The 56,627-nt window shown below is 71.7% G+C and carries 50 protein-coding genes (1 of these 50 running past the window's edge); 23 read left to right on the forward strand and 27 right to left on the reverse strand.

Features of this window, described 5'->3' with window-relative positions; genetic code table 11:
• Positions 1-333: 333 nt before the first annotated feature.
• From ACFWW9_RS03600 to ACFWW9_RS03630, 7 genes are all read right to left on the reverse strand, one after another.
• The gene (locus ACFWW9_RS03600) at positions 334-1,701 is read right to left on the reverse strand and encodes a GH1 family beta-glucosidase (RefSeq protein WP_390370980.1); all 1,368 of its coding nucleotides are present in this window, start codon (positions 1,699-1,701) and stop codon (positions 334-336) included.
• A complete protein-coding gene (locus ACFWW9_RS03605; RefSeq protein ID WP_390370981.1) occupies positions 1,698-2,726 on the reverse strand; it encodes an ABC transporter ATP-binding protein in 1,029 nt (342 codons plus the stop codon). The genes ACFWW9_RS03600 and ACFWW9_RS03605 overlap by 4 nt, the downstream gene beginning before the upstream one ends.
• A complete protein-coding gene (locus tag ACFWW9_RS03610) occupies positions 2,723-3,616 on the reverse strand; it encodes an ABC transporter permease (RefSeq protein ID WP_390370983.1) in 894 nt (297 codons plus the stop codon). The genes ACFWW9_RS03605 and ACFWW9_RS03610 overlap by 4 nt, the downstream gene beginning before the upstream one ends.
• Positions 3,617-3,618: 2 nt before the next feature.
• On the reverse strand, positions 3,619-4,599 hold the full coding sequence (locus ACFWW9_RS03615; RefSeq protein ID WP_390370984.1) for an ABC transporter permease: 981 nt from the start codon (positions 4,597-4,599) through the stop codon (positions 3,619-3,621).
• Complete coding sequence (locus ACFWW9_RS03620) at positions 4,596-5,642, reverse strand: ABC transporter ATP-binding protein (protein ID WP_390370986.1); 1,047 nt, start codon at positions 5,640-5,642, stop codon at positions 4,596-4,598. The genes ACFWW9_RS03615 and ACFWW9_RS03620 overlap by 4 nt, the downstream gene beginning before the upstream one ends.
• Entirely contained in the window at positions 5,639-7,306 is a 1,668-nt protein-coding gene (locus ACFWW9_RS03625) for an ABC transporter substrate-binding protein (protein ID WP_390370987.1), read from the reverse strand. Before ACFWW9_RS03625 ends, ACFWW9_RS03620 begins: the two co-directional genes overlap by 4 nt.
• A gap of 96 nt (positions 7,307-7,402) precedes the next feature.
• Positions 7,403-8,404: a LacI family DNA-binding transcriptional regulator gene (locus ACFWW9_RS03630; protein WP_390370989.1), complete on the reverse strand. Its 1,002-nt coding sequence runs from the start codon at positions 8,402-8,404 to the stop codon at positions 7,403-7,405.
• Positions 8,405-8,607: 203 nt separating this feature from the next.
• On the opposite strand from ACFWW9_RS03630, the gene ACFWW9_RS03635 reads away from it, so the two are divergent.
• Positions 8,608-9,147 (forward strand): MOSC domain-containing protein, encoded by a 540-nt coding sequence (locus ACFWW9_RS03635; protein WP_390370990.1) that lies wholly within the window; start codon positions 8,608-8,610, stop codon positions 9,145-9,147.
• A 145-nt stretch (positions 9,148-9,292) separates the two neighbouring features.
• On the opposite strand, the gene ACFWW9_RS03640 is transcribed toward ACFWW9_RS03635, so the two are convergent.
• The 8 genes from ACFWW9_RS03640 to ACFWW9_RS03675 are packed head-to-tail and all read right to left on the reverse strand — an operon-like array spanning position 9,293 to position 15,362.
• On the reverse strand, positions 9,293-10,057 hold the full coding sequence (locus tag ACFWW9_RS03640; protein WP_390371218.1) for an IclR family transcriptional regulator C-terminal domain-containing protein: 765 nt from the start codon (positions 10,055-10,057) through the stop codon (positions 9,293-9,295).
• Between the two features lie 2 nt (positions 10,058-10,059).
• Positions 10,060-10,428 carry a 4-carboxymuconolactone decarboxylase gene (gene pcaC, locus ACFWW9_RS03645; RefSeq protein WP_390370992.1) on the reverse strand — a complete coding sequence of 123 codons (369 nt, stop codon included), beginning with the start codon at positions 10,426-10,428 and terminating at the stop codon, positions 10,060-10,062.
• A complete protein-coding gene (gene pcaD / locus ACFWW9_RS03650) occupies positions 10,415-11,200 on the reverse strand; it encodes a 3-oxoadipate enol-lactonase (RefSeq protein ID WP_390370994.1) in 786 nt (261 codons plus the stop codon). Before pcaD ends, pcaC begins: the two co-directional genes overlap by 14 nt.
• Positions 11,197-12,549, reverse strand: a complete 1,353-nt coding sequence (gene pcaB / locus ACFWW9_RS03655) for a 3-carboxy-cis,cis-muconate cycloisomerase (protein ID WP_390370996.1) — start codon at positions 12,547-12,549, stop codon at positions 11,197-11,199. Before pcaB ends, pcaD begins: the two co-directional genes overlap by 4 nt.
• The gene (pcaG, locus tag ACFWW9_RS03660) at positions 12,524-13,084 is read right to left on the reverse strand and encodes a protocatechuate 3,4-dioxygenase subunit alpha (protein ID WP_390370998.1); all 561 of its coding nucleotides are present in this window, start codon (positions 13,082-13,084) and stop codon (positions 12,524-12,526) included. The genes pcaB and pcaG overlap by 26 nt, the downstream gene beginning before the upstream one ends.
• Positions 13,077-13,808, reverse strand: coding sequence for a protocatechuate 3,4-dioxygenase subunit beta (pcaH, locus tag ACFWW9_RS03665; RefSeq protein ID WP_390370999.1), 732 nt, complete (start codon positions 13,806-13,808; stop codon positions 13,077-13,079). The genes pcaG and pcaH overlap by 8 nt, the downstream gene beginning before the upstream one ends.
• 13 nt (positions 13,809-13,821) lie before the next feature.
• Positions 13,822-14,568: a CoA-transferase subunit beta gene (locus ACFWW9_RS03670; RefSeq protein ID WP_390371001.1), complete on the reverse strand. Its 747-nt coding sequence runs from the start codon at positions 14,566-14,568 to the stop codon at positions 13,822-13,824.
• Complete coding sequence (locus tag ACFWW9_RS03675; protein WP_390371003.1) at positions 14,565-15,362, reverse strand: CoA transferase subunit A; 798 nt, start codon at positions 15,360-15,362, stop codon at positions 14,565-14,567. The genes ACFWW9_RS03670 and ACFWW9_RS03675 overlap by 4 nt, the downstream gene beginning before the upstream one ends.
• 270 nt (positions 15,363-15,632) lie before the next feature.
• On the opposite strand from ACFWW9_RS03675, the gene ACFWW9_RS03680 reads away from it, so the two are divergent.
• Positions 15,633-17,087, forward strand: coding sequence for an MATE family efflux transporter (locus tag ACFWW9_RS03680; protein ID WP_390371005.1), 1,455 nt, complete (start codon positions 15,633-15,635; stop codon positions 17,085-17,087).
• Here the strand turns inward: ACFWW9_RS03680 and ACFWW9_RS03685 are convergent.
• Positions 17,060-17,590, reverse strand: coding sequence for a CGNR zinc finger domain-containing protein (locus ACFWW9_RS03685; protein ID WP_390371007.1), 531 nt, complete (start codon positions 17,588-17,590; stop codon positions 17,060-17,062). The genes ACFWW9_RS03680 and ACFWW9_RS03685 overlap by 28 nt on opposite strands.
• Before the next feature lie 125 nt (positions 17,591-17,715).
• On the opposite strand from ACFWW9_RS03685, the gene ACFWW9_RS03690 reads away from it, so the two are divergent.
• Positions 17,716-18,465, forward strand: a complete 750-nt coding sequence (locus ACFWW9_RS03690) for an alpha/beta fold hydrolase (protein WP_390371009.1) — start codon at positions 17,716-17,718, stop codon at positions 18,463-18,465.
• Positions 18,466-18,472: 7 nt separating this feature from the next.
• Here ACFWW9_RS03690 and ACFWW9_RS03695 read toward each other — a convergent pair whose 3' ends face one another.
• Positions 18,473-19,363, reverse strand: coding sequence for an AraC family transcriptional regulator (locus ACFWW9_RS03695; RefSeq protein ID WP_390371011.1), 891 nt, complete (start codon positions 19,361-19,363; stop codon positions 18,473-18,475).
• 75 nt (positions 19,364-19,438) lie between these two features.
• Here ACFWW9_RS03695 and ACFWW9_RS03700 point away from each other — a divergent pair, with 75 nt between their 5' ends.
• The gene (locus ACFWW9_RS03700) at positions 19,439-20,266 is read left to right on the forward strand and encodes a hypothetical protein (protein ID WP_390371012.1); all 828 of its coding nucleotides are present in this window, start codon (positions 19,439-19,441) and stop codon (positions 20,264-20,266) included.
• Here ACFWW9_RS03700 and ACFWW9_RS03705 read toward each other — a convergent pair.
• Positions 20,263-20,928, reverse strand: coding sequence for a hypothetical protein (locus tag ACFWW9_RS03705; protein ID WP_390371014.1), 666 nt, complete (start codon positions 20,926-20,928; stop codon positions 20,263-20,265). The two genes, ACFWW9_RS03700 and ACFWW9_RS03705, sit on opposite strands and share 4 nt — an antisense overlap.
• Before the next feature lie 16 nt (positions 20,929-20,944).
• Positions 20,945-22,414, reverse strand: coding sequence for a PP2C family protein-serine/threonine phosphatase (locus ACFWW9_RS03710; protein WP_390371016.1), 1,470 nt, complete (start codon positions 22,412-22,414; stop codon positions 20,945-20,947).
• A gap of 105 nt (positions 22,415-22,519) precedes the next feature.
• Here ACFWW9_RS03710 and ACFWW9_RS03715 point away from each other — a divergent pair, with 105 nt between their 5' ends.
• Positions 22,520-27,037, forward strand: coding sequence for a HAMP domain-containing protein (locus ACFWW9_RS03715; protein ID WP_390371018.1), 4,518 nt, complete (start codon positions 22,520-22,522; stop codon positions 27,035-27,037).
• Here ACFWW9_RS03715 and ACFWW9_RS03720 read toward each other — a convergent pair.
• Entirely contained in the window at positions 27,034-27,351 is a 318-nt protein-coding gene (locus ACFWW9_RS03720) for an STAS domain-containing protein (protein ID WP_390371020.1), read from the reverse strand. The genes ACFWW9_RS03715 and ACFWW9_RS03720 overlap by 4 nt on opposite strands.
• Positions 27,352-27,507: 156 nt before the next feature.
• Here ACFWW9_RS03720 and ACFWW9_RS03725 point away from each other — a divergent pair, with 156 nt between their 5' ends.
• The 7 genes from ACFWW9_RS03725 (at position 27,508) to ACFWW9_RS03755 (ending at position 33,684) form a co-directional block, all read left to right on the forward strand.
• Complete coding sequence (locus ACFWW9_RS03725; protein WP_390371021.1) at positions 27,508-27,897, forward strand: ATP-binding protein; 390 nt, start codon at positions 27,508-27,510, stop codon at positions 27,895-27,897.
• Between the two features lie 837 nt (positions 27,898-28,734).
• Positions 28,735-29,691: a Ppx/GppA phosphatase family protein gene (locus tag ACFWW9_RS03730; RefSeq protein WP_390371023.1), complete on the forward strand. Its 957-nt coding sequence runs from the start codon at positions 28,735-28,737 to the stop codon at positions 29,689-29,691.
• Between the two features lies 1 nt (position 29,692).
• Entirely contained in the window at positions 29,693-30,061 is a 369-nt protein-coding gene (locus ACFWW9_RS03735; protein WP_390371025.1) for an STAS domain-containing protein, read from the forward strand.
• Between the two features lie 31 nt (positions 30,062-30,092).
• Positions 30,093-30,596 (forward strand): GNAT family N-acetyltransferase, encoded by a 504-nt coding sequence (locus ACFWW9_RS03740; RefSeq protein ID WP_390371027.1) that lies wholly within the window; start codon positions 30,093-30,095, stop codon positions 30,594-30,596.
• A gap of 81 nt (positions 30,597-30,677) precedes the next feature.
• Positions 30,678-31,589 carry an anti-sigma factor RsbA family regulatory protein gene (locus tag ACFWW9_RS03745; protein WP_390371029.1) on the forward strand — a complete coding sequence of 304 codons (912 nt, stop codon included), beginning with the start codon at positions 30,678-30,680 and terminating at the stop codon, positions 31,587-31,589.
• Between the two features lie 117 nt (positions 31,590-31,706).
• On the forward strand, positions 31,707-33,029 hold the full coding sequence (locus ACFWW9_RS03750; RefSeq protein WP_390371031.1) for a wax ester/triacylglycerol synthase family O-acyltransferase: 1,323 nt from the start codon (positions 31,707-31,709) through the stop codon (positions 33,027-33,029).
• Positions 33,030-33,201: 172 nt separating this feature from the next.
• Positions 33,202-33,684 carry a GNAT family N-acetyltransferase gene (locus ACFWW9_RS03755; RefSeq protein ID WP_390371033.1) on the forward strand — a complete coding sequence of 161 codons (483 nt, stop codon included), beginning with the start codon at positions 33,202-33,204 and terminating at the stop codon, positions 33,682-33,684.
• Between the two features lie 51 nt (positions 33,685-33,735).
• Here ACFWW9_RS03755 and ACFWW9_RS03760 read toward each other — a convergent pair whose 3' ends face one another.
• Positions 33,736-34,845 carry a glycosyltransferase family 4 protein gene (locus ACFWW9_RS03760; protein WP_390371035.1) on the reverse strand — a complete coding sequence of 370 codons (1,110 nt, stop codon included), beginning with the start codon at positions 34,843-34,845 and terminating at the stop codon, positions 33,736-33,738.
• Complete coding sequence (locus tag ACFWW9_RS03765) at positions 34,763-35,986, reverse strand: hypothetical protein (protein WP_390371037.1); 1,224 nt, start codon at positions 35,984-35,986, stop codon at positions 34,763-34,765. Before ACFWW9_RS03765 ends, ACFWW9_RS03760 begins: the two co-directional genes overlap by 83 nt.
• 270 nt (positions 35,987-36,256) lie before the next feature.
• On the opposite strand from ACFWW9_RS03765, the gene ACFWW9_RS03770 reads away from it, so the two are divergent.
• Genes ACFWW9_RS03770 through ACFWW9_RS03780 form a run of 3 tightly spaced genes read left to right on the forward strand, consistent with a single transcriptional unit; the run spans position 36,257 to position 40,727 of the window.
• Positions 36,257-39,298, forward strand: coding sequence for an arabinosyltransferase domain-containing protein (locus ACFWW9_RS03770; RefSeq protein ID WP_390371039.1), 3,042 nt, complete (start codon positions 36,257-36,259; stop codon positions 39,296-39,298).
• Complete coding sequence (locus ACFWW9_RS03775) at positions 39,295-39,825, forward strand: phosphatase PAP2 family protein (RefSeq protein WP_390371041.1); 531 nt, start codon at positions 39,295-39,297, stop codon at positions 39,823-39,825. The genes ACFWW9_RS03770 and ACFWW9_RS03775 overlap by 4 nt, the downstream gene beginning before the upstream one ends.
• Positions 39,822-40,727, forward strand: coding sequence for a decaprenyl-phosphate phosphoribosyltransferase (locus ACFWW9_RS03780; protein ID WP_390371043.1), 906 nt, complete (start codon positions 39,822-39,824; stop codon positions 40,725-40,727). Before ACFWW9_RS03775 ends, ACFWW9_RS03780 begins: the two co-directional genes overlap by 4 nt.
• Before the next feature lie 348 nt (positions 40,728-41,075).
• On the opposite strand, the gene ACFWW9_RS03785 is transcribed toward ACFWW9_RS03780, so the two are convergent.
• Entirely contained in the window at positions 41,076-41,894 is an 819-nt protein-coding gene (locus ACFWW9_RS03785) for a MerR family transcriptional regulator (RefSeq protein ID WP_390371044.1), read from the reverse strand.
• Between the two features lie 78 nt (positions 41,895-41,972).
• Here ACFWW9_RS03785 and ACFWW9_RS03790 point away from each other — a divergent pair, with 78 nt between their 5' ends.
• Both ACFWW9_RS03790 and ACFWW9_RS03795 read left to right on the forward strand, forming a co-directional pair.
• Positions 41,973-42,632 (forward strand): HAD family hydrolase, encoded by a 660-nt coding sequence (locus ACFWW9_RS03790; protein ID WP_390371046.1) that lies wholly within the window; start codon positions 41,973-41,975, stop codon positions 42,630-42,632.
• Positions 42,633-42,642: 10 nt separating this feature from the next.
• A complete protein-coding gene (locus ACFWW9_RS03795) occupies positions 42,643-43,605 on the forward strand; it encodes a TIGR03557 family F420-dependent LLM class oxidoreductase (protein ID WP_390371047.1) in 963 nt (320 codons plus the stop codon).
• A gap of 10 nt (positions 43,606-43,615) precedes the next feature.
• Here ACFWW9_RS03795 and ACFWW9_RS03800 read toward each other — a convergent pair whose 3' ends face one another.
• The gene (locus ACFWW9_RS03800) at positions 43,616-44,863 is read right to left on the reverse strand and encodes a serine/threonine-protein kinase (protein WP_390371049.1); all 1,248 of its coding nucleotides are present in this window, start codon (positions 44,861-44,863) and stop codon (positions 43,616-43,618) included.
• A 173-nt stretch (positions 44,864-45,036) separates the two neighbouring features.
• Positions 45,037-46,377 carry a PucR family transcriptional regulator gene (locus ACFWW9_RS03805; protein ID WP_390371051.1) on the reverse strand — a complete coding sequence of 447 codons (1,341 nt, stop codon included), beginning with the start codon at positions 46,375-46,377 and terminating at the stop codon, positions 45,037-45,039.
• 81 nt (positions 46,378-46,458) lie between these two features.
• Here ACFWW9_RS03805 and gabT point away from each other — a divergent pair, with 81 nt between their 5' ends.
• From gabT to ACFWW9_RS03830, 5 genes are all read left to right on the forward strand, one after another.
• Positions 46,459-47,754, forward strand: a complete 1,296-nt coding sequence (gene gabT, locus ACFWW9_RS03810) for a 4-aminobutyrate--2-oxoglutarate transaminase (protein ID WP_390371053.1) — start codon at positions 46,459-46,461, stop codon at positions 47,752-47,754.
• A complete protein-coding gene (locus tag ACFWW9_RS03815) occupies positions 47,751-49,178 on the forward strand; it encodes an aldehyde dehydrogenase family protein (RefSeq protein ID WP_390371055.1) in 1,428 nt (475 codons plus the stop codon). The genes gabT and ACFWW9_RS03815 overlap by 4 nt, the downstream gene beginning before the upstream one ends.
• Before the next feature lie 209 nt (positions 49,179-49,387).
• A complete protein-coding gene (locus ACFWW9_RS03820; RefSeq protein WP_390371056.1) occupies positions 49,388-50,389 on the forward strand; it encodes a LacI family DNA-binding transcriptional regulator in 1,002 nt (333 codons plus the stop codon).
• 83 nt (positions 50,390-50,472) lie between these two features.
• The gene (locus ACFWW9_RS03825) at positions 50,473-52,467 is read left to right on the forward strand and encodes a hypothetical protein (RefSeq protein ID WP_390371058.1); all 1,995 of its coding nucleotides are present in this window, start codon (positions 50,473-50,475) and stop codon (positions 52,465-52,467) included.
• A 91-nt stretch (positions 52,468-52,558) separates the two neighbouring features.
• Entirely contained in the window at positions 52,559-53,023 is a 465-nt protein-coding gene (locus ACFWW9_RS03830; protein WP_390371059.1) for a hypothetical protein, read from the forward strand.
• A gap of 3 nt (positions 53,024-53,026) precedes the next feature.
• Here ACFWW9_RS03830 and ACFWW9_RS03835 read toward each other — a convergent pair whose 3' ends face one another.
• Positions 53,027-53,587, reverse strand: coding sequence for a TetR family transcriptional regulator (locus ACFWW9_RS03835; RefSeq protein ID WP_390371061.1), 561 nt, complete (start codon positions 53,585-53,587; stop codon positions 53,027-53,029).
• A 97-nt stretch (positions 53,588-53,684) separates the two neighbouring features.
• Here ACFWW9_RS03835 and ACFWW9_RS03840 point away from each other — a divergent pair, with 97 nt between their 5' ends.
• The gene (locus tag ACFWW9_RS03840) at positions 53,685-54,515 is read left to right on the forward strand and encodes an oxidoreductase (protein ID WP_390371063.1); all 831 of its coding nucleotides are present in this window, start codon (positions 53,685-53,687) and stop codon (positions 54,513-54,515) included.
• Between the two features lie 264 nt (positions 54,516-54,779).
• Here ACFWW9_RS03840 and ACFWW9_RS03845 read toward each other — a convergent pair whose 3' ends face one another.
• On the reverse strand, positions 54,780-56,627 hold the 3' portion of the coding sequence (locus ACFWW9_RS03845; protein ID WP_390371065.1) for an NACHT domain-containing protein. Its footprint extends 30 nt past the window's final position; 1,848 of the gene's 1,878 nt are visible here — the last part of the coding sequence; its start codon lies beyond the right edge, outside the window; the stop codon is at positions 54,780-54,782.

Consider the following 56,627-nt stretch of genomic DNA (forward strand, 5'->3'; position numbering starts at 1 on the left):
GTCCAAAGAGAGTCCCGCCCGACCACAATTTTAAGGCCGAAATCCCCATGTCAAATCGGCCACGTTCCGTGGCCCGCGCCTGCCAGTCCCAGCCTGGTCACCAGTGACCGTCAGTCCCGGCGTGGTCACCAGCTTTGTCCTCTGTCCCGTGGGTGCTCACTGGCTTCGCCTCCTGTCCCGTGGTGGGTCATCAGGTGGCTTCGGGTTTCGTCGTGGGTCTTTGTGTCTTTCCAATTATCTTTTTGTCTTTTTATCTTTTTATATCCGTCTTTTTGTGGTTGCCAAAAACCGCCCGGTGGACCGTGGTCCACCGGGCGGTTTTGGTTCTGCGTCTTACTTTTCCTTGGTGCTCTTGATGGTGTCGCGGTACCACTCGGCCGAGCGCTTCAGGGTGCGTTCCTGCGTGTCGTAGTCGACTCGCACGATGCCGAACCGCTTGTCGTAGCCGTAGGCCCACTCGAAGTTGTCCATGAGCGACCAGGCGAAGTAGCCGCGGACGTCCGCGCCCTGTGCCACGGCGCTGCCGACCGCCGCGATGTGGTCGCTGATGTAGGCGAGGCGGTCCGCGTCCTCGACCTTGCCGTTGTCGTCCGCCTCGTCGTCGAAGGCCGCGCCGTTCTCCGTGATCACCATCGGGAGGCCGGGGTAGTCCTTCGAGATGCGGACCAGGAGCTGGGTGAAGCCCTCGGGGACGATTTCCCAGTCCATGGCCGTCACGGGGCGGTTCTGGGAGACCGCGATGGGCTCGTGGGGCTGGTCGCCGCCCTGGAAGACGTGGGAGGAGTAGTAGTTCACGCCCAGCACGTCGAGAGGGGTGGAGATGATTTCGAGGTCGCCCGGTTCGACGGGGAGCAGGGCACCTCGGGCTTCGAGGTCCGCCACCACGTCTTCGGGGTAGTGGCCCTTCACCAGCGGGTCGAGGTAGATGCGGGTGCCGAGGCCGTCCGCGCGGCGGGCCGCGTCGACGTCCTCGGGGCGGTCGGACGCGGGCGAGGCGGTGCCCATGTTGAGGGTGATGCCCAGCTCGATCGGCTCGGTGGCGGCCGCCCGCAACGCCTGGCCCGCGAGGCCGTGGCCCAGCAGCAGGTGGTGGACGGCGCGCATCGACGCCGAGAAGTTCTGGATGCCCGGCGCGTGCTTGCCCTGGTCGTAGCCGAGCATGGCGGAGCACCACGGCTCGTTCAGGGTGGTCCACGTCTTCACGCGGTCGCCCAGGCCCGCGTGCACCAGCTCCGCGTACTCGGCGAAGCGGTACGCGGTGTCGCGTTCCGGCCAGCCGCCCGCGTCCTCGAGCTCCTGCGGGAGGTCCCAGTGGTACAGGGTCACCCAGGGCTTGATGCCCTTGCCGAGGAGTTCGTCGACGAGCCTGGAGTAGAAGTCCAGGCCCTTCTGGTTCACCGGGCCGCGGCCGCCGGGCTGGACGCGGGGCCAGGAGATGGAGAAGCGGTAGGAGTCGACGCCGAGACCGGCGATCAGCTCCACGTCCTGCGGCATGCGGTGGTAGTGGTCGCAGGCGACGTCGCCGTTCTCCTGCCGGATCACGGCTCCCGGCACGCGGCAGAAGGTGTCCCAGATGGACGGTGTGCGGCCGTCCTCGGCGACGGCGCCCTCGATCTGGTAGGCAGAGGTGGCCACTCCCCAGAGGAAGTTCGCCGGCAGTTCGGCGGTCGCTTCGGTGGCACGTTGCCCGACGATCGTCATGTCGCTCCAACTCCAGGATGTCCCGATAGGGAAGGGGTGTTCAGCCAGCAGGCGACGCTGCGGCTGCTGTCGCCGTTGGTGCCCGCGAGCTTTTCGAGGACCGGGATCTCCCGCTCGCACACGTCGAAAGCACTGGGGCACCGCGGGTGGAAGGGACAACCGGACGGCACCGTCCTCATGTCCGGCGGCGAACCGGGGATGCCGGTCAGCGGACGGCGGGGACCGTGCAGCGCGGGGAACGAGCCCAGCAGGCCCTTGCTGTAGGGGTGGCTGGAGGCGCGGTACATGTCCTCCGAGGCCGCCTGCTCGACGATCCGGCCCGCGTACATGATCGCGATCCGGTCGGAGAACTCCACGAGCAGCGAGATGTCGTGGGTGATGAACAGGACGGAGAAGCCGAGCTCCTCGCGCAGCCGCATCATCTGCTCGAGGATCTGCCGCTGCATCACCACGTCCAGCGCGGTGGTCGGCTCGTCCATGATGATGATCTCGGGGTCCAGCGCCAGCGCCATCGCGATCATCACGCGCTGACGCATGCCGCCGGAGAGCTGGTGCGGGTACGCGCCGAGCCGGTCGGCGGAGATGCCGACCAGCCGCAGGAGTTCCGTGCTGCGCTTGTTGCGCTGCGCCCGCGACATCTCCGGGCGGTGCGCCCGGTAGATGTCCTCCAGCTGCGACGAGACCGTCGAGACGGGGTTGAGCGAGTTCATGGCGCCCTGGAACACGATGGCGATGTCGTTCCAGCGGAACGACCGGAGCTGCTTCGGCGTCAGGCCGAGCACGTCCACGGGCTCCGGCTTGTCGCGGCCGTGGTGCAGCACCTCGCCGCCGGTGATGAGTCCCGGCGGCGGGAGCAGCCGGGTCATCGCGTAGGCCAGCGTGGACTTGCCGCTGCCGCTCTCCCCCGCGAGGCCCAGGACCTCGCCGCGGTTGAGCGTCAAGTTCACCGAGCTGACCGCGTGCACGGCGCCCTTGCCCTGCCCGTAGTCGACCGACAGGTCGCGGATCTCCAACACGGGGGTCACGACCGCCCGCCTTCCTGCCTCAGCACGGGCGTGAAACCGACGCGCATCTTGACCTTGCTGCCACCGGCGGTGGTCCGCAGCCGGGGGTTCACGTACTCGTCGATCCCGAAGTTGATCAGCGAGAGGGCGGTGCCCAGCAGCGCGATGCAGAGACCGGCGGGGATGAACCACCACCACGCGCCCTGCGCCAGCGCCTGCGCGTTCTGCGCCCAGAACAGGATCGTGCCCCAGTTCCAGTTGGACACGCTCGCGACGCCGATGAAGGACAGCGTGATCACCGACAGCACCGCGAAGATGACCGTGCCGACGAAGCTGGACGCGATGATCGCCGTCAGGTTCGGCATGACCTCGAACACGATGAGCCGCCACGTGCGCTCACCCGTGGCCCGCGCCGCCTCGACGTAGTCGCGCTGGCGCAACGACAACGTCTGGGCGCGCAGGATGCGGGCGCCCCACGCCCAGCCGGTCGCGCTGATCACGAACGCGATCAGGAAGTCACCCGCGTCCGGCAGGAACGAGGTCACGATGATGATCAGCGGCAGCGCCGGGACGACCAGGAAGATGTTGCTCAGCGCGGAGAGGATCTCGTCGGCCACACCGCCGAGGAACCCCGCCGTCACGCCGATCAGCACCGACAGCGCCGTGGCGATGGCACCCGCCACGAGACCGACGACCAGCACGCCCCTGGCGCCGACGAGCACCTGGGAGAAGATGTCCTGACCGGTCTGCGTGGTGCCGAACCAGTGCGTGCTGGACGGCTCCGTCATGATGTCGCTGCTCATCGCGGACGGGTCGTAGGGCGCGATCCACGAGCCCACGATCGCGACCAGGACGAAGAAGCCCATGATGGACAGACCGGCGATCGTCTTGCCGTTCAAGGCAGACTTCATGCTCAGGCCGCCTTTCGGGTGCGCGGGTCGAGCATCAGGTACACGACGTCGGCGAGCAGGTTCGCCACCAGCACCGCCATCGTGATGATGAGGAAGATGCCCTGCATCAACGGGTAGTCCTTGGCGTTGACGCCGGTGAACAGGACGTAGCCGATGCCGGGGTAGGAGAACACCATCTCCACCAGCAGCGTGCCGCCGACGATGAACCCGAGCGACAGCGCGAAACCGGAGATGCTGGGCAGCACCGCGTTGCGCGCGGCGTAGCCGAGCATCACCCGCCGCTCGGGCAGGCCCTTGGCGTGCGCGACGGTCACGTAGTCCTCGGAGGACACCGTCACCATCATGTTGCGCATGCCCAGGATCCAGCCGGCGATCGAGCTGATGAGCACGGTCAGCGCGGGCAGCACCGAGTAGTACAGCGCGCTGCCGATGAACTCCCAGTCGAAGCTCGGGATCAGGCCGGGCTCGTAGCCGCCCGCGGCCGGGAACAGGCCCCAGCCGACGGCGAACACGGAGATGGCGATGAGGCCGAGCCAGAAGTACGGGATGGCCGAGAAGAACGTGGTGATCGGCAGCAGCGCGTCGATCCACGAGCCGCGCTTCCAGCCGGCGTAGACGCCGATCATGGTGCCCAGCACGAAGCTGATGACCGTGGTGACGCCCATCAGCGCGAGCGTCCACGGGATGCTCTGCGCGATCACCTCCGACACGGGGGTCGGGAAGTAGGTGAACGACAGGCCAAGGTCGCCCTTGAACAGGTTGCCCCAGTACGTGATGTACTGCTCGAACATGCTCGTCTTCGTGTCCAGTCCGAAGAGGACGTACAGCGACGCGATGGCGTCCGTGCTCAACCGGCCCTGGAACCGGGCGATCATCGCCTGCACGGGGTCACCGGGCAGGAAGCGCGGCAGCATGAAGTTGATCGTGATCGCGGCCCAGGCCGTGACCAGGTAGAACAACGCCCGCCGGAGCAGGAACCTCATGCCCCTACCTCCACTGAGTCACGACGCGGGTGCTCGTCCGAGGTCTCCGAGTCGTACAGCCAACAAGCCGCGTAGTGCGACGCGCCGAGGTCGAACTTCGGCGGGGTCGCGGTGCGGCACTTCTCCGCGGCGTAGGGACACCGGGGCGCGAAGCGGCACCCCGGCGGGGGGCTGATCAGGCTGGGCGGCTCACCGGGGGCCGTCGTCACCGTCGGCACCCCGTTGTGCGCCCGCTCCGGGTCGGGAGCGGACCTGATCAGCAGCTGCGTGTACGGGTGAGCGGGCTCCTGCGTGACGGTCTCGCTGTCACCGCCCTCGATCACCTGGCCCGCGTACATCACCATCGTCGTGTCGGCGAAGTAGCGCGCCGACGCGATGTCGTGGGTGATGTACAGGATGGCCAGGTGCAGCCGCTCCTTGAGGTCCCGCAGCAGGTTCAGCACGCCGAGCCGGATCGACACGTCGAGCATCGACACCGGTTCGTCGGCCAGCAGGACGGTCGGGTCGGCGCCCAGCGCCCGCGCGATGGCCACGCGCTGGCGCTGGCCGCCCGACAACTCGTGCGGGTACTTGTCCAGGAAGCGCTCCGGAGGGGTGAGGTTGACCCGCTCGAGGAGCGAGGCCAACCCCTTCTCCAGCTCTTCTCCCTTGACCCGCCCGTGGTGCACCCGAAGTGCCCTCGTGAGGTGGTAGCGGATGGTGTGCACCGGGTTCAGCGACGCGAACGGGTCCTGGAAGATCATCTGGACCTGCTTGCAGTAAGCCCGGAACGACTTCCCCCGCTTCACCTTCGTGGGCACGTCGTTCAAAACGATATCGCCCGAGGTCAGCGGGTACAGCTGCGCGAGCAGCCTGGCCACGGTGGATTTTCCCGAGCCCGACTCCCCGACCAGCGCGGTCACGTGTCCTCTGCGCAGGTCGAACGAGACGTCGTCCACCGCGTGTACCGCGCGTGGCTGGCGGGTGAGCACTTGACGGCCCTTGCGAGCGACCGGGAAGTGCTTGGTGACACCACGTGCCGCCAGCACGACCTCGCCGGTCACGCGGTGGCCGGCTTCAAGCGGAGAACCACCTGCAACGCGTTGGTCTGCGTCGGCTGCGGCGGCGCGTACGGGTCCTCGGCGGTGGGCCAGCCGATCCAGGACTTCGTGCTGTACTCCGCGCCGACCGGCGAGGAGACCAGCGGGATGGCCGGGACCTGCTCGACGAAGATCTTCTGGAGCAGGTCCAGGTTCGTCTTGCGGGCGGCGTCGTCCGGGGCGGACGCGTAGGCGGTGAGCGCGGAGGTCGCGGCCGGGTCGTTGAAACGGCCCTGCGCGGAGGCCGCGGGCTCGCCGATCGGCTTGCTGGCCGAGGCGTCCATGATGTTCTGGTACGTCTCGAACGGCGTCGCGCCGCTGTTGGTCCAGTGCATCGTGGCGTCGAACGCGCCGGAGTTGAAGTCGGTCGTCCACTGGTCGACCGTCTGCGTCTTGACCTCGGCGGTGATGCCGAGGGCCTTGACCGCGTTCTTGATGATGTCGAGGTCGGTCAGGTAGTCCGACCAGCCCGCGGGGTCGGTCAGCGCGAAGGTGACCGGCGCGCCGGACGGGTCCTTCAGCGTGTCGCCGTCGAGCTTGTAACCGGCCTCGGTGAGGACCTTCTTGGCGCCTTCGACGTCGACCTTGGCGGTTTTGCCCTTGTAGTCGGCGGACAGGAAGGGGTCACCGGCCGGGCTGGGGATGCCCGTGACGTTGTCGACCTTCGGGAACAGCTTCGAGTGGCCCTGCTGGAAGATGACCTCGCGGTCGATCACCATGTTCAGCGCCTTGCGGACGGCAACGTTGTTGAACGGGGCCTTCGCGGTGTTCAGCCACAGGGCGTGGATGCCGAGACCGGCGGGCATCCAGATCTTGTGGTTCTTCGGGTCCTTGTTGACGTACAGGGTCTCGAAGTTCGGCATGAACACGTAGGACCACTGCGCCGCACCGCTCGCGAGGGCGGTCGTCTGCGCGCTGTTGTCGTTGTACGAGGTGTACTGGATCTCCGGGACCTTGGGGAGTTCCTGCCAGTAGCTCGACCGCACGGACAGCGTGACCGTCTGCGGCGTGAAGGTCTTCAGCGAGTACGGGCCGGTGCCGACGGGCGTCTCGTTGGTGAAGGTCGTCGGGTCCGGCACGTCCTTCCAGATGTGCTCGGGCACGATGAACGAGTTGAGGATCTTGTTCTCGTTCACGAACTGCGGCTTGCTGAAGGTGATCTCGGCGGACGTGTCGCTCACCTTGGTCGCGCCCGCGATCGGGAGGCCGTTGGTGTTGAGAGCGGACTTGTCCTTGAGCAGGCCGAACGTGAAGGCGACGTCAGCGGCCGTGAAGGGCTTGTCGTCGCTCCACTTGACGTCCTTGCGGGTGGTGATCGTGAGCTTCTGGTAGTTGTCCGCCCACTCCCACTTCTCCGCCAACCACGGCGTCCCCTTCTCGGAGGGCGCGATCGGGTTGGTCTGCACGAGGGGCTCGTAGATCATGAAGCGGTACCCGAGCGACGCGCCCGCCGACGTGGCGAGGAACGGGTTGCTGTTGTTCGTCTGCGGCCCGTTCGGCATGCCCACCGTGAGCACGCCGCTGGCGGCGGACTTGGTGGCACCACCCGATGAACACGCAGCGGCCACGAGCGCGACGGCGATGGTGCCTGCCAGCGCGAGTGCGGTCCTGCGGCGTATGCCTTGCATGGAATTCTCCCGGCGGGTTATGAGAGAGCGCTCTCAGGAAGGTGAAACGGGTGGCCCACCATAAGCAGCGGGCACGGCGGAAAACAGGGTGTGCGCTTAGATCTGTGGAGCTGACTGTCGGACCACGAGCGAGGTCGGCAGCACGAGTGGTTTCTCCGGCAGCGGTTCGCCGCCGAAGTGGGAGAGCAGCATCCGAGCGGCCGCCACGCCCATCTCCTGGAGCGGCTGCCGGACGGTGGTGAGCGACGGCTCGGCGTGCGAGGCGATCGGCACGTCGTCGAAACCGACGACGGACACGTCACCGGGCACGTCTCGGCCCGCCTTGCGCAGTGCACGCAGGACACCCATCGCGGAGAGGTCGTTGTGCGCGAAGACGCCGTCGAACGGGATCCCGGTCGACAACAGCTTCTCGACGGCCACCGTACCGCCGTCGGTGGTGAAGTCACCATCGACCACGAGACGGGGGTCCACGGACAGGCCCACCGCCGCCAGCGCGTCCCGGAAGCCGTCGAGCCGCTCCCTGGTGCAGCCGAACTGCATCGGGCCGGTGACGACGGCGAACTTGGTCCGCCCCGCGGCGAGCAGGTGGCGCGCGGCGCCCTGCGCCCCCTCGCGGTTGGTGGTGGCAACCGAGGGGAACTGCGGGTGCGAGCCGCGGTCGTCGATCATGACGACCGGCAGGCCCTGCGCGTAGAGCGTGGCGATGTAGTTGAGGGTGTCCGGGGGCTCGATCACCAGCAGCCCGTCGAAGGCGTTGGCCGAGACGTGGCTGGCGAACTGGCTGAGCGAGTCCGGACCGCGGTTCACGGTGTACAGCAGGAGTCCGTAGCCCTCGGTCTCCAGGGTGTCGACTATGCCTTGCAGCACCTCGCCCATCCAGGGCCAGGTCAACGACGGGGCCAGCATTCCCACGGTGCGCGCCCGGCCCCGTGCGAGGCCGACCGCGCGTGCGCTGGGCACGTAGCCGATCTCGTCGATCACGTGCCGGACGCGCTCCGCGGTGGTCACGTCCACATCGGGCTTGCCGTTCAGGACGCGGGACACAGTCGCCTTGCTCACCTGGGCGCGGAGGGCGACCTCGGCGATCGTGACCCGCATCTGGCACTCCCTCGTCATGCGGTCCGCTACCGTCTTCCCCGCTCCCGGTACCGGTACCGAAACCGGTTCCGGGAGAGGTGTGGTGCAGTTAACATGGCCGAAACCCCAGGGGTCAATACCTCGGTGTGTAACGAAAAGGCGACGCGCGGTCCACTACGTCAAACGGCCGCTGGCCTGCGGCGGACAGGGTTAGGGTTGCCTCCATGGGGATGGTCGAAGCGGTGAGCCGCAGCTCGGAGCACACGTTCACGAAGCCCAACCGGGCCGAAATCCGCTTGCTCGCGGGCCTCGGCGTGGTCGACGACGCGCACCAGGGCGTGACGGTCAAGCACCGGTCACGGGTCGAGCGCGATCCCACCGCGCCGAACCTGCGCCAGGTGCACCTGGTCCACGGCGAGCTGCACGACGAGCTGCGCGCGGCCGGGTTCGAGGTGCGGCCCGGCGACGTCGGCGAGAACGTCACCACGCGGGGCGTCGACCTGCTCGCCCTGCCCACCGGTACCCGGCTCCACCTGGGCGGGGAGGCCGTCGTGGAGGTGACCGGGCTGCGCAACCCGTGCCTCCAGCTGGACCGCTTCCGCAAGGGGTTGATGAAGGCCGTGCTGGACCGGGACACCGAGGGCAACCTGGTCCGCAAGGCGGGCGTGATGGCCGTCGTGCTGGTCGGCGGCCCGGTCCGCCCCGGTGACGCCGTCCGGGTGGAACTGCCCGCCAAGCCGCACCGCGCGTTGGAGCCGGTGTAAGCGTCCCGAAGGTGGGAGCGCTCTCACGGTAGCCACGTCCATGGGGCACCTTTCGTGGACTCGAAGTGCCCGAAAGGTGCCACGCGATCCGGTCCCCGGTCAATGGGAGCGCTCTCACGGTTAGGTCACGGTCGTGACGAGCGCGTTACCGCCGCAAGTCCGCCTCGATGGCCCTCGCGGCGGAGGTCAAGTGCGGCAACAGGTCCTCGCGGATCGACGCGGCGTCGCCCCGGCCGACGTGCGCGGAGACGTTGACGGCGGCCACGACCGCGCCGTCGGCCCGCCGCACGGGCACGGCGATCGACCGCAGCCCCTCCTCCAGCTCCTGGTCCACCAGCGACCAGCCGCGCTCGCCGATCACCCGCAACTCCTCGCGCAGCACCTCGACGTCGACGATCGTGTTGCGGGTCAACGGGAGCAGCCGCACCGACGCGAGGTAGCCGTCGAGCCACTCCCCCGGCTGCCCCGCCAGCAGCACCCGCCCCATCGCCGTCGCGTAGGCGGGAAAGCGCGTTCCGACGGTGATCGACACCGTCATGATCCGCTTGGTCGGCACGCGCGCCACGTACACGACCTCGTCACCGTCCAGAACGGACACCGACGACGACTCGTGGACGGTCGCGACGAGCTTCTCCATGTGCGGCAAGGCGATCTCGGGCAGCTCCAGCCCGGACAGGTACGCGTAGCCCAGCTCCAGCACCTTGGGGCGCAGCGCGAACAGCCGCCCGTCGGTGCTCACGTACCCCAGGTCGACGAGCGTGTGCAGGAACCGGCGTGCGGCGGCGCGGGTCAGCCCGGTGCTCCGGGCGACGTCGCTCAGCGTCAGCTCGGCGTGCTCCGCGTCGAACGCCCGGATGACCGACAGACCCCGCTCCAGCGACTGGACGAAGTCCGAGGAGTGCCCGGCCACGGTCACGCGTCCAGGGTGGCGAACGTCCGCTGCGCCACGGCGAACGCGCGGTTCGCGGCGGGCACGCCCGCGTAGACGGCGACCTGGAGCAGCACCTCGCCGATCTCCTCGCGAGTCAGCCCGTTGCGCAGGGCGGCCTTCACGTGCATGGACAGTTCGTCGTCGTGGTGCAGGGTGGCGAGCATCGCCAGGGTGATGCACGACCGGGTCCGCCGGTCCAGGCCCGGTCGCGTCCACACCTCGCCCCACGCGTAGGTGGTGATCAGCTCCTGGAAGTCCGCCGTGAACTCGTCGGTCCGCTCGACCGCTCGGTCCACGTGCTCGTCGCCGAGCACCTCGCGGCGCACCTCCATGCCGTCATCGAAGGACATCGGCGGACCCTCTGGTGGTGGTCAGGTGGCCGTGCAGGATCACCGACACGGCGTCGGCCGCCTCGACGTTGGCCAGGTGGGCGGCGTCGCCGACGACGTACAGCTCGGCGTCCGGGATGGCGTCGGCGATCACCCGCAGGAACTCCGTCGGCGTCGCCTCGTCCTGGGCGGCGGCGATCACCACGGTCGACGCCTGGATCGCGGGCAGCACGGGCCGCAGGTCCATCACGGCCAGCGCGTCGCAGATCCCGGCGTAGCTCTCGGCGTCGACGCCGGACAGCACGTCCTTGAACCGCTGGACGACCTCGGGCTCGCGCTCGGCCAGCGCGTGGGTGAACCACCGGCCGACGACCACGTCGGCGATCGCGGCCGTGCCGGACTCGCGGACGGTGGCCGCGCGGTCGCGCCACGGTCCCGGCGCCGGGAAGGACGCGGTCGTGCAGCACAGCGCCAGCCGGTCCACCCGTTCGGGCGCGTGGCCCGCGAGCCACATGCCGATCATCCCGCCCAGCGACAGCCCGCAGTAGGAGAACCGTTCCACACCAAGGGAATCGGCCAGCTCCAGCACGTCGTCGCCGAGGTCGTCGATGGTGAACGGGCCGGTGGCGGTCGGGCTGCCGCCGTGCCCGCGGTGGTCGAAGCGCAGCACCCGGAAGTACTCGTGCAGCACGGGCAGCTGCGGCTCCCAGAGGGCGGTGGTCGTGCCGAGCGAGCTGCCCAGCACGAGCACGGGGGCATTCTCCGGTCCGCTCAGTTCGTAGTGCAGTCTCACCGCTCTGCCTTTCGTTGGTGTGCGGACAGCGCGCGGTCCACGAAGGCGGCCGCGCTGCCGAGGTACGCCGACGGGTCCAACGCGTCGTCGATCTCCTCGGGGGACAGGTGCTCGACGACCCTGGTGTCGGCGATCAGAGCGTCCCGCAACGCCGTCCCGCCCGCCACCGCGTCCCGGCACGCCTCCGCGACCAGGTCCTGCGCCTCGACCCGGCCGAGCGCGGGCGCGAGCCGCGTCGCCACGTTCTCCGCGAGCGGCAGGCCACCGGTCAGGTCGAGGTTGCGGCGCATCCGCTCGACGTCGACCTCCAGGCGGGACAACAACTCCCGCGTGCCGTGGACCGCGCCGCCGACCAGCCGGAGCAGCTCGGTCGTCGTCTCCCACTCGGCGTGCCACGCCCCGGCGGCGCGCTCGTGCTCGTGCGCCATCGCCGCCAGCAGCGTCGCGACCAGCCCCGGCACCCGCTGGGCGGACGCGACCACCAGCACCGCCCGCACGGGGTTCCGCTTGTGCGGCATGGCCGACGACGTGCCGCCGTCGGCCTCGGCGACCTCGCCGACCTCGGTCTGCGCCAGCAGCACCACGTCCTGCGCGATCTTCGCCAGCACGCCGGCCGCCGAGCCGAGCGCGCCCGCCAGCTCGGCGAACCGGGTGCGGTCGGTGTGCCACGGCAGCACCGGGGCCACCAGCCCCAGCTCGTCGGCGAGCCGGTCCACCAGGTCCGCGCCCGCGTCGCCGAGCGCGGACAGCGTGCCCGCCGCCCCGCCGAACTGCACCGCGAGCCTGGTCGCGCGCACCTCGTCGAGCCGGTCGCGCACCTCGTCCACGGCCACCAGCCAGCCCGCGCACTTGAGCCCGAACGTCGTCGGCACCGCCTGCTGCGCCAGCGTCCGCCCGGCGATCAGCGTGTCCCGGTGGGCGATCGCCAGCCGTTCGCACTCGTCCGCGACCCCCGCGAGCCCGTCCAGGATCGGCCGCAGCGCCCGGAACGCGACCAGCGACGCGGCCGTGTCGAGCACGTCCTGGCTGGTGGCCCCGTGGTGCACGTACGCCTTCGCCCCCGCGGGCAGCGCCTCGGCGAGGTCGCGCACCAGCGGCACGACCGGGTTGCCGGACGCCGTCGCGCGGACGCCCAGCGACACCGGGTCGGGCACGGCCGAGTCGACCGCGGCCACGATCGCCCGCGCGGCCTCGTGCGGCACGACCCCGGCGCGGGCCTGCACCACGGCGAGCGCGCGCTCGAAGTCGAGCATGGCCCGCAGCCACGCCCGGTCGCCCACCTCCGCGTCGACGATCGGGTCGCCAAACAGCGGGCGGAACAGGTCAGAGGTCGAAGAAGACGGTTTCATCGTCGCCCTGGAGGTGGATGTCGAAGCGGTAGCCGAACGGGGCCGGCTCCGCGAGCAGCGTGCCGCGCCGCGCCGGGTCGGCGATCGAGACGAGGACCGGGTCCTCGGCGTTGGCGGGCTCGTCGGGGAAGTAGATCCGGGTCACCAGCCGGACCAGCATCCCCCGGCAGAACACCGACACGTTGAGGTGCGGCGCCTCCTCGCCGTCGGCCGACGGGAGCGCGCCCGGCTTGACCGTGCGGAACCGGAACCGGCCGCTCTCGTCGGTGGGGCACCGGCCGAACCCGCGGAACCCCGGCAGCGCCACGGCGCCGCGCGGGTCGTCGGGGTGGTCGAAGCGCCCGTCCGGGTCGGCCTGCCACACCTCGATCAGCGCGTCCGGCACCGGCTCGCCGTTGCCGTCCACGACCTTGCCGACGACGTCGAAGGAGTCCGGCGCGCCCTCGGCGACCAGGAACGGGCCGTCCTCCCACGGCAGGCCGATCGCGAAGAACGGGCCCACGGTCTGCGACGGCGTGGTTTGCGGGTCACTCATCGTCGTGGTCCTCCTCGTCCTCGAACGGCGTCGGGTCGGTGCCGCGCAGGACGATGTCCCAGCGGTAGCCCAGCGCCCACTCGGGGACGGTCTCGTCGAGGTCGAACGCCGCCACCATCGCCTGCCGCGCGGCGGGCCTGGCTGAGGTGAAGATCGGGTCCTGGTCGAACAGCGGGTCGCCGGGGAAGTACATCTGGGTGATCAGCCGCTGGGTGAACGCGGTGCCGAACACGGAGAAGTGGATGTGCGCGGGCCGCCAGGCGTTGTGGTGGTTCTTCCACGGGTACGCGCCGGGCGCGATCGTGATGAACCGGTAGGTCCCGTCGGCGTCGGTCATGGCGCGGCCGACGCCGGAGAAGTTCGGGTCCAGCGGGGCCGGGTGCCGGTCCAGGTCGTGCCGGTACCGGCCGCCCGCGTTGGCCTGCCAGATCTCCACGAGCGTGTTCGGGATCGGCCTGCCGTCGCCGTCCTTCACCTGGCCGCTGACCACGATCCGCTGCCCCTGCGGCTCCTCGGCGTGCTGGATGGTGAGGTCGTTGTCGTACCGGCCGACGCGCTCCTCCCCCAGCAGCGGCCCGGTGATCTCGCCGAGGCGTTGGGGCAGCAGGACGAGCGGGTGCTTCGGCGCCCTGGCGACGTTGGACTTGTACTCGGGGAAGGACACCGGCGGGTGCGACTCGTGGTCGGGCCGGAAGCGCGGCAGGCGCCTGGTCTCGGCGGGCACGGGGAACTCTCCTTCAGGCGGTGAGGTCGCGCAGGGCGGACAGCTCCTGCTCGGTGGGCGCGGCGGTGGTGCCGAGGTCGGCGGAGACCTTGAGGTCCCAGCCGGTGTTCGCCTTGGCCGTGGCCAGGTCGACGCCGGGGTGCAGGTGGGTGAGGGTCAGCTCGCACGTCTCCGGGTCCGGCCGCAGCACGCCCAGGTCGGTGATCACCAGCTGCGGGCCCTTGCCGCGCAGGCCGAGCCGCTCGCGGTCGCCCTTGCCGCCGCCGAACCCCAGCGAGGTCACGAAGTCCACCCGCTCCACGAACGCGCGCGGGTTCTGCCGGACGATCATGAAGACCTCCCGGCAGGACGCGGCGATCTCCGGTGCGCCACCCGCGCCGGGCAGGCGGACCTTCGGGTCGCGGTAGTCGTCGCCGATGACCGTGGTGTTGATGTTCGCGAACCGGTCGAGCTGCGCCGCGCCCAGGAAGCCGACGTCGACGCGGCCGGGCTGGAGCCAGTAGTTGAAGATCTCCGGGACGCTCACGAGGCTGTCCGCCGAGTCCGCCAGCACGCCGTCCCCGATGGACAGCGGCAGCGTCGCGGGCTTGGAGCCGATGGTGCCGGACTCGTAGATCAGCACGAGGTCCGGCGCGTGGGTGCGGCGGGCCAGGTTCGCCGCCGTGCTGGGCAGGCCGATGCCGACGAAGCAGACCGCGCCGTCCGCCAGGGCCCGCGCGGCGGCGACCGTCATCATCTCGTCCGCCGTGTAGTCGCTCACGCGACGCCCTCCAACCAGGTCCGGAAGGACTCGCGGTCCTTGCTGATGGCGTCCCAGCGCTGGTAGTAGGCGTTGTCGCGGGTCGAGTAGTCGTGCGCGTAGGACGGGTGCGCGCCGCCGGGGGCCTCGGCCACGTAGTCCACGACCCAGGACGGCAGCACGACCGCGCCGGGCCGCGGCTCCAGCTCGTCGACGATCTCCTCGACGGTGACCAGCGACCGGGTCGCGGCCAGCACCGCCTCCTTCTGCACGCCGGTGATGCCCCAGAGCTGCACGTTGCCCTTGCGGTCCGCGCGCTGGGCGTGGATGACGGCCGAGTCGAGCTTGAGCGCGGGCACGGCGGTGAGGACCTCGCCGGTGAACGGGCAGGTGATCGACTTGATGTTGTCCGTCTGCTTCGGCAGGTCCGTGCCGACGTACCCGCGCAGGACGGCGAAGGGCAGGCCGGACGCGGCGGCCACGTACCGGTTGGCCATGCCCGCGTGGCTGTGCTCCTCCAGTTCGAGCGGCACGGGCCAGCCGTTCTGGACGGCGTCGCGGAAGCGGTGCAGCGAGCCGACGCCGGGGTTGCCGCCCCAGGAGAAGACGAGCTTGCGGGCGCAGCCCGCGCCGATGAGCTGGTCGTAGATGACGTCCGGCGTCATGCGGACCAAGGTGAGGTCGCGCCTGCCCTGCCGGATCACCTCGTGGCCCGCCGCGAAGGGGATGAGGTGTGTGAAACCTTCGAAGGCGACCGTGTCCCCGTCGTGGACTACCTGGGACACGGCCTGCGCCAGCGGCGCGATGGTGGCCATGGGTCTCCTCGGTTCGCCTGCCCGTTCTGGCGTTCGCATAGCGAACATGTATCCGTAGAGCGAACATTACCTGGGACACGCGGGTCGGGCCAGTCCGAAATCCACTCACCGGAAGGCGAACCCGTGCCATCCGGTCAGTTCGAGCGTTGACAGTTAGAAGTCGAACAGTTAGTGTTCTAACCACAGGGCGGAGCACCGCCCACCCACTCCCCCGTCGCCCCGCCGGCCGTCCGTCGGCGCGCTCGACCGTGCCCGAACGGAGCCACCGCCATGAAGACCACCACGCTCGAACCTCCAGAGAAGACCGACGTCGTCGGCACCAACCGCTGGTACCTCTCGGCCGCGCCGATCCTCCGCGCCCTCGTGCACCTGTGCGTGCCGATGGCGGCCGCGATGATCGTCGGAGCCGTCTACAACCTGGTCAACGCCGGTTTCGTCGGCTCGCAGCACGACACCGCGCTGCTCGCCGCCATCACGTTCGGCGCGCCGATCCTCGGCCTGGTCATGGCCGTCGGCGGCGTGTTCGGCGTCGGCGGCGGCGCACTCAACCCCCGGCTGCTCGGCGCGGCCGAGCACGACCCGACGAAGGCGGACGGGATCAAGCACGTCTCGTCGTTCGCCGTCTGGGGGGCGGCGATCGCCGGGGCCGTGTTCGGCGGCGTCGGGCTGCTCCTGCTGGACCCGCTCGTGGCACTGCTCGGCGCGGACGCCACCGCCGTGCCCGCGACCACCGCCTACGTCGGCGTGATGCTCGCCTTCGTCCCCGTGCTGGCCGCCGCGTTCTGCCTCGAACAGCTCGTGCGGGCGGAAGGCGCCGCGCGCCAGGTGATGGTGGGCCTCATCGGGTCCACCGTCGCGAACGTCGTGCTCGACGTCCTGTTCATCCTGGTGCTGCACTGGGGCGTCGCGGGCGCGGCGCTGGCGATGGGCCTGGCGAACCTCGGCGTCGTCGCCTACTTCGCGCTCTGGCTGCACCGGCACAGCGAGCACGTGAGCCTCGCGCCGCGGTGGTTCACGCTCTCGCCCGCGGTGGTGAGGCCGGTCTTCGGCGTGGGCGTCGGCGAACTGCTCCAGGCGTCCTTCATCATCGTGACCTCGTTGGCGCTCAACAACCTCGCGGCCGCCTACGGCGACAGCGCGCTCGCGGCGATGGGCATCGCGGTCCGCATCGCGCAGGTGCCGGAGTTCCTGGTGATGGGCGTGACGCTCGGCGTGCTGCCGCTGCTCGCCTACTCCTACGGCAAGGGCGACCGGGGCAGGCTCATGGCGGCGCTGCGCGGGTCCGCGCTCGCGGTCGGCGGCATCGCCCTGGTGTTCTCGACGACCGTGTTCCTGTTCCGCGAGCAGGTGTTCAGCGCGTTCTCGGCCGACGGCTCGGTCCTCGCGATCGGCGTCACGATCCTCACCGCGCAGCTCGTGGCCATGATCGTGAACGGCTTCACCGGCCTCTTCACGTCGCTGTTCCAGGCCGCGGGGCGGTCGTCGGCGGCGATCGTGATGTCGGTGGCGCAGGGCCTGCTGTTCCTGCCGATCGTGGTGCTGGGCAACCTCTGGTTCGGCTTGGCGGGGATCGTCTGGGCGCTGACCGCGACGGAGGTCCTGGTGTTCCTCGTCGGGGTCGGCCTGTGGCTCGGGTCCCGGCGCGCGATCGACCGCGGCCTCGCAGAGGGCAGCCCCGAGCGGGCCGAGGAAGCCCTCTACCCGGTCGACCTGCGGTCGCGGTAGGCGCGGGCGGCCACCCGTGCCCCGCAGGTCCGGGGATCGCAGTAGCGCGCCGAGAGGTTGCGGGTCCGGTCGTAGAAACCCAGTCCGCACGGCGGGTTCCGGCAGGCCTTCACCCGCGTCCACGCGTCGCGGCGGACGAGGTCGTCCACGGCCGCGAGCAGCCCGCCGAACCGGCCCGCCACCCCGTCCTGGGCCGGGACGAGCTCCACGCCGCCGACGGTGACCACGGCCGTCAACGGGTAGGACCTGCCGCAGCGCCGCAGGTGCTCCTCGGCCGCGGCGAGCGCGGCGGGGTCGTCGTGGCCCGCGTGGGCCAGCAGCAGGGCGACGAGCGCGGCCCGCAGTTCCCCGGCGGTGGCGGCGTCGGCGTCGGTGACCGGCTCACAGCGGTCCCCGAGCCAGCCCGCCAGCGCGGGGGTGTCGAGGGTCCACGCCCCGTCGTCGCCGCGGACACGCGTGTTGACGAAGGCGAGCAGCCGGGTCGCGGCGTCGGGCGGAGCCATGGTCGGCATGGTACGGGTCGTCATGAGCTATTTGCCGTGACACCTGACCTCTTCTCAGCCGAGTCGCCGTTGAGTCAGTAGTTAAGTTACTTTGCTCATGACGAGACGAAGGGATCGGTGAGGACATGACGGCGGTGTTCGTCCACGGGGTGCCGGAGACCGGCAGGATCTGGGACGGCGTGCGGGAGCTGGTGCCGGGGTCGATCAGCCTCGGCCTGCCGGGGTTCGGCCGCCCCACCCCGGAGGGGTTCAGCGCCACCAAGGACGCCTACGCCGAGTGGCTCGAACAACGGTTGCGGCAGGTCGACGGGCCGATCGACCTGGTCGGCCACGACTGGGGCTCGCTGCTGGCGCTGCGGATCGCGAGCGCGACGTCCGTGCCGCTGCGGAGCTGGGCGGCCGACATCGTCTCCTGCTACCAGCCCGACTACGTCTGGCACGCGGCCGCGCGGACCTGGCAGACGCCCGGCGAGGGTGAGGCGGCGTTGGCCGACGCGACCGCCGCGCCGCCCGACTCCCCCAAGAGCTTCCCCGGACGGTTGCGCAACCTGGCCGTCCCGCCCGCTCTCGCCGAGGAGATCGGCGCGGCCAACGACGAGACGATGAACACCTGCATCCTCGCCCTCTACCGGTCCTCCGTGCCCAACCTGCACGCCGACTGGGGCGCGGACCTCCCGGCCGCACGGCGGGCGCCGGGACTCGTCGTCATCCCGACCGCCGATCCCTTCAACGACCCCGTGCTGTCCGGCCGCACGGCCGAGACCGCCGGCGCGCGGGTCGTCCGGCCGGAAGGCCTGGGGCACGCGTGGATGGCGCAGGACCCGCGCACGGCCGCGGACCTGCTCCGGGAGTTCTGGGCCTCGGTGCCCAGCTGACCGGCGCTCAGCGCGAGCCCCGCCGCCACTGGCCGGGCGGGACGCCGTGGTGGCGGCGGAAGGCCGTCGCGAAGGCGTAGGGCGAGGCGTAACCGGTGCGGGCGCCGATCTGCGCGAGCGTCAGGTCACCGGTCCGCAGGTGGTCGCGGGCGAGCGTCATGCGCCACTCGGTCAGGTACCGCATGGGCGACCGGCCGAGCGCGAGCTGGAAGATCCGCGCGAACGCGGCCCGTGACAGGCCGCTGATCCCGGCCAGTTCCGGCACGGTCCACGGGTGGGCGGCGTCGGCGTGCAGCGCGCCGAGGGCCGGGCCGAGGCGCGGGTCGGCCGCGGCGGTGTACCAGCGGGGCGCGTGGTCGCCGTTCTGGAAGCAGGCGCGGATCGCCAGCACCAGCAGGACGTCCAGGAGCCGGTCCAGCACGGTCTGCCTACCGGGCGCTGGGGCGGTCAGCTCGGCGGACAGCAGGGCGATCACGGCGTGCAGCGGGTCGTCCGCGGCGGCGGACAGGCTCAGCACCGGCGGCAGGGCTTCGAGCAGGCCGCGGCCGACGTCGCCGGACAGCGTGTACGCCCCGCAGAGGAACACGCTCGCCCCGTGCACCGGGGCGTCGTCCGCGTGCCGGGCCTGGAACACCTCGTGCGGCACGCAGGCCGCACCGGGCCGGTGGGCCGCGAAGTGGTCCTGACCGCCGCGGACGAGCGCCACGTCTCCGGGCGCGAGTTCGATCGCCTCGCTCGGGTCGTCGAACCACAGCCACATCCGGCCCTGGACGACCGCGTGCACGGTGAGCGGGATCGTGCCGGGCAGGTGCAGGCCCCACGGGGGTTCGGCGGTCGACCGCGCGAAGACGCCGCCGGACGCGCGGGCGCGGACCAGGTGGTCTTGCAGGACGTCCACGGCGTGAGCGTTCTGCACAAAGAACACAGCGTCAAGCGCATTGATCCGCTCACCCGTGCCCGCCAGGCTGGCTCCATGACCACTACCGTCCTGGTGCTCGCGAGCACCGGCAAGACCGGCTCCCGAGTCGCCACGGCCCTCACGAAGCGCGGGCTCGACGTCCGCACCGCCGCCCGCGCGGGCGGCGACGTCCGGTTCGACTGGGACGACCCGAGCACCCACGGCCCAGCGCTGGCGGGCGTCGACCGCCTCTACCTCGTCCCGCCGGTCATGCGGCTGGACTACGCGGGCTCGGTGTCGGCGTTCCTCGACCTCGCGGAGGCCGCGGGCGTCCGCCACGTCACGTTCCTGAGCGCCTACGGCGTCGGCCAGGCCCCGCCGTGGACGCCGTTGCGGGCCGTCGAACTCGACCTGCTCGGCCGCGACACCCCCACCCACTCCCTGCTGCGGCCGGCGTGGTTCATGCAGAACTTCAGCGAAACGTTCCTCAAGCCCGTCGGCGGGGAGGTCGTGGTGCCCACGGGCGAGGGGGCGGAGGCGTTCGTCGACGTCGAGGACATCGCCGCCGTGGCCGCCGAGACGCTGGCCCTCCCCGAGGCGCACGCGGGCGCGGCCTACGAGATCACCGGGCCGGAGGCGCTCACCGTGGCCGAGGCCGCCGCGCTCATCGCGGCGGCGACCGGGAAACCCTTGCGGCACCACGACATCGACCGTGAAGTGTGGATCGACGCCAGTGTCGCAGCGGGTGTGGCGGCCGAGTACGCCGACGTGCTGCGGACGTTGACCGCGACCATCGCCTCGGGCGCGGGCTCCCGTCCGAACAGGACGGTCGAGGAGGTCACCGGGACGCCGCCGACCACGTTCGCCGACTTCGCCCGGCGCACCGCCGGGGCGTGGCTCTAGCCCTGCGCGGCCACGACGAGCGCGGTCACGGCCCCGAGCGCGCGTCCCAGCAGTTCCTGGTCCTCGTCCGGCAGCGACCGGCTCGCGTGCACCATCTGCGCCGCCGTCAGCAGCCGCGTCCAGTCCTCCTGGGAGCCGAGGTTGCCCAGGTGGGCGGGCAGCAGCAGGCCCAGTGCCTTCAGGTCGGCGCGGGCGCACAGCCTCGCCACCAGGGTCTCCAGCTCGGGCGGACCGTCCAGGTCGGACCGGCCGGTGGCGCGCAGCCCCTCGGCGACCGCGAACCGGATCCCGTCGCCGTACGGCCCGGCGGGCAGGTCGGCCACCCGCTCGGCGGCGGCCGCGTAGTGGCGGCGGGCCTCGGCGTCGTCGCCCAGGTCGCGCTGGGCCTTGGCGATGGTCAGGTGCAGCGACGGGTAGAAGCCGCGCACCCGCTCGTCGCCGACCTCGTCGGCCCGCTCCAGGCACTCCACGTTCCAGCGCAGGACGTCCTCGGGCGTCTCCTGGTGCCGGGCGAGGTAGTGCGCCGCGACGCACGCCTCGTAGTCGTCGGTCGCGGCGTCCCACGCCTCGGTGAACAGGCGGCGGGCGTCGTCGGTCCGGCCCTCGGCCTCGGCGCGCATCCCCTCGCCACACAGCCGCACGACCGCGTTGTCCGGATCCATCCAGCCCTCCCGGTGGTCAGCCCGTCGGCGCAGCCTGCACGGCGAGCAGGGTGATGTCGTCGTGCTCGGACGGGCCCAGCCAGTCGAAGACGGCGCGGCGGACCACGTCCACGGTCGCGTCGGCGCGCAGGCCAGCGCACTCGCCGACGACGGCTTGCAGGCGTTCCTCGCCGAACAGCTCCTCGCGGTCGGACTCGGCGCGGGCCTCGGTGATGCCGTCGCTGTAGAGCAGCATCGTCTCCCCCGGCTTGACCACGACCGACGTCTCCTGGAACCGCACGTCCGACAGCACGCCGACGATGCCGCCGCGCGCGACGACCTCCTCGACCGTGCCGTTCGCCCGCAGCACGACCGGCGGCGGGTGGCCGCCGGACGCGACGGTCAGCCGCAGGCCGCCGTCGTCGGTCTGCGCGAGGGTGCCCACGACGAGCGTGGTGAACAGTTTGCTGCCCGCCGCCACCAGCGCGGCGTTGAGCAGGTACAGCAGTTGCGCGGGGCGCTGCTCGACCAGCAGCAGCGTGTGCAGCGAGCGCCGCACGCGGCCGGAGTGGACGGCGGCCTCCAGCCCGTTGCCGCACACGTCGCCGAGCACGAAGGTCGCGGTGCCGTCCTCGCGCAGGTGCACGTCGTAGAAGTCGCCGCCGACCCCGGCGCGGCGGGCCGCCGGGTGGTAGCCGGCCGCGAGCAGCGTGCCCGGCACGTCGGGCAGCGTGGACGGCAGCAGGTCGGCGCGCAGGACCTCGACGACCCTGCTCTGCTCGCCGTGCCGGGTCGCGGCCTCCAGCGCGCGGGCGGCGTGGTCGCCGTAGCGGCGGACGGACTCGACCTCGGCGGCGGTGAACGGTTCGCGCGGCACGCGGCGGATCAGCACCAGCGTGCCCAGCGAGGCGCCGTTGCGGATCAGCGGCACGGCGTGCGCGGATCCGGGCTCGCCGAAGTCCACGGGCAGGTCCGGGGTGGCCTCCTGGCCGAACTCGGCGTGGCCGACCGCGCCGTCCAGCACGTCGAGCAGGCCGGTCACCACGCCCGCGGACTGGCGGGTCGTGCGGGCGCGGGCGACCTCGCCGGAGCCCTTCGCGCCGAACCACCACTCGACCCGGCCGCGCGGCGCGGGCACGATCACGGCGCACTGGTCCGCGAGGTGGGCCAGCGCCAGTTCGACGATGGCGCGCAGCGTGTCCGGGCGGTCGGTGGCCGCGGAGAGCCTGCGCAGGGCCTCGTCCAGGAACGCGGTGTCCCAGCCGACCGGCGGGTCGAGGTAGCAGGCGGTCCAGCCGTCGCCCATGTCCTGGCGGCGGGCCGCGACCGTCAGCCGGTCGCCCGGCGACAGGTCCGGGTACAGCTCCACCGCGGCGGGGTTCACCAAGGCCACGGTGTCGGTCGGGTCCACGACGGCCACGGCCTCGCGCAGGCCGTCGACCAGCAGCCGCCAGGCGGGCAGGCCGATTCCGGGTGCTTCCGCGTCCACACGGTGCCCCTGGGCCATCGGCTGTGCTCCTGAGGTGTGGGGGTCGGTGGCGGCCGGTCTTCAACCTATCGGACCGGGTCGTGGGAGGCTGGTGGCAGATCGCCGATTCTCGCGGAGGCTGTGTTGACGACGGGGCTGGACGACACCGACGTGACGGGCGACGCGGCGCTGGAACGCGTGCTCGCCGCCATGCGGGACATGCGGGACGGCAACTTCCGCCGCAGGCTGGTGCCCGCGGGCAGTGGTGTCGCCGCCGAGCTCGCCGAGGTGTTCAACGACATAGCCGGGCGCAACCAGTGGCTGGTCGGCGAACTGGTGCGGGTGCGGCAGGCCGTCGGGCAGGAGGGACGGCTGGACGAGCGGCTGACCCCCGACGACGGGCAGGCGGGCTGGGCGCTGGCCACGGAGTCGGTGAACGGCCTGCTGGAAGACCTGATGCGGCCGACCACCGAGCTGAGCCGCGTGCTCGCCGCGGTCGCGGACGGCGACCTGACGCAGCAGATCCAGGTCACCGCGCGCGGCGACCTGGCGGCGCTGGCGGAGACGTTCAACTCGATGACGGCGACGCTGCGGACGTTCGCGGGCGAGGTCACCCGCGTGGCGCGCGAGATCGGCACGGACGGTCGGCTGGGCGGGCAGGCCGAACTGCCGGGCGTGGCGGGCATCTGGAAGGACCTGACCGACTCGGTCAACTTCATGTCCGGCAACCTCACCGCGCAGGTGCGCGACATCGCGCAGGTCGCGACGGCGGTGGCGCAGGGCGACCTGACGCAGAAGATCACCGTGACGGTCGCGGGCGAGATGCTGGAGCTGAAGGACACCCTCAACACGATGGTGGACCAGCTCTCCTCGTTCGCGGGCGAGGTGACGCGCGTGGCGGTGGAGGTCGGCACCGACGGCATCCTCGGCGGCCAGGCGCAGGTGCCCGGCGTCGGCGGCACGTGGCGCGACCTGACCGACTCGGTGAACTTCATGGCGGGCAACCTGACCAGCCAGGTCCGCAACATCGCCCAGGTGGCCACGGCCGTGGCGCGGGGCGACCTCTCGCAGAAGATCGACGTGGACGCTCGCGGCGAGATCCTCGAACTCAAGACGACGTTGAACACGATGGTGGACCAGCTGTCGTCGTTCGCGGGCGAGGTCACCCGTGTCGCGCGCGAGGTGGGCAGCGACGGGCGGCTCGGCGGGCAGGCGCAGGTGCCGGGCGTGGCGGGCACGTGGCGCGACCTCACCGACTCGGTGAACTCGATGGCGGGCAACCTGACCAGCCAGGTCCGCAACATCGCCCAGGTCACCACGGCCGTGGCGCGCGGCGACCTCTCGCAGAAGATCGACGTCGACGCGCGCGGCGAGATCCTCGAACTCAAGAGCACCCTCAACACGATGGTCGACCAGCTCTCGTCCTTCGCGGGCGAGGTGACGCGCGTGGCCCGCGAGGTCGGCAGCGACGGGCGGCTCGGCGGCCAGGCGACGGTCCCCGGCGTCGCGGGCACCTGGCGCGACCTCACCGACTCGGTGAACTTCATGGCGGGCAACCTGACCAGCCAGGTCCGCAACATCGCCCAGGTCGCGACGGCGGTGGCGCAGGGCGACCTGTCGCAGAAGATCACCGTCAACGCCAAGGGCGAGATCCTCGAGCTCAAGACCACGCTGAACACGATGGTCGACCAGCTCTCGTCCTTCGCGGACGAGGTCAACCGGGTGGCGCGCGAGGTCGGCACCGAGGGGCGGCTGGGCGGCCAGGCGCAGGTGCCGGGCGTCGCGGGCACGTGGAAAGCGTTGACGGACAACGTGAACTCGATGGCCGACAACCTCACCGCGCAGGTGCGCAGCATCGCCCAGGTGACGACGGCGGTCGCGGGCGGCGACCTGTCGCAGAAGATCACCGTGGACGCGCGCGGCGAGATCCTGGAGCTCAAGAGCACGATCAACACGATGGTCGACCAGCTGTCGTCGTTCGCCGACGAGGTGACGCGCGTGGCGCGCGAGGTCGGCACGGACGGGCGGCTCGGCGGGCAGGCGAAGGTGCCGGGCGTCGCGGGCACGTGGAAGAACCTCACGGACAACGTGAACTCCATGGCGGACAACCTGTCCGGGCAGGTCCGCAACATCGCCACCGTCGCCACGGCGGTCGCGAACGGCGACCTCTCCAAGAAGATCACCGTCGAGGCCAAGGGCGAGGTGCGGGCGCTCGCCGAGACGATCAACGGCATGGTCGACACGCTGCGGGCGTTCGGCGACGAGGTGACGCGCGTGGCGCGCGAGGTCGGCACCGAGGGCATCCTCGGCGGCCAGGCGCGGGTGCCGAACGTGGCGGGCACGTGGAAAGACCTGACCGACAACGTGAACTTCATGGCGGGCAACCTGACCAACCAGGTCCGCAACATCGCCCAGGTCACCACGGCGGTGGCACGCGGCGACCTGTCGAAGAAGATCGACGTCGACGCGCGGGGCGAGATCCTGGAGCTGAAGACGACCATCAACACGATGGTCGACCAGCTCTCGTCGTTCGCGGGCGAGGTCACGCGGGTCGCGCGCGAGGTCGGCACGGAAGGGCGGCTCGGCGGCCAGGCCGAGGTGGACGGCGTGTCCGGCACGTGGCAGAAGCTGACCGAGAGCGTGAACCAGCTCGCCAGCAACCTGACCACGCAGGTCCGCGCGATCGCGGCCGTGGCGACGGCGGTGACGGCGGGCGACCTGACCCGGCAGATCACCGTGGAGGCGTCCGGCGAGCTGGCGGAGCTCAAGGACAACGTCAACCAGATGATCGGCAACCTCAAGGAGACGACCCGCACCAACCAGGAGCAGGACTGGCTCAAGACGAACCTGGCCAGGCTGTCGGGGTTGATGCAGGGCCACCGCGACCTGCACGCGGTCGCGTCGCTGATCATGTCCGAGCTGACGCCGCTGGTGTCGGCGCAGCAGGGCGCGTTCTTCCTGTTCCAGCAGGAGGGTTTCGAGCTGACCGCGAGCTACGGCTACGGCAGGCCGGACGGCCGCGTGGTGCGGTTCGCGCCGGGCGAGTCGCTGGTCGGGCAGGCGGCGCTGGAGAAGAAGACCATCCTGGTCACGGGCGTGCCGCCGGGCTACCTGACGGTGTCGTCGGGCCTCGGCTCGTCGACGCCCGCGCACCTGATCATCCTGCCCGTGCTGTTCCAGGGCGAAACGCTCGGCGTGATCGAGCTGGCGACGCTCAACGAGTTCACCGACGTGCACCTCGACCTGCTGGAGCAGCTCAAGGAGAACATCGGCGTCAACGTGAACACCATGCTGGCCAACGCCCGCACGGACGCGCTGCTGGCCGAGTCGCAGCGCCTCGCGCAGGAGCTGCGGGCCGGGTCGGCCGAGCTGGAGGACCGGGCGAAGCAGCTGTCGTCGGCGTCGAAGTACAAGTCCGAGTTCATGGCCAACATGTCGCACGAGCTGCGGACCCCGTTGAACAGCCTGCTGATCCTGGCGAAGCTGCTGGCCGACAACCTGGACGGCAACCTCAACCCCAAGCAGGTCGAGTTCGCCCGCACGATCCACTCCTCGGGCAGCGACCTGCTCCAGCTCATCGACGACATCCTGGACCTGACGAAGGTCGAGGCCGGGCACATGCAGGTGCAGGCCGAGCCGGTGCGCGTGGCCGAGCTGGTCCGCTACGTCGAGGCGCTGTGCCTGCCGCTGACGGCGGAGAAGGGCCTGGAGTTCCACATCAGCGTGGAACCGGACGTGCCCGTCACCCTGCACACCGACGAGCACCGGTTGCAGCAGATCCTGCGCAACCTGCTGTCCAACGCGGTCAAGTTCACCCACGAGGGCGGGATCGACCTGCACATCCGGCACGCGCAGCCGCAGGAAGCGCCGGACGTGGCGTGGCCGCGCACGACGTCGATGCTCGCGTTCGACGTCCGCGACACCGGCATCGGCATCCCGGCGGACAAGCTGTCGGTGATCTTCGAGGCGTTCCAGCAGGCCGACGGCACCACCAGCCGCAAGTACGGCGGCACCGGCCTGGGCCTGTCGATCAGCCGCGAGCTGTCGCAGCTGCTCAACGGCAGGCTGAACGTGCGCAGCGAACCGGGCATCGGCAGCACGTTCACGCTGTACCTGCCGCTGGTGCGCAACGCGCAGCCCGTGGACCTGCCCGCCCCGCTGCCGGAAGCGCCGGAGCCCGCGCCCGTCAGCCACCCCGGCCCGGCGCGGACCGCGACCGCCGTCGTCCCCGCGACGCTGGTCGCGCCCGCCGCGCTGCCCGCCGCGCCGACCCGGTTCCACGGCGAGAAGGTGCTGGTCGTCGACGACGACCTGCGCAACGTGTTCGCGCTGACGAGCGTGCTGGAGCTGCACGGGTTGCAGGTGATCTACGCCGACAACGGCATCGCGGGCGTGCGGGCGCTGGAGCAGTACGACGACGTGACGCTCGTGCTGATGGACATCATGATGCCGGAACTGGACGGCAACGCGACCATGGCCGCGATCAGGGCGATGGAGCACTACGAGGACCTGCCGGTCATCGCGGTGACCGCGAAGGCGATGAAGGGCGACCGGGAGAAGAGCCTGGCGTCCGGGGCCACGGACTACGTGACCAAACCGGTCGACACCGACCACCTGCTCCGGCTGATCGCCTACTACCTCGGGATGGGCGAGGTCTCCTAGGCCTCCGTCGCCTGGCCGACCGAGTCGTGGATGCTCATCACCCCGGTGAGGTCGGTCAGGCGGAACAGCTTGTGCACCGCGGGCCGCGGCGCGGCCAACCGGAACGACCCGTCCAACCGCCGGTGCCAGTCGACCAGCAGCGCCAACCCGGTGGAATCCATGAACCTCACCTCGGCGAGATCCACGACCAGCCGCGACGCCGCGACGCGTTCCAGGTGGTCGGACAAGGTGGGAACGGTCTCGGCGTCGAGCTCGCCGGACACGACCACGACCTCCCACTCGCCGTGGACCTCACTGCGCACCTGCAAGTCCATCGTCCCCGCGTCCTTCCACACGACCGACGTCGCGACCTAGGAGATCGTGCAGCAAGACCCACCCCGGCGCGAGCACCGGGTGGCCGAAGCGGCGAACCATCCGGTGGATGTGCGACGATGCGGTCCGGCCGATCAAGGGCGAGCGGGGAGCGGGATGTGCTGAACGAACCAGCGACACCCGTCGCCGTCGTGCTCCCGGCGGAGTCCGGCTCGTGCTCGCGGGCTCGACGACTGGTCGACGAAGCGGTCACGAACTGGGGCCTGCCGGAGGAGTTCGCGGACGACGCCGCACTGGTGGTCACCGAACTGGTGTCCAACGGGGCGGACCACGCCGAAGGGCCACTGCGCCTCACGGTGACCCGAACGGAGAACGGCGTGCGCATCGAGGTGCACGACCGCTCCGGAGCGATGCCGGTGGTGAGACCGGTGAGCCCGGAATCGCCGCGCGGGCGAGGGATGATCATCGTGAACGCGCTGAGCGCGGAGTGGGGCGTGGCACCGGACGCCGACGGGAAGACGGTGTGGGCCGAGTTGGTGGTGGGGTAGGTCCTGGGGTTTGGCTTTGGCTGGGGTTTCGGCTTTGGCTGGGTTCGGCTGGGGTTTCGTCTGGGCTGAGTTTGGTCGGGGTCGGGGGTCTCCCGGTTGCCGCGGGTTCCAGCGTGCTCACCAGGCGATTTGCGTCGTTGGAGTGGCCGATTTGACTTGGGGGCCCCTCATTTCGGCCTTGATCGGGCCAAAAGGCAGTGCCCCAAAGCCCTGCCCGATCTCCAATTTTAAGGCCGAAATCCCCAAGTAAAATCGGCCACGGTTGCGTGCGGCCCGTAGCGTTCCGTAGCAGGTCAACAGGCGAACGCCAGTCCCGTAAGTAGGCGCCATGCTTGTGCCAGTCCCGTAGATGGTCATCACTCGGCTGCCGGTCTCTTGGTGGGTCGTCTGGTCGGCTGCCGGTGGTCATGAGTCACCAGAACACCACCCCCTCCTCCGGCCGGCGAACCGGGAGATTCTCACTCCCGTCCTCCGCGAATCGACACCTCGTCGACCCTCACCCACACCCCGCCAACCCCCTCCATACCTTCCCTCCTCCTCCGTTCACATACCGGACCCGGCTTCCCACTCACCGGACCTCTCCCCCCACCGTGATCCATTCCCCAATGGACGGTCCACACCCGTTGCACCCGGCCACTTTCCCTCTCCATCCCTCTCCGAAGACCAACTCTCCCAACGCTGAGCATCGTCACGGATGGCCCTTTCCCGTGTCCCTCCAATGGACCAGTGGGCTACGGCCGCCTCAGGGACATTTGCCCCACCTGGGACACTGTGGGTTTGATCGAGTGCTCTAGTGGGCATGAACCATGTCCCTACGTGACTTCAGGAGGCGCTGGAATGCCCGGTAGACCCGAGCGGGTCGGAGTGCTCGACGTCGGCTGTTTCAGTGCTCAGCTCGTTGTCGTGGACCGGGCACAGGGGTCGCTTCTGCACCCCGAGGTGTCGCACAAGGTGCGGTTGCGGATGGATCGGGCGTTGGACGAGCGCGGGCGGATCAGCAAAGCCGGTGTGGACGAGCTGGTGGCCGCTGTGCGGCAAGCCCGTCGACTCGCTGATCGGGCCGAGGTGGAGACGCTGGTGCCGTTCGCCACCTCGGTGATCCGGGACGCCGCCAACGGGGCCGAGGTCATGGAGCAGGTCGCCGCACGGGCCGGGGTCGGGCTCGGGGTGTTGTCCGGGCCTGAGGAAGCCCGGCTGTCCTACCTGGCCGCGCGGCGGTGGTTCGGGTGGTCTGCCGGACGGCTCGTCGTGCTGGACGTCGGTGGTGGGACGGTGGAGATCGCCGGGGGACTGTCCGAGACGCCGGAGTTCGCGCGGTCGTTCCCGTTGGGGGCTCGGACGTTGACGCGGGAGTGGCTGGACGACGCCGCGGCTTCTCCTCGTCGTTTGCGCGACCTGCGGTCGCACCTGGTGGACAGCATCGGGGCCGTGCTGCCGTCGACGATCGACGGGCGGGCGGTCGGGTGTTCCAAGGTGTTCGAGCAGCTGGCGCGGCTCGCCGGGGCTCGGCCGCAGCGGGAAGGGCCCTCGGTGCTGCGGCAACTGACTTTGGCCGACCTGCGGTCGTGGATCCCGAAGCTGGCGTCGCGGTCGACGCGGCAGCGCGCTCGGCTGCCCGGCATCTCCGCGCACCGGGCGCGGCAGTCGCTGGCGGGCGCGGTCGTCGCCGAGGCGTTGATGTCCACCGCCGGTCACGAGGTCGTGGAGATCTGCCCGTGGTCCACCAGGGAAGGTCTGCTGCTGAGCCTGATCGAGCACCGCGCCCGCTCGGGTGGACGCGTCAGGGTCGCCTGACGTGCCGCGGGAGACGATGACGCTCGCGGTCGAGACCGACCGCTCGGGGCGCGTGGTGGTGTCCGTCCGCGGCGAGATCGACCAGGCCGCGGCGGAGAAGCTGCTGCACAAGCTGGACCGGCTGGTCGCCGAGGGGCGGTCGCGGATCGTGCTGGACATGGCCGAGGTCCGGTTCTGCTCGGCGCAAGCCCTGAGCGCGCTGGTGCGGACCCGTGCGCGGGCCGACCGGGCGGGCGGGTGGCTGCGGTTGGCGGGCACCCCGCCGCACGTGCGGAAGGTGATCGCCGTGACGGACCTGGACCGGCTGCTGCCCAACCACGAGGACGTGGCGGCCGCGCTGCTCGGTCGACGGGCCCCCGCGGCGAAGTAAAAGCGGTGGACGCCCGTCGTACGGTGCCACCGTGGAGATCCGCACCGCCCGGCCGGACGAGCTGGAAGAGCTGCAACGGCTCGAGGACGCCTCCGGCGAGCTGTTCCGCGAGATCGGCATGCCCGAGATCGCCGACGACGACCCGCTGTCCCTCGCCGTGCTCGCGCACCTGCGAGCACTGGGGCAGGTGTGGGTCGCGGTCGACCCCGAGCCGGTGGCGTGGATCGCCGCGGCCGAGGTCGACGGGTGCGCGCACGTCGAGCAGGTCAGCGTGCACCCGGACCACTCGAGGCGGGGTGTCGGCAGGCGGCTGATCGACCACGTGGACGCCTGGTCACGGGCGCGCGGGCACGCCGGGTTGACGCTGACCACGTTCCGGGACGTGCCGTGGAACGGCCCGTACTACGAGCGCCTCGGATTCCGGCAGGTCACCGAACTGACGCCGGGGCTGGTGGAGATCGTCGCGCGCGAGACCGCGCACGGGCTGGACCCGGAGGCCCGCGTCTGCCTGCGGCGCGACCACGCGGGGGCATGACGAGCGTCTCAGCCCATCCTGGTTTCGGGGCGGTGACGAGGGGGCACTCCTCCGCGTGACCCGCCACCGGAGGATGTCCAGATGGTCGACTTCGTCCACGAAGCCCTGTTCTACCGGGACCCCGGCCAGTACCTGGCCGGGACCGTGCCGTTCGTCCTCGACGGGCTCGCCGCGGGCGACCCCGTCCTCGTCGCCGTTCCGCCGCGCAACGTCGACCTGATCCGCACCGAGCTGGGCGCGAAGTCCGAGCACGTCGAGTTCCTGGACATGACCGACGGCGGCCGCAACCCCGGCCGGATCATCCCCGGCGTGCTGACGCCGTTCGCGAACGCCCACCCCGCGCGGGTGCGGATCATCGGCGAGCCGATCTGGGCCGGTCGCACGCCGACCGAGTACCCGGCGTGCGTGCAGCACGAGGCGCTGATCAACACCGCGTTCGACGGCCGGGACGCGATGATCCTCTGTCCGTACGACACGTCCATGCTGGCCCAGGACGTGCTGGTGGACGCCGAGCGCACACACCCGATCCTCGTGGACGAGGACGGGCGCAAGGCCAGCCCCCGCTACGACGACCCGGCGCGCACGGCCGCCGACTTCAACCTCCCCCTGCCTCCCCCGCCTCGCTCGGCGCAGGCGTACTGGTTCGACCTGCACAGCCTCCCCGCGACCCGCAGGCTCGTGACGGACTACGCCGAGGTGGCCGGTCTCTCCGAGGACCAGGTGGACGACCTCGTGCTCGCGGTGAACGAGCTGACGACCAACAGCATCGAGCACGCGGCGGGCGGCGGCGAGCTGCTCGTGTGGCACGAGGGGTCGACCGTGGTGTGCGAGGTGCGCGACCGCGGGGTGCTGCGCGACCCGATGATCGGCCGCGTCCGGCCCCGGCCGAACGCCAGGGGCGGGTACGGCGTGGTGATGGTGAACCTCCTGTGCGACCTCGTCCGCGTCCACACGGACGAGAACGGGACGGCCGTCCGCGTGCACGTCGGCTGAGACATCACCCGATCGGGCCTGCTTGACGGGCTCATGTCACGTGGTGGCCTCGCCGCCGTCATCCTGGACTGGTTGTCTGGAGGCATTCCGGACGCCGTCGGCGGAGGCCCTCCACACATGACCACCGAACAACTGAGCCCGCTGGACGTCGCCTTCCTCTGCCTGGAGGACGACAAGAACCCGATGCACCTCGGCGCGGTCGCGACGTTCGCGCCGCACCGGCCCGTGCACCCGGCGCGGATCGTCGCGCTGCTGTGCGAACGCGCGCAGGAGATCCCCAAGCTGCGCAAGCGCACCAGGGTGTCGTGGCTGCCGCTGGGCGGGGCGTCCTGGGTGGACGACCCGCGCTTCGCCGTCGAGGACCACGTGACGGGGCACCACCTGCGCGGGCCCGGCGGCGAGGACCGGTTCGCCGAGCTGGTGTCGACACTGATGTCCCAGCCGCTCGACATGAGCCGTCCGCCGTGGGAGCTGCACGTCGTGACGGGGCTCGCGGGCGGGCGGTTCGCGGTCGTCGTGAAGCTGCACCACGCGCTGTGCGACGGCATGAAGGCCGTCGGCCTCGGCCTGCGCCTGCTCGACGACCTCGGGCGCGACCTGCCGCCCGAGCACGACGGCGAGCCCGAGCCGGTCGGCCTGGCCACGAGCGTGGTCGACGGCCTCAAGGACCTCGCGAGCACCGCCACCATCGCCTCCGCCGTGCTGCGCAGCGCCCGCGCGCCCGGCGCCCGCTCGCCGGTGCTGACCCGGTCCGGGCGGCCGCGCCAGGTCGTGATGGCCCGGCTGGGCCTGGACGAGGTGCAGCGGGCCCGCAAGCGGCACGGCGGCACGGTCAACGACGTGCTGCTCGCCCTCGTCACGGGCGCGCTGCGGCAGTGGCTGGTCGCCCACGACAGCGCGGGTGAGGGCGCGACCGTGCGGGCGTTGATCCCGGTCAGCAGGCGGGCCCGCGACCCGAGGGGCGGCACCGGAAACCAGATCTCCGGGTTCCTGTGCGAGCTGCCGGTCGGCGAGCCGGACGCGCGCGAACGCCTGAGGGTGGTGCGCGCGGACATGGACCGCAACAAGGCCGTCGGCCCCGGCAGGGGTCCCGGCGCGCTGCCGCTGCTGGCGGACCGCATCCCGGCCGCCCTGCACCGCCTGGCGACGCCGCTGGCGGGCCGCTGCGCGCCCCTGCTGTTCGACGCCGTGGTGACGAGCGTCCACCTGCCCGCGCTGCCGCTGACGCTGGACGGCGCGGACCTCAAGGAGATGTACCCGGTCGCCCCCGTGGCGGCGGGGCACGCGCTGGGCGTGGCGCTGTCGGTGTACCGCACCGGCGTGCACATCTGCCTGCACACCAACCAGCCGTGGATCTCCGGCTCGCGCTGGCTGCTCGGCGCGCTCCGCCGCGAACTGGCCGCGCTCGACCACACCGACGCTCTTGTAGATCGGGCATAGAACCCGCACGTACCGTCCGGAAGACCTCCAGAACCCACGGGAGTCACGATGGAGCTGACGTCGAACGCCGAGACCGACACGCAGGAGTTCCTGGTGCCGCCACGCGAGTGGTGGGACGAGGAACCGACCATCGTCCGGGGCGAGGACTGACCGTTTTCGGTAGAATTCCGTTGTGCCCCAACTGATCTCGCCCACACCGCTGCTGCACGGGACCTGGCTCGAATCGCACGAGGAGTGGGGGCCGGGCCTGCACGAGGACGGCTTCGGGCTGGGCGAGGACGACGAGGTCGTCACGCCCGACGGGTTCGCGGCCTGGGTGGCGCGGGTGACCGCCGAAGCGGAGCGCACGGGCAGCGTCTACCGGTGGATCGTCGAGGGCGACCGGGTCCTCGGCGGGATCGCGCTGCGGTACGGGCCCGCCGACTTCGTCGAGTGGGCGGGGCACGTCGGCTACGGCGTGCGGCCGTCCGCGCGCGGGGCCGGGCTGGTGACGTGGGCGTTGGGGCTGATGCTCGACGAGGCGCGGGCGGCCGGGCTGGACCGGGTGCTGCTCGTGTGCGAGACCGACAACGCGGGCTCGGCGCGGACGATCGAGCGCAACGGCGGTGTCCTCGAGGAGGCGACTCCCCTGCGGCGGTACTGGATCGCGCTGTAGTGGGGTGTCGCCGAGGCCCACCGGGACGAGCGGTGGACCCCGGCGACGGTCTCAGAGACGGGCCTTGGTGAACAGCTCGTCGTAGGCGTCCAGCACGGCCGGGACGCTGTAGCGCTCGGCGGCGGCCGCGACGCCCGCTGCCTGGTCGGGCGGGGTGTCGCGCAGCTCGCGCAGGCGGTCGGTGATGTCGGCGGCCACGCCGGGGCGCACCAGCGCGCCGAAGCCGGTCTCGCGCACCGGGATCCGTACGCCGGGCAGGTCGCTGGCCAGCGCGGGCACACCCGCGAGCATCCCGACGACCTGGACGATCCCGAAGGCCTCGAACGCGTTGACCGAGGGCAGCGCGAACACGTCCAGCGAGGCGTAGAAGTCGCCGAGCTTCTCGTCCGGGACGAACCCGAGCAGCTTGATCCGCGGGTCGCCGTCGATCCTGGCCCGCACGCGTTCGATCACGCTGCCACCGGCGACGTTGCCGAACTCGCCGCCGATGAGCAGCCGCGCGTCCGGGTCGTCCAACGCCCGGAAGCCGTCCACCAGGAACTCGACGCCCTTCTCCTCCACGATCCGGCCGAGGAAGCCGACGTGGAGCCCGGCACCGTCCCGAAAGGACGGTTCGCCCTTCGGCACCGGTCGGCACGGCGGCGGGACGGCGGCCATCCGCGGTCGGATGGACGTCCACAGCCGACTGCGCTCGGCGTAGTCCTCGCTGGTGACGGCGACGATCCTGGCGTGCTTCATGGCGAGCCTGCTGGAGGCGTCGATCACCTTGCCCTGCACCGAGTTCACCAGTCCCGGCGGGAGGCTGACGTCGCAGTGGTAGGTCAGCACGACCGGGCAGCGGGCGGCCTTGGCGACCAGTCCGGCCTCCAGCATCGGCAGGTGCAGGTTGAGCACGTGGGCGGTCTTGGAGGCGGCCACGACCAGGCGGGTGAACTCGGGGCTGACGGTGCCCTTGCCCAGCTTGGCGAGCACGGGAGCGCGGGTCACCCGGACGCCGTTGACGACCTCCTCGGCGGGCAGCGCCGGGTCGTGCCTGGTGGTGACCACCCGCACCCGCTTGCCGCGCGCGGCGAGCCCCTCAGCGACGTCCCTGGCGAAGTTGGTCAGCCCGGACACGTAGGGCGCGTAGTAGGTCAACGCGATGACCAGGTCGTCGTGCACGACGGTCCTCTCCGGTGGTGATCAGCAGGAACATCCCGACGGCCCAGCCGAGGCCGGAGCCGACGAGGAACGAGAGTTCGGCGCGCAGCAGCAGATCCGGCACGACGGCGAAGGTCGCGGCGGCACCGGCGATGCCCGCCAGCCACGCCCACGCGACCTTGGCGTGCAGCGCGGAGGCGACGAGCGCCTGGGTGGTGACGATCAGCCCGAGGTGCGCGGTGACGCCGATCGCCATCAGCACCAGGTCGCCGCCCGCGAGCACGTAGGAGTCGCCGAACACCAGGCGCACCAGCCACGGCCCGAGCAGCCCGGCGGCCACCGCTCCCACCAGGCCGAACGCGGCGAGCGCCGCCGTGAGCCTGGCCAGCGCCCGGCCGAGGCCGCCGTCCTGGGACAGCTTGGTCAACGACGGCAGCAGCGCGGTCTGCAACGGCACCGCGACGAACAGCGGCACGCGCACCAGCAGGAACGCCGCCAGGAACCGGCCCGCGGCGGCGGAGTCGGTCGCCGTCGCGGCGACGACGACCGGGAGGCCGTTGAGGAGGAGTTGGGCGCACACCGAGCCGAGCAGCAGGGGCAGCGCCGAGCGCAGGAACTCCGCCGTGGTCACGCCGCCACTTCCCGTGCGGGGCAGCAGGAACAGGACCGGCAGGTGCGCGAGGGCGATGGCGGCGACCAGCGTCCACGCGAACCCGGCGCTGTCCGTCACGACGGCGAAGCCGAGTCCGAGCGCGAACAGCACCCGCAGCGCCGTGTCGACCACGAGCAGGCCGCCGTGCCACGCGAGCCGTCCGCCGCCGATGAGCGCGCCCCGGACGAGGAACTGCCCGGCCGACACCAGGCACAGCGCGCCGACGGCCACGACCGCCCACGGCCTGCCGCCGAGCGCGTCCAGCAGGACCGGGGAGGCGGCCGCCACGAACAGCAGTTCGACGACCGCGAGGCCCAGCGCGACGCGGGTGGCGGCTCCCATCGCCGCTACCGGCGACAACCTGGCCAATTCCTGTTCGACCGGCAAAAAGGCGCCGAATCCGACCAGCAGCGAAAGGGACCAGAAAGCGCCGAAATACCCGTACTCGGCCGGTGTCAGATTTCGCGCGACCACGGCGAGGTAGGCGTTCACCAGCAGCCCGGAGACCACGACGCAGACCCCGACGAGACCGATGGATCTCGTTCCGCCGCTGGTAGGAGCGCTCAGGACAGTTCACCTCGCAGCACGCGGACAGGGGGATGGCGGAACCATAACGGGCAGGGGAAGGCGCGGACGACCCCGTTCCGGGTCCGTAACACGGTCCTCACGCGGTTAACGCAATCGTTGCAGCGCGGCCGGTAACGGCGTTCCCCACGTAATTGAGCACCACTAGCTTCACGCCTCGTCGATGACTATCCGGCCTACTGAGGACCACCACGAGTGACGACAACGATTACCCCTGCGCCCGAGATCGAGTCCACTCCCCCGCGGCGTCGGGACGGGGTGGCTCTCCGGGCGATCGTCCTGGTCGCGGGCGTGCTCACCGTGCTGTTCGCGGGGCTGCTCCCGCTGGCGCCGGTGACCGTGAACGACCCCACCGTGAGCTGGCCGACGGACGCCTCGGCGCCGCGGTCCACCAGCCTCGCGCTGGGGGCCTACAAGCCGTTGGGGCTGGACGTGCGGTTCAGCTGCGCGGCGGCCCGCGCGGCCGGTGACTCCGGGGTGGTCCTGTCCACCATCGATCCGGGCGTCCCCGTGGTGGGCGAGCGGGGGCTGGCCATCCGCAAGGAGGGCGAGCGGCTGCTGATCCAGGCGACCGGCACCACCCTCCTCGACACGGCCCTGCCCGCCGGTGACTGCTCCTACCAGGTGCGCGGCGACCAGAACGGGCTCGCGGTGCTGCGCGACGGCACCGAGGTCAGCCACGGCGGGGCCCTGCCGGACATCCACTCGCTGGCCACGACGATCACCGCGATCAGCGGTGGGACCGCCGACGACCTGTCGGTGCGGGTGCGGGTGGACGACCAGTTCACCACCAGCCCGTCCACGGCGAAGGTCGTGCTGATGGTGCTGCTGGCGCTGGCCGCGCTCACGGCCGTCGTCGGGCTGGTGCGGATGGACGTGCGGGTGTCGGTGCCGCGCACCAGGTTCCGGCCTCGGCTCGTCGACATCGTGGTGCCCGCGGTGATGGTGCTGTGGGTGTTCCTCGCGCCGATGTCCGACGACGACGGCTACTACAGCGCCATGGCGCAGAACGTGCCGGTCACCGGGTACGTCGGCAACTACTACCAGCTGCTCAACCAGGGCTTCACGCCGTTCGCCTGGTTCTACTACTTCCTCGCCAAGTGGCAGGCGCTGTTCGGCATCGCGCCCGTGGTGCTGCGGATCCCGGCGCTGCTGTTCGGCCTGGTGACGTGGTTCGCGGTCCGCTGGTTCGTCGCGCAGGCCAAGGTGATCCCGGCCGCGTGGTCGCAGCGGAGCCCGTGGGTCGACCGCGGCGCGCGGGTCGTGCTCGCGTCGGCGTTCCTGGTGTGGTGGCTGCCGCTGGACATGGGCGTGCGGCCCGAGGGCGTCGTGACGATGTGCGGCGCGGTCACCCTGCTGGCCGTGGCGAAAGCCGTGGAGTCGCGGCGGTTGACGCCGATCGCCGTCGCGGTCGGCGTGGCGGGTGTCGGGTTCTTCGCCCATCCCACGGGGTTCACCGTGCTGGCGCCGTTGATCGCCGGGCTGCCGTTCCTGATCCCGTTGCTGCGCAAGGGTGACGCCGACTGGAAGACGGTGCTGGCGCGCACGCTCGGCGTGCTGTCGCCCGGCGCGGTGGCGATGGTGTTCGCGTTCTCCGACGGCACCCTGCGGGACTTCGTGCACGCGCAGGACATCTTCATCCGGATCGCCGGTCAGGACAGCTGGTACAGCGAGATCGCGCGGTACACGTTCCTGCTCAACGCGAGCGACCCGATGGCGAACTACGCCAAGCGCGCGCCCGTGCTGCTGTGCCTGGTCGCACTGGTGTGGTTCGTGGTGCTGGTCACCGCGGCCCGCGCGCGGCGGGTTCCCGTGCCACCACGGCTTTCCCTGGCGGGGTGGTCGACGCTGTTCGCGTTCCTGCTGCTGTGGTTCACCCCCAGCAAGTGGACGCACCACTTCGGCAGCTTCTCCGGCATCGGCTCGGCGTTCCTGGCCCTGGTGCTGGTGGGTTCCGTGCCGCTGGTGCGGGAGTTGACCCGCGACCGCAAGATGTCCGTGCCGATCGTGGCGGGCGCGGTGGTGAGCGTGTCGGCGATGATGGCGCTGGCGTTCCACGGGGCCAACAAGTGGCCGTACTCGTGGCTGCTGGGCATCCCGAACCCCAACGTGTCGCCGGGTGTCTCGGTGATCCGGTTCGACAAGCCGTACTGGGGTGTCATCGCGATCGTGGTGGTGGCGTTCCTGGTCGCGCGCAAGCTGCCGCACTGGCGGAAGCTGTCGGTCGTCGTCGCGATCCCCGTCGTGGTCGTGCTGTTCTTCCTGGCGAACATCTCCTACCTGCTCGGCGGGTTCACCTACGCCACCGCACAAACGCTCGGCACGTGGTCGCCGTGGGCGGCCAACGTCCGCGACCCGCTGGCCGCGGACTGCGGCGCGGCGCAGGAGATCGACGTCCTCGACGTGCGCGGCGCGCAACCGCTCGCGGCGTTGGCCGGTCAGCCGCCGGTCGCCTCGGACGCGTTCGCCGAGGGCCGCGGCTGGTTCGCCTCCGCTCCCCCGCCCGCCGGGGCTGCGAGCGCGACGACGTGGGGCAGCCTCGTCCAGCGGCCCGGCCAGGCGTTCCCGGAGCAGACCGTCGGCACGATGACCACGCCGTGGTTCGTGCTGAACGGCGGACCGGACGCCACGGCCGTGCTGGTCGCCGGGATGCTCGGCCACGGCAACACCCTGACGGTCGACTACGGGACCACGGCGGGGAAAGTCCTGTCGAGCACGCCGTTGACCGACGCGCAGGACAGCGTCGTGTGGCGCAACCTCGTTCTGCCGCAAGCACCTTCCGGCGCGGAGACCGTGCGGCTCGTGGCGGTCGACGGGTCGATGGACTGGGGCGGCTGGCTCGCGGTCACCGCGCCGTCGACGCAGCGCGCGGTGCCGTTGAAGGACTACGTGCCCCGTGACGCCGCCGTCGCGGTGGCGTGGCAGTTCGCGTTCCTGTTCCCGTGCCTGCGCCAGCCGGAGCTGCGCGACGGGATCATCGAGCCGGTCTCCTACGCCGTGCAGTGGGGCGACACGGCCACCGCGGGCATCTCCGACGCGACGTGGCAGCCGGTCCGCGGCGGCCTCTTCGGCGACGTCCTGGTGTCGCAGTCGATCACCGCGCTGACCGCCCGGATGCACCACTTCCCCGGCGCGTTCCCCACGCAGGTCTACCAGACGCAGGCCCGCTACCCCGCGGGCCAGTACACCACCACCCACCAGCGCAAGACCCTGTTCGGCTGGGAGGCCATGTCATGACCGGCTCGGTGAGCGCGCGGGAAGCCGTCGCGTTGAGCGCGGTGCAGTCGGCGCTCGCGTCGCCACCCGTGGTGCGCGCGGCGAAAGCGCTGTCGCTGTTCGGCGAGCACAGCGGCGGGTGGTTCGCGCTCGGCCTCGTCGGCGCGGTCGTCGACCGCGACCACCGTCGCGAGTGGACGATCGCCGCCGGGTCGGTCGTCGCGGCGCACGCGGCGTCCATCGCGGTGAAGCGCGTGGTGCGGCGCAAGCGACCCGACCACCCGGACGTCCAGGTGCTCGCGGGCACGCCAAGCAAGCTCAGCTTCCCCTCCTCGCACGCCACGTCCACCACGACCGCCGCGATCCTCTACGGCGCGCTCACCAGGCAGCCCCTCACGCCCCTGCTGGTGCCGCCGATGGTGCTCAGCAGGCTCGTGCTGGGCGTGCACTACCCGAGCGACGTCATCGCGGGCTCCCTGCTCGGCGCGCTCGTCGCACGGGGCGTGCGCCACTACACAGCCCGTCGACCCGAACCGGAGGAGCGATGACCGTGGCCGTCCCCGCCGCAGTCCGTCCCGCGCCGTGGCGCACGTTCGCGGGCCTCGTGAAAACCGCCCGGCCGCACCAGTGGACCAAGAACATCCTGGTGCTGGCCGCCCCGTTCACGTCGACGCGGATCTTCGACGCGGACGTGCTGCGCTCAGCGGCGCTGGCGTTCGCCGCGTTCTGCCTCGCCGCGTCGTCCATCTACCTGGTGAACGACGCCAAGGACGTGCTGGCCGACCGCGAACACCCGAAGAAGCGCTTCCGCCCGATCGCCGCCGGGGCCGTGCCGGTCCCGTTGGCGTACGGGGCGGCGGTGGCGTTGATGCTCGGTTCGCTGGCCGTCGCGGCGGCGGCGAACTGGACGCTGGTCGTGATCATGGCCGTGTACCTGGTCGTGCAACTCGGCTACTGCTTCGGCCTGAAGCACCAGCCGGTGCTGGAACTGTGCGTCGTCGCGTCCGGCTTCCTGCTGCGGTGCATCGCGGGAGGCGTGGCGGCGTCCATCGTGCCGTCGCAGTGGTTCCTGCTCGTCACGGCGTTCGGCTCGCTGTTCATCGTGGCGGGCAAGCGGTACGCGGAGATCAAGCTCTATCAGACGACCGGCGCGGCCATCCGCCACTCGCTGACGAAGTACTCGGAAACATACCTCCGCTTCGTCTGGGCGACGTCGGCGGCGGTGATGAACATGACGTACGGCCTGTGGGCGTTCGAAATCAGCCAACGCACCCAAAACCACTGGGGCGCCCTGTCCATGGTCCCGTTCGTCATCGCGGTGCTGCGCTACGCCGTGGACGTGGACAGCGGCAAAGCAGGCGCCCCGGACGACCTGGCCCGCACCGACCACGTCCTCCAAGTGCTCGGGGTGCTGTGGCTGGGGACGCTCACGCTGGCGATCTACGTCTAACTCCCCGGTCTGCTCCCGCTTCCGACGGGAGCAGACCGCTGGCGACCCCTCGTCTGGTTTCGGTTGAACGGACCGTTCACCGGGATGGCTGTCGGTCCGCTCCGGGCAACATCCAGGTCGGCTTGATCGACCGGCAACACCGGCCGAACGGACCGTTCACACGCGTCGGCCGCGAGCGACAGCAGCCCACTGCCGCTCAACTCGGCCTGGTGATGCCGAAATGCCCAGGAACGGTCCGTTCACCGGTTGCCGAGGCCGATCCTGATCCGAGCAGCAGCGGGGTGAACGGACCGTTCACCCGAAACCGGCGTGCCCGAACGCGGTCGGCCGGTTCGGCACAGTGGTCCCTCACCGCAGCGGCACGGCGAAGTGGGCGTCGGGGCCGGTGCCGGTGCTCACGGGTTTGGGGACCAGTACCAGGCGGAGTGCGCCTGTGGGTTCCCTGTGGTGGGTCGTGGCCCAACTCGCCAACGCGTACAAGGCGAGTTCGGTGTGGGGGCCGCTGTCGCCTGCCGGGTCCAAGTGGACGAACGCCTCCTGGTGGGCCGGTTCCGTGCGGAGTGCCAGGTCGGGGAAACGGGTTGTCAGGTCTGGGGCCTCGGTGTCGGGGATGGGCCAGCACCACTCGACCGGGCCGTCGCTGTCGGTGCTCACCTCGCCGTGGTAGATCGTGAACGGGGCGCCCGCTACGCCCTCCAGGCGTGGGACGCCGCCGCGCCTCAGGCGGTGGATGAACAGTTCGCGTCCGGTGGGGACCAGGTCTTCCTCGTGGACCCGGCGGATCATGCCCAGCAGGGTTCGAGCAGGGATGTCGTGGACGATGATCTCCGGCATGGTCCGGGCCTCTCCGAGCAGGTGGGTGATCAGCGTGCGGCGGGCGGTGTGGGTCGACTCCGCCTCGGCCCAGTAGGCGCGGATCTCGGTGGCGGCGTCGACGGGGTCCAGGGACAGGACGGTCTTCACGCGGGACAAGGGCAGGCCGACGCGGCGCAGGGTGGCGACGAGGTGTGCCTGGTCCAGTTGGGCGAGGGCGTAGCGGCGGTAGCCGGTGGTCGGGTCGACGTGGGCCGGGACCAGCAGACCCAGGTCGGCGTACAAGCGCAGGGCCTTGGGAGACAGGCGGGTCAGACGGGCGAACTCGCCGATCGTCACGAAGGTCTGCTCCATCACCCGACTGTGCGCCTTCACCGGGGGTGAAGGTCAAGCGACGTTTCGACCGGCGCGAAGCTGGGGAACCGAACCGCCATGACGAACACGCTGCTGCTGGACGTGGACGGGACGCTGGTGGACACCAACTACCTGCACGCCGTCACCTGGGTGCGCGCGTTCGACTCCGTCGGGCTCGTCGTGCCGGCGTGGCGGGTGCACCGGGCGATCGGGATGGGCGGGGACCGGCTGGTCGAGGTGGTTGCTGGGGAGCACGCCGAGGCTCGGCACGGTGATGCCGTGCGGAAGGCGTGGGAGCTGGGGTTCGAGAAGGTGCTCGACGAGGTGCGGCCGCTCGAAGGGGCGCACCGGTTCGTCACGGCCGCGGCCACCGAGCACGGGTACGCGGTGGTGCTGGCCAGTTCCGGCAAGCGCGAGCACGTCGAGCACTACCTGGACCTGCTGGACGTCCGCGACGTGATCGCCGGGTTCACCACGGCCGAGGACGCCGAGGACAGCAAGCCCGCGCCGGACCTGCTCCAGATCGCCCTGGCGAAGACCGACGCCGAGCGCGCGGTCGTGGTCGGGGACTCGGTGTGGGACTGCGACGCCGCGCGGCGGATCGGGTTGCCGGTCGTCGCCGTCCGGACCGGCGGGTTCGGCGAGGCCGAACTGCTGGAGCACGGCGCCACTTTCGTCTACCGGGAGTTGGACGACCTGCGCGCGGACCTGTCCGACCTTCCCCTCGTCACCGTCTAGGAGGCCCCCGATGCGCATCGGCTACACGTTGATGACGGAGCAGGCGGGCCCTAGGGCCCTCGTCGAGCACGCCGCGAGCGCGGAGCGCGCCGGGTTCGACTTCGAGGTCATGAGCGACCACTACTTCCCCTGGCTGGACGAGCAGGGGCACGCGCCGTACGCGTGGAGCGTGCTCGGCGCGGTCACCGCGGTCACCGAGCGGGTCGACCTGATGACGTACGTGACGTGCCCGACCATGCGGTACCACCCGGCGATCGTGGCGCAGAAGGCCGCGACCGTGCAGGAGTTGAGCGGCGGGCGGTTCACCCTCGGCCTCGGGTCGGGCGAGAACCTCAACGAGCACGTCATCGGGCGCGGCTGGCCGCCGGTGAACGTCCGGCACGAGATGCTGGGCGAGGCGATCGAGATCATCTCCCAGCTGTTCGACGGCGGGTACGTCGACTACGTGGGCAAGCACTTCCGGGTCGACTCGGCGAAGCTGTGGGACCTGCCGGAACAGCGCGTGCCGTTGGCGGTCGCGGTGTCGGGCAAGCAGTCGGTGCAGCTGTTCGCGCCGGTGGCCGACACGATGGTCGCGGTGGAGCCGGACGCCGAGCTGTGCCGCGCGTGGGACGTGTTCCAGGGCGGCACGGCGCGGAAGGTCGGGCAGCTGCCGATCAGCTGGGGCGTCGACCGCGAGGAGGCGAAACAGCGGGCGCACGAGCAGTTCCGCTGGTTCGCGGGCGGCTGGAAGGTGAACGCGGAGATCCCCGGCACCGCCGGGTTCGCGGCCGCCAGCCAGTACGTGACGCCGGACGACGTGGCCGAGAACATCCCGTGCGGTCCGGACGTGGAGCCGATCGCCAAGGCGGTCGAGGAGTTCCGGGACGCCGGTTTCACCGACCTCGCGCTGGTGCAGATCGGCGGCGAGCACCAAGCGGACTTCCTGGACTTCGCCAAGGGCGAACTGCTGCCCGCCCTCCGCGAGGTCTGACACCGTCCACTCAGGACTGCGACGACGACGAGGGCGGCGGTGTCGACGGGTAGCCGCTCAGGGGTTTCGGGCACGGCGGCGGGCTGCCGTTCGCCATCGGCGGGGGCGGTTCCACGCCCTCCGGCAGCGGCGGGCAGCCGGGTGGCGGCTGGCGGCGCGACCCCGGCGGCGGCCGGACCACCGTGACCGTCTCGACGGCCGACCGGTCGCCGCCCCCGGAACCGCCGGAGCCGGGCTGCTCGCCCACGCGGTCGGCGGGGCCCTTGGTCGTCGCGAACGCCACCACGACGGCGATCAACGCCGCCGCGACCGCTCCGGCCAGCACCACGCCGATCCTCGCGGGCGCGCGCTTGGTCACCGGCGTCGTGCGGGTCGGCTCGTCGTCGAACGCGGCCTTGATGTCCGTCAGCGGCGGCACGCCGACGCTCGCCGTCTGGGCTTCCCGCAGCAGGTCCGCGCACTCGGCGGCGCGCGGTCGGCGGCTCGGGTCGGAGTGGGTCATCGAGACGAGGATCTCGGTCCACGGCTCCGGCAGCCCCGCGGGGACGCGCGCGGGCCGGGACAGCCGCGCCAGCGCCGCCTCCGTGTCGCCGCCGGGGTACTCCGGCTGCCCGGTGAGGCACTCCAGCAGCACGAGGCCGAGCGCGTAGATGTCCGTGGGCGGCGCGACCTCCCGGCCGCGCAACTGCTCCGGGGCGAGGTACCCGGCGGTGCCGACGAGCAGCCCGGACCGGGTCACGCGGGTGGCGTGCGCCTGCAGCGCCAGCCCGAAGTCCGCGAGGTACGCCTGCCTGCCGGTGTCGTCCAGCAGGATGTTCGACGGCTTGATGTCGCGGTGCACGATGCCCCACGCGTGCACGAAGTCCAGCGTGTCCGCGACCTGCGCGCCGATCCGCGCGACCAGCGACGGCGGGAGCGGCTGGCGCATCCGCTGGCGCAGCGTGCCGCCGTCGACGACCTGCATCACGTAGTACGGACGGCCGCGGTGCGATCCGGTGTCGAAGACGGTGACGACGCCGGGTGTGTGCAGCGCGGCGAGCATCTGCGCCTCGCGGTCGAGGCGGATCTGGTCCTCCGGCGTGGCGCCGCTGAGGAAGAGCTTGATGGCGACCGACCGGTCGAGACGGGTGTCCTTGGCGCGGTACACCTCGGCCATGCCGCCGGTGCCCAGTAGACCGCCCAGTTCATAGCGGCCACCGACGACTTTGCCACTCAGATCGCCGTCCCAGACGGCGGTCTCCTCACTGCGGCTGGTCATCCCCCGCCGGCCCTCCCGCTTTGCCCGTCACACACGAGCAACCTACCCGCCACGGAGCGAAGTTGCCCGTGTGGGGTCGAATCCATGATCTTCGTCGCTCGACCCGCCCAGCGCCAGCGGTTCGCGCAAATGCACGTGCATCTGCAAGGTAGTCGCCTGCCGCGCCCCGTGCGTTACTCCCCGAGGGCGAGCCACAACTCAGCGCGCACGCCAGGCGCGTCGAAAGACCTCCCGAGCAGGGATTCCGCCCTCCGAACCCGGTTGCGGAGCGTGTGCCGGTGCACTCCCAACCGGGCCGCGGCGGGGTCCCACTGGCCGTGGTGGGCGAGCCACACGCGCACCGACTCGCGCAGTTCGGCGGAAAGCGGTTGCAGCAGCGAATCCGCGAACGCCTTCCCCGCGCCCTCCGGCAGCAGGGCCATCAGCCCGACACCGGCCAGGTCCGCGAACCGGACCACCGGCGTCGACGGCCGGGCCGCCGCGAGCGCGTCGAGCGCCTGCCGGTACCCCTCCGCCACGCCGGGAATTCCCACGGGCAGGGAAACCCCGACCAACGCCCCCGGCACGGCGGGCGCGTCCGCCGCCACCACGACCACGTGACCGTCCACCTCCGCGGCGAACCCCGGCACGTCCTGCACCGGCACGCCGTCCAGCACCGCCACGACCAGCGGTTCGGCGGGCAGGTCCGGCACGAGGTCACCCTGGCCCGCCAACAAGAGGTGGAACTCGGCCGTGCGGGAGCGCCGCCGCGCGGAGTCGGACTGGGCCAGCGCCAACGTGAGCAGCGACGCGGCGGTCGTCACGATGCCGCGGTCGGCCGGGTCCCACGGCCGTTCCCGGCCCACCACCAGGAACCCCCGCCCGCGCCCGCCGAGCACCTGCATGACCACGTGCTCGCCACCGGTCTCGAACGCCGAGCTGGCCAGCCCGCCGGACGCCCGCAGCCGCGCCAGTTCCGGCCCGACGTCGGGCAGCGGCCGCGCGCCGAACGCGTGGACGGGCTCCCCCGCCGGGTCCAGCAGCACGACCCGCGCGTCGACCCACTGGCCGAGCCTGCGCACCACGGCCGCCACGCCGTCACGGCCGACCGCGGCACGGGTCAGCGCCCGCTGGGCCTCGCCCGCGCGGGTCAGCGCCGCGTACTCCTCCGCCGCCACCGCGCGGGACACGGCCTTGCTCAACGCGATGAAGGGGGTCGCGCGCGGCACCTCCAGCAGCGGCAGGCCCGCGCGCTCGGCCGCGGCCACCAGCCCCGGCGGCACGACCGCGTGGCTCAGCCCGGTGCCGAACCCCAGCCCCACCACGCCGACGGCGGCCAGCCGGTCGACGTAGGCGCGAAAACCCCGCCGCACGGCCAACCCCGTGGTCAGCAGCAGTTCGCCGCCCTCCAGGAACGGCGTGGGATCGACCAGTTCGGTGCCGTGCACCCAGGAGACGGCGCGGTCCAGCGCGCCCGCGCCCGCGAGCACCGGCAGGCCCAGCTCGTCGACCAGGGACGACAACGTCGGCGGCACACTCCAGTTTGTACAGCAGCGCACGGGGAACTGGCCAGATCCGACACTGCGGAGCGGCGGCCGCGCCACCATGCTGGAGCCATGACGCGACTGCGCACCGAACTGCCCGGTCCCCGGTCCCTGGAACTGGCCGCGCGCCGCAGCGGCGCGGTGGCCTCCGGGGTCGGGTCGACCCTCCCCCTCTACATCGAGTCCGCCGAGGACGGCCTGCTGGTCGACGTCGACGGCAACCGGCTGATCGACCTCGGCTCGGGCATCGCCGTGACGAGCGTGGGCAACCCCGCGCCCGCCGTCGCGGAGGCCGTGCACGAGCAGATCGACCGGTTCAGCCACACCTGCTTCATGATCACGCCGTACGAGGGCTACGTCGAGGTGTGCGAGCAGCTCAACGAGCTGGCGCCGGGCGACCACGCGAAGAAGACGGCGCTGTTCAACTCCGGCGCGGAGGCCGTGGAGAACGCCGTCAAGATCGCCCGGCACGCCACCGGCCGCACGGCCGTCGTCGTGTTCGACCACGCCTACCACGGCCGGACGAACCTGACGATGGCGTTGACGTCGAAGAACATGCCGTACAAGCAGGGTTTCGGCCCGTTCGCGCCCGAGGTCTACCGGGTGCCGATGTCCTACCCCTACCGCGACGGCGGCCTCACCGGCCCCGAGGCCGCGGCCCGCGCGATCGACCTGGTCGAGAAGCAGGTCGGCGCGGACAACGTGGCGTGCGTGCTCATCGAGCCGATCCAGGGCGAGGGCGGGTTCGTCGTGCCCGCCGACGGCTTCCTCGGCGCGCTCTCCGCGTGGTGCGCCGAGAAGGGCGCGCTGCTGGTGGCCGACGAGATCCAGACCGGCTTCTGCCGCACGGGTTCCTGGTTCGCCAGCGACCACGAGGGCCTGGTGCCGGACCTGGTCACCACCGCGAAGGGCATCGCGGGCGGTCTGCCGCTGGCGGCCGTGACCGGGCGCGCGGAGCTGATGGACGCCGTGCACGTCGGCGGTCTCGGCGGCACGTACGGCGGCAACCCCGTCGCCTGCGCCGCCGCGCTCGGCGCGCTCCGCACCATGCGCGAGAAGGACCTGTCCGGCGCGGCGCGCGCCATCGAGAACACGGTGCTGCCGCGGTTGCGGGCGTTGGCCGAGAAGACCGATCTGATCGGCGACGTCCGCGGTCGCGGCGCGATGCTCGCGGTCGAGTTCACCGAGCCCACGCCGGACGTCGCGGGCCGGGTCGCGAAGGCCTGCCACGCCGCCGGTGTGGTCGTGCTGACCTGCGGCACCTACGGCAACGTGATCCGCCTCCTGCCCCCGCTGGTCATCCCGGACGACCTGCTGGCCGAAGGCCTGGACATCCTCGAGCAGGCGATCCTGGGAGTGACGAAGTGACGACGCCGTACTGGGTCGCGGGCTCCGCGACGACGAGCGACACCGAGTTGGCCGTGCGCAGCCCCTACGACGGCGCGCTGGTCGGCACGACCTCGCAGGCGACCGCCGCCGACGTGGAGCGAGCGGTGGCCGCCTCCGAGGCGGTCGCGCCGGACCTGGCCGTGCTGCCCGCGCACGCCCGCGCCGCCGCGCTCGACCACGTGTCCCGCAGGCTGGTCGAACGGGCCGACGAGATCGCCGCGCTGATCACCGCCGAGGCGGGCAAGCCGGTCAAGTGGGCGCGCGTCGAGGTGACCAGGGCCGCCTCCACGTTCCGCTGGGCGGCCGAGGAGGCGCGCCGGTTCTCCGGCGACCTCCAGCGGCTCGACACCGACCCGACCGCGAACGGCCGGATGGCGCTGGTGCGGCGGGTGCCGCGCGGGCCGGTGCTGGGCATCGCGCCGTTCAACTTCCCGCTGAACCTGGTGGCGCACAAGGTCGCCCCGGCCATCGCGGTCGGCGCGCCGATCATCCTCAAGCCCGCCCCCGCGACCCCGCTGGTGGCGCTGCTGCTGGGCGAGCTGCTCGCCGAGACCGACCTGCCCGCGGGCGCGTGGTCCGTGCTGCCGGTGCCGAACGAGGTCGCCGCCGAACTGGTCGCCGACCCCCGGCTGCCCGTGGTCACGTTCACCGGGTCCGGCCCGGTCGGCTTCGGCATCCTGGACCGCGTGCCGCGCAAGCACGTGACGCTGGAACTGGGCGGCAACGCGGCCGCCATCGTCTGTCCTGATTGGACGGACATCGACTGGGCCGCGCAGCGGATCGCCACGTTCGCCATGTACCAGGCGGGCCAGTCGTGCATCTCGGTGCAGCGGGTGTACGTGCACCGGGCGGTCTACGACGAGGTGGCGGCGGCCGTGGTGGCGCACGTGCGCAAGCTCGGCACCGGCGACCCCTCGTTGCCCGGCACGGACGTCGGCCCGCTGATCAACCTGCCCGCCGCGGAACGCGTGCAGGAGTGGGTGTCCGAGGCCGTCACGGCGGGCGCGACCCTGCTGACCGGAGGCGACCGCGACGGTTCGACCGTCGCGCCGACGGTGCTGGCGGGCGTGCCGGAGGACGCGAAGGTCGTGGCCGAGGAGGTGTTCGGCCCGGTCGTGGTCCTCCAGGTCGTGGACAGCGTCGAGGACGCTTTCGACAAGGTCAACGCCTCCCGCTTCGGCTTGCAGGCGGGCGTGTTCACCCACGACGTGCGGGTCGCGTTCCAGGCGTCGGCGAAACTCGCGGTCGGCGGCGTGATCGTCGGCGACGTCCCGAGCTTCCGCGCCGACCAGATGCCCTACGGCGGCGTGAAGGAGTCCGGCCTGGGCCGCGAGGGCGTGCGGTCGACGATGGACGACCTGACCGAGCAGCGCGTGCTCGTGCTGACCGGGCTCGCCATCTGACCGTCCACACCGCACCCCTGCGACGGGCCCCGGAGCGCGACTTCGGGGCCCGTCGCCGTGTTCGGCACCGGATACCGGCCGGTCCGGAGACCTCCGAGGCGTTCCCAGTTTTACGAACCTGGTGTGCACCACAGGCTTGACGCCCCGATCTTGACGGGCCGCCGGATCCGTGGGCATCCTGCATGGCCGCCACGACGAGAGGAGCCGCCGTGCCGGTCACCATCAGGGATGTCGCACGCCAGGCCAGGGTGTCCGTGTCCACGGTGTCCCGCGCCATCAGCGCGCCGGACCTGGTCCGCGCCGACACCAGGGAACGCGTGCTGGAGGTCGTGCGGGGACTGGGCTACCAGCCGAACCCCGCCGCCCGCAGCCTGATCACCGGGCGCACCGGGAACCTGGGCATCGTGGTCCCGGACCTGGGCAACCCGTTCTTCCCCGCCGTGCTGCTCGGCGTGCAGGCCAGGGCCCGCGAGGCGGGCGGGTCGGTGTTCTTCTGCGACAGCGGGCAGGACCCCGTGCTGGAAGAGGAGCTGATCCGCACCATGGCCCGCCAGGTCGACGGCGTGGTCGTGTGCGCGTCGGCGCTGGACGACGAGACCCTCGCCGAACTCGCGACCCTCACCACGGTCGTGCTGGTCAACCGCGCGCTGCCCGGAGTGCCGTCGGTGCTGATGGACAGCGCTTCCGGCATGGCGGCCGTCGTGGAGCACCTCGCGGCGCTGGGGCACCGGCACTGCGCGTACCTCAACGGCCCGGTGCGGGCCTGGTCCAACCAGTTCCGCCGGACCGGCCTGCGGGAGGCCGCGCGGCGCACCGACGTCTCCCTGCACGAGCTGGGGCCCTTCGACCCGACGTTCGCCGGTGGCGCGCAAGGCGTCGACGCCGCGCTCGCGGCCGGGGTGACGGCGATCATCGCCTACAACGACCTGATGGCGCTGGGAGTCCTGAGCAGACTCGCGGAACTCGCCGTCAGCGTGCCGGAGCGGATCAGCGTCACCGGTTTCGACGACATCCTCTACGCGGCGATGTGCGGCCGTCCCCTCACGACGGTCGCGATGCCCGCCGAGGCCGCGGGCCGCGCGGCCGTCGAACTCCTGCTCGACCGGCTCGACCACACCGACGGAGCGCCGGGTCCCGCGCTCCGGGAACTGCCGACCTCGTTGGTCATCCGGGCTACGACCGCTCCGCCTGCCGGACCAGCCCACCGCTGAGACCTCCGACCATCCCCCCGCGCTTCCGGACTCCGCCTTCGGAGGTGCTCACGGGCCGACAGCCGTACGACTACGCTGCGTGCGTGACGTTCAGCGGATTCGACCCGGAACTGCTGGGCCAGCTCCGCGCGGCGGGCGCGCTGCGCGAGCAGACCTACCTGCTGCAACGGGTGATCCGCTCGATCGAGCCCGCCACCCTCCTCAGCCAGCACGCCGCCACCGTGGCCGGGCTGGCCGCCGAACTGCCCCGCACGCACGCCGCGCTGCTCAGCTACAGCGTCCTCGGCCAGCCGAAGGGCAGGCTGCTCAAGGCGTTGTGCCTCAACGCGGCCGCCGCCGTCACCCGCGCCGCCTCGGCCACCGCGCACCAGCCGTTGGTGCACTTCACCCACGCGCTGGCGGAGATCGTGGACTCGGTCGGCTACCACCAGGACGAGAAGCAGGGCCGGATCGAGGCCGCCGCGTTCGCCGCGCGGCTGGAGACCCTCATCGCCGAGCTGCCGAAGCTGCTGTGGACGCTGTTCCTCGACTCGTGGCACGCGGAGGCGACCTCGCCCGCCCGGTGGGCGCGGCTGGACCAGATCAGCGACGAGGTGGCCTGCCTGGTCGCCGCGACCGACCGCGACCCGGACACCCTCCAGCAGGAGCTGACCCACACCCTGGCCAAGCACGGCGCCGACCCGGCCGCGATCTGGCAGACCCTGAACCCGGACCGCGTGCGCCACCACGTGGCCTGCGTCGTGCACGGGGCGGGCGAGCTGTCCGGTCTGGCGGCGCTCGACCCGACCGCCCGCCAGTGGGCGACCGGCAAGCCGGAGAAGCTCGGCTGGGGTCCCGCCCGCGACCGCCTCCGCCAGTTCCTCACCACCGTGCCGACGTCGTCGACGACGTGCGTGGTGGCCGTGGACGTGGAGGCCGTGGACAAGGCCAGCGCCGCCCGCCTGGCCCGCCGCCGCGTCACCGAGCTGCTCGACCAGTACGTGGCGGGCCACCGGCTGCTGACGATCTCGCTCGACCCGCGGATGCTCGTGACCCGCGCGGGCACCGTGCGCAGCGACGAGCTGACGCCGCGCCGCTCCACCGTCCACCGCGCGTACCCGCTGGTGCAGCGCTGGCCCCGTGGACTCCGCGAAGGCCTGCGCATGGCCCACCTCGCCCGCACCACCGACTCCCCGCTCACGGCCGCCGCGCTGTCGTGGGCCGCGCTGGAAGCCTGCGGTGTCAACGAGAAGGCGTCGCAGCTCGCCGGAGTCCTCGCGCTGCAAGCGCTGCGCCAGCAGGTCGTCGAGACCCACCAACTGCTGCACCAGTCGGCGACGGCTGCGGACAAGCACGCCCGCAGCCGGGTCGGCACCACGCACCGCCGCGTCGTGAGCCTGCGCAAGGCCGTCGACCGCTGCGCCCCCGACCACCCCGAGCACACCCGGCTGCGCACCGCGCTTGCCGCCGCCGAGGCCCGCCACGACGAGGCCCAGCACCGGCACGCGGACCTGTCCGCCACCCTGCACGAACCGCTCGCCGTGGTCGCCCGGTACGCCACCCTCGACGACCACAAGTACCTCCTGGACGTGAACCGCTGGGTGGACGTCCTGCTGCCCGCGCGCGACGGCGATGTGCCAGACCTGCTGGACGCCAGGGCCGCCGTGCGCGACCTGCTCCCCCACGTAGCCCCGCTCGCCGCCCGCCAGGTCACCGACTGGCAGGGCAGGCTGGCGTCCGCGGGCGGCTGCGCCCGCTGGCTGGTCGTGACGCAGGAACGCATGCGCTCGCTGCTCGACGCCCTCTACAGCGCCCGCAACCTCGCGCTGCACTCCGGGGTGTTCCAGGCGACAGGTGACGTGGTGCTCGGCTTGGGCGGCCTGATGGTCGTCGACTTCACCCTCGAGGTGCTCGGCAACTGGTACCGCAACGCCACCGGACCGGACGCGGACGCGTCCCCGGTGGAGGTGGTGCGGGAACTGGCGTCCCGCCAGGAAAGCCTGTGCGCCCGGCTCCGCGACGCCCGCGGCGCGGCCCACCCGCTCAACGTGGAGTGGTTGACCAGCCCCAGCACCGCGGGCGCGTGGGACCGCGCCTAGCCGTTCGGCCCACCGGAAGGACCCGAACGCCGGTCCGGCACGCCTGTCCCCGCCGCTAGGCTCGAGCGCGGATGCCTTGGGGGGTAACGGGATGAAGAAGCTCGCGCACGTCGCAGGCGTGCTCACGCTGACCGCGGGACTGCTCACCGCCGTGTTCGCCGGGTCGGCGAGCGCGTGCAGCTGCCCGCCGGGCGGCGAGGGCGAGAAGTTCCAGCGGGCCGACCACGTGTTCTCCGGGCTGGTGCTCGCGAAGGTCCTGGAAGCCGGTGACCCGAGCACCTCGCTGGACGACCTCAACCGGTTCGTCCTGCTGGTGGGCACCGAGTACAAGGGCAGGGTGCCGCGCGTGGTGAGCGTGACGAGCGCCGTCCAGGGGGCGACGTGCGGCGTGGAGATGCTGGAACGGCGGCGCTACGTCGTGTTCGCCACCGGCGACGCCGCGGACCGGCGGGTGGAGGCCACGCTGTGCGGCGGCACCCGGCTCGCCGACAGCGGGCCGCCGGTCACCACCACGTCGACGCCGGTCACGACCACCTGCGCCACCGCAACGTCCTGAACCTCAGGCCGCGATCAGCCGCCGCACCGCGTCCACGACGACCGCGCGCCGCTGCTCCCGCCCGGCCGGGGCGAGCGCGTCGAACTCGGGGTTCATCGACGACCACGACGTGCACACCGCCTGCACCAGCGCGAGCAGCGCGGCGGGCGGGTAGTGGTCGGGCAGGACGCCGTCGGCCTGCGCGCGGGCCAGGTCCGCCAGCCGGTCGCGGTTGACGCCCACGACCGCGTCCAGGTGCGCGCTGCCCGGCCGTTCCAGCCGGTACCAGACCGCGAGCCGCTGGGCGTGCGGGTTCTCCTCGAAGTAGTCGTGGAGCCGTCCCGCGTAGCCGGGCAGGTCCGCCGCGTCGAACGGCACGCGCTCCAGGAACTCGGCGACGTGGGCGGTGAACACCGCGTCGAACAGCTGGTCCTTGCTGCCGTAGTACGCGTACAGCATCGCCTTGTTGCACCCGGCGACCTCGGCGATCCGGTTGACCCGCGCCCCGGCGATGCCCAGCTCGGCGAACTCGGCCGTGGCTGCCTCGAGCAGGCGTTTCCTGGTGCGCTCGGCGTCTCGGATCATGCCGCCCAGCGTACCAACCAAACGGTCGGTTGACAGACGCCCCTCACGGGTGTTCCCTGGGATGTATCCAACCGGTCGGTTACAAGGAGGGGCGATCATGCCCAAGACCTGGCTCATCACCGGCGGCTCCCGCGGTCTAGGCCGGGAACTCGCCACGGCGGCGCTGGAGCACGGCGACCACGTCGTCGCCACCGCGCGCCGCCCGGAGCAGCTCGACGACCTGGTGGCGAAGTACGGCGACCAGGTGCGGGCGGTGGCGCTGGACGTCACCGACGCGGCCGCCGCCCGTGCCGCCGTCGACACGGCCGTGAACGCGTTCGGCTCGCTCGACGTGGTGGCGAACAACGCCGGCTACGCCAACTCCGCCCCCATCGAGGAGATGACCGACGCCGACTTCCGCGCGCAGGTCGAGACGAACCTCTTCGGCGTCGTGAACGTCACCAGGGCCGCCCTGCCGGTGCTGCGGCGGCAGCGGTCCGGCCACTTCCTCCAGTTCTCCTCGATCGGCGGCCGCGTCGGCGGCACGCCGGGCATGGGCGCGTACCAGACCGCCAAGTACGCCGTGGAGGGCTTCTCCGAGGTCCTGCACAACGAGGTGGCCCCGTTCGGCGTGAAGGTCACGATCGTCGAGCCGGGCGCGTTCCGCACGGACTGGGGCGGCTCGTCGATGACCATGTCCCCCGTCGGCGAGGACTACGAGCAGACCGTCGGCGCGCTGCACCGCTACCGCGCCGACGCCGACGGCAAGCAGCCCGGCGACCCCGCCCGCGCGGCCCGCGTGATCGTCGACGTGGTCGCCTCGGACGACCCGCCGCTGCGCCTCCTGCTCGGCTCCGACGCCGTCCGCACGGCCGCCGAGTCGTCGGTGAAACGGGCCGCCGAAGCCGAGCGCTGGGCGGGGATCGGCAGGTCGACGGACTACGCGTGATCGCTCGGATGTGACGTGGGCCATATCCGTTGCCGGGTTCGGGATTCGCGCTTAGTTTGGTCGTACACGAGGAAGGAGGTGGTCCGAAGTTGTGTAGCTATAGGACTTTTCGTGAGGTGTCCGTCCGCTAGGACCGCCCGTTAGGGACCCTTTCCGGAGCGGCCTGGCGAGTTCCAGGCAGGCACCCGACCCCCGGCACCCCGAGCCCAGTCCAGCTCGGCCCGCACCCTCGGTGCGGGAACAGGTCCGGGGGTCGCTCCATATCTACGACCGGTTCCGGTAGGTGCGGGCCAGGTAGTCCTGAAGCCCCGCGTGGCGGAACTGGTAGACCGATCCGACCGCCCGCAGGAGCCCCAGGCGGTGGGCGTCGTCGAGGAACGGCATCAGCTTCCGCGGCAGCAGTCGGCGGCGGGACAGGGTCCCCACCGCGGCGAGGTACGCGAGCCAGGCGTGGTGGTCGCCCGCGAGGAGCCCACCGGCGACAGCCGCCCCCAGTGCCGCGAAAGCCCCGAAGGCGAGCCCTTCGACGATCCCGTACACGGCGGTGATCGTGACCAGGACCGCGAGGCCGACGAGCACGCTGAAGACCAGCAGGCGCAGCAGGTTGAGCCTCCGGTCGGCCACCAGGTGGCGCGGCGGCGAGGTCGCCTGGTCGGTCGCCGCGGGCGTCTCGGCCCACTCGGTGATGCCCGTGCCGATCGCGTACAGCACGCTCCCGCCGAACAGGGCGGCGGCGAGCACCCACAACGGCTGTAGGCCGAGGGACGCCAGGAGCACGCCGATCGGCACGGCCGCGGACAGGTAGACGGCGGCCGTGGAGCCCACCGCCCGCAGGAGCCCGGCCAGGTCGGTCAGCCGCTGCCGGACGTGACCCGGTTCGCTCATCGCCCACCGGTCCGCCGCGTACCCGGCCCCCATCCCCGTCGACACCCCGAACACGACACCGCCGAGCGCGCTCCCCTCGGGGATCAGCCAGGACCCGATGACGACGAGGCTCGCGGTGGCGACCACGGCCGTGATCGCGCCGAACAGCAGGCGGAAGACGGCGGTCGGGTTGCCGGTGGTCCTGGCGAGCCGCCACCACGCCAGGTCGGTCCTGTCCCCGACGAGGTCCGCGAGGTAGCCGAGCCACCGCGTCACGTCGGCGGGCGCGTAGGCGACCTGGTGCAGCCGGACCAGCGCGGGGATCAGGGCGGCGTACAGGTGTTCGCGCAGTGCGGACGCGTCGGCGAACCTCTCCGGGTCCACCAGGTCGCGCGGGTCGGTCTGCGCGGAGGAGATCCGGACCAGCCAGAGCCCCAGCGGCGACGAGACGACCTCCGCCAACGCCTCCGGCGGCCCGGCGGGATCGCGCAGGGCCGCGGGCACCTCGGCGACCAGACAACGTTCCAGGTAGTCGGCGGCGGCGGACGGGGTCAGCGGATCGGGTTCGACGACCAGCGCCGCGGCCGCCGCGGCCGACCCGCGCACGGCGTTCCGGTACTGGTCCGTGCGGCAGGTGAGGATCAACCGGTCGTCGCGGTCGGAGAAGTCGTCGAGGCTCCGCAGGAGCGAGGCCAGCGCGGGTTCCGGCAACTCGTCGAGACCGTCGACGACCGGCAGGACCCACGCCCGGTCGACGAGGTCGGTGTGCGCCGACAGGCCGTACTCCCGCGCGCCGAGCGCCGGGTAGTCGTGGACGAGGCTGTGGGCCACCCACTGCCGCACGGTCAGGAAACCGGGGTCCCACGTCGAGGCCGCCAGCAGCACCGGGACCGGGTCGTCGGGGCGGTCCTTCCGGACGTCCAGCAGGTCGCGCACCAGTTGCACGGCGAGCGTGGTCTTCCCGCTGCCCGCGTCGCCGATGATGACGAGCCTGCCCCGGAACGCCTCCACCAGCGGGCCCGGGTCGTCACCGCGGAACACCAGGTCGGGCGTGTGCCACGACACCGGCATCGACTCGGGGTTGTACAGCGTCCGGCGGATGGCCTCGTCCCGCCACTGCACCGCCACCAGCTCGGCCAACCGCTCCCGCGCCGCCACCAGCGGCGTCCGCGGCTCGACACCGAAGTACATGATCCCCGTGTTGGCGATCCCGCCGCCGCTCGCGACCGCCGTCCCGCTGCGCCGCAC

The organism is Umezawaea sp. NPDC059074 (assembly GCF_042738955.1).
In the GTDB taxonomy this organism is placed as follows: Bacteria; Actinomycetota; Actinomycetes; order Mycobacteriales; family Pseudonocardiaceae; genus Umezawaea.

What these genes read in the sequence shown, in the direction of transcription:
- pcaB (WP_390370996.1), bottom strand. Translation starts at nt 12,549, where the DNA reads ATGAAACCGTCTTCTTCGACCTCTGACCTGTTCCGCCCGCTGTTTGGC.
- ACFWW9_RS03840 (WP_390371063.1), top strand. Translation starts at nt 53,685, where the DNA reads ATGCCCAAGACCTGGCTCATCACCGGCGGCTCCCGCGGTCTAGGCCGG.
- pcaC (WP_390370992.1), bottom strand. Translation starts at nt 10,428, where the DNA reads ATGTCCTTCGATGACGGCATGGAGGTGCGCCGCGAGGTGCTCGGCGAC.
- ACFWW9_RS03795 (WP_390371047.1), top strand. Translation starts at nt 42,643, where the DNA reads ATGCGCATCGGCTACACGTTGATGACGGAGCAGGCGGGCCCTAGGGCC.
- ACFWW9_RS03745 (WP_390371029.1), top strand. Translation starts at nt 30,678, where the DNA reads ATGGTCGACTTCGTCCACGAAGCCCTGTTCTACCGGGACCCCGGCCAG.
- ACFWW9_RS03800 (WP_390371049.1), bottom strand. Translation starts at nt 44,863, where the DNA reads ATGACCAGCCGCAGTGAGGAGACCGCCGTCTGGGACGGCGATCTGAGT.
- ACFWW9_RS03600 (WP_390370980.1), bottom strand. Translation starts at nt 1,701, where the DNA reads ATGACGATCGTCGGGCAACGTGCCACCGAAGCGACCGCCGAACTGCCG.
- ACFWW9_RS03635 (WP_390370990.1), top strand. Translation starts at nt 8,608, where the DNA reads ATGGGGATGGTCGAAGCGGTGAGCCGCAGCTCGGAGCACACGTTCACG.
- ACFWW9_RS03680 (WP_390371005.1), top strand. Translation starts at nt 15,633, where the DNA reads ATGAAGACCACCACGCTCGAACCTCCAGAGAAGACCGACGTCGTCGGC.
- ACFWW9_RS03790 (WP_390371046.1), top strand. Translation starts at nt 41,973, where the DNA reads ATGACGAACACGCTGCTGCTGGACGTGGACGGGACGCTGGTGGACACC.
- ACFWW9_RS03775 (WP_390371041.1), top strand. Translation starts at nt 39,295, where the DNA reads ATGACCGGCTCGGTGAGCGCGCGGGAAGCCGTCGCGTTGAGCGCGGTG.
- ACFWW9_RS03685 (WP_390371007.1), bottom strand. Translation starts at nt 17,590, where the DNA reads ATGGCTCCGCCCGACGCCGCGACCCGGCTGCTCGCCTTCGTCAACACG.
- ACFWW9_RS03750 (WP_390371031.1), top strand. Translation starts at nt 31,707, where the DNA reads ATGACCACCGAACAACTGAGCCCGCTGGACGTCGCCTTCCTCTGCCTG.
- ACFWW9_RS03625 (WP_390370987.1), bottom strand. Translation starts at nt 7,306, where the DNA reads ATGCAAGGCATACGCCGCAGGACCGCACTCGCGCTGGCAGGCACCATC.
- ACFWW9_RS03700 (WP_390371012.1), top strand. Translation starts at nt 19,439, where the DNA reads ATGACCACTACCGTCCTGGTGCTCGCGAGCACCGGCAAGACCGGCTCC.
- ACFWW9_RS03710 (WP_390371016.1), bottom strand. Translation starts at nt 22,414, where the DNA reads ATGGCCCAGGGGCACCGTGTGGACGCGGAAGCACCCGGAATCGGCCTG.
- ACFWW9_RS03690 (WP_390371009.1), top strand. Translation starts at nt 17,716, where the DNA reads ATGACGGCGGTGTTCGTCCACGGGGTGCCGGAGACCGGCAGGATCTGG.
- ACFWW9_RS03675 (WP_390371003.1), bottom strand. Translation starts at nt 15,362, where the DNA reads ATGGCCACCATCGCGCCGCTGGCGCAGGCCGTGTCCCAGGTAGTCCAC.
- ACFWW9_RS03730 (WP_390371023.1), top strand. Translation starts at nt 28,735, where the DNA reads ATGCCCGGTAGACCCGAGCGGGTCGGAGTGCTCGACGTCGGCTGTTTC.
- ACFWW9_RS03830 (WP_390371059.1), top strand. Translation starts at nt 52,559, where the DNA reads ATGAAGAAGCTCGCGCACGTCGCAGGCGTGCTCACGCTGACCGCGGGA.
- ACFWW9_RS03780 (WP_390371043.1), top strand. Translation starts at nt 39,822, where the DNA reads ATGACCGTGGCCGTCCCCGCCGCAGTCCGTCCCGCGCCGTGGCGCACG.
- pcaG (WP_390370998.1), bottom strand. Translation starts at nt 13,084, where the DNA reads ATGAGTGACCCGCAAACCACGCCGTCGCAGACCGTGGGCCCGTTCTTC.
- ACFWW9_RS03615 (WP_390370984.1), bottom strand. Translation starts at nt 4,599, where the DNA reads ATGAGGTTCCTGCTCCGGCGGGCGTTGTTCTACCTGGTCACGGCCTGG.
- ACFWW9_RS03785 (WP_390371044.1), bottom strand. Translation starts at nt 41,894, where the DNA reads ATGGAGCAGACCTTCGTGACGATCGGCGAGTTCGCCCGTCTGACCCGC.
- ACFWW9_RS03630 (WP_390370989.1), bottom strand. Translation starts at nt 8,404, where the DNA reads ATGCGGGTCACGATCGCCGAGGTCGCCCTCCGCGCCCAGGTGAGCAAG.
- ACFWW9_RS03610 (WP_390370983.1), bottom strand. Translation starts at nt 3,616, where the DNA reads ATGAAGTCTGCCTTGAACGGCAAGACGATCGCCGGTCTGTCCATCATG.
- gabT (WP_390371053.1), top strand. Translation starts at nt 46,459, where the DNA reads ATGACGCGACTGCGCACCGAACTGCCCGGTCCCCGGTCCCTGGAACTG.
- ACFWW9_RS03720 (WP_390371020.1), bottom strand. Translation starts at nt 27,351, where the DNA reads ATGGACTTGCAGGTGCGCAGTGAGGTCCACGGCGAGTGGGAGGTCGTG.
- ACFWW9_RS03835 (WP_390371061.1), bottom strand. Translation starts at nt 53,587, where the DNA reads ATGATCCGAGACGCCGAGCGCACCAGGAAACGCCTGCTCGAGGCAGCC.
- ACFWW9_RS03705 (WP_390371014.1), bottom strand. Translation starts at nt 20,928, where the DNA reads ATGGATCCGGACAACGCGGTCGTGCGGCTGTGTGGCGAGGGGATGCGC.